Genomic DNA, 57,671 nt, shown 5'->3' with positions numbered 1-57,671 from the left:
CACTCCTTCAGCTGCTTGTCCATGTTCTCCTTGATGAGGTGCATGGGCACGTGGCCGGGGCCCTCAATCATTACCTGCACGTCGTGCTGCCAAGCAATTTTGGTGAGCTGGCCCAGGGTTTCCAGCTCGGCAAACTGGGCCTCGTCGTTGGCATCGGCGATGGAGCCGGGGCGCAGGCCGTCGCCCAGCGAGAAGGCCACGTCGTAGGCCTTCATGATTTCGCAGATTTCCTCAAAGTGCGTGTAGAGGAAGCTCTCCTGGTGGTGCGCCAGGCACCACTTGGCCATGATAGAGCCGCCGCGTGATACAATGCCGGTCACGCGCTTGGCCGTCATCGGCACGTAGCGCAGCAGCACCCCGGCGTGGATGGTGAAGTAGTCGACGCCCTGCTCGGCTTGCTCAATGAGCGTGTCGCGGAACAGCTCCCAGGTCAGGTCCTCGGCCTTGCCATTCACCTTTTCCAGCGCCTGGTAGAGGGGCACCGTGCCCACCGGCACCGGGCAGTTGCGGATAATCCATTCGCGGGTTTCGTGAATGTTCTTGCCCGTGCTCAAATCCATCAGCGTATCGCCGCCCCAGCGGCAGCTCCACACGGCCTTATCCACCTCTTCTTCAATCGAAGAAGTGACGGCCGAGTTGCCGATGTTGGTGTTGATTTTCACCAGAAAGTTGCGCCCGATAATCATCGGCTCGCTCTCGGGGTGGTTGATGTTGGAGGGAATGACGGCACGGCCGGCCGCCACTTCCGAGCGCACGAACTCCGGCGTGATGGCGCCCTGCGGCGTATTGGCCCCGAAGCTGTGGCCGCGGTGCTGGGCGCGCAGCGGGTCGTCGGCCGCCAGCTCGTCCATCCGCTGATTCTCGCGGATGGCGATATACTCCATCTCGGGCGTGACAATGCCCTTTTTGGCGTAGTGCATCTGGCTCACGTTGCAGCCCGGTCGGGCGCGCAACGGGGCGGCAATGTGCTCGAAGCGCAGGTGGTCGAGGCGGGCGTCAGCGGCGCGCTGCTGGCCGTACTCGGAGGTAGTGCCGGGCAGCTGCTCCACGTCGCCGCGCTCCAGAATCCAACTGGCGCGCAGGCGGGGCAGGCCTTTTTTCAAGTCAATGGCCACGTCGGGGTCGGTGTAGGGCCCACTGGTATCGTACACCGTCACGGGTGGGTTCTGCTCCGACGGAAAGCCAAAATCGAACTTGCGCTCGGTATCGGCCAGCCCGATTTCGCGCATCGCCACCCGCACCTGCGGGAAAAGCTGGCCGGGCACGTAGATTTTGCGGGAGCCGGTCAGCGGCTGGCGTTCCACCAGGGTTTGCTGCGGGGCGTGGTCTTTTTTCATGAAGCAGGAAGAAAATACAGACAGATAGAAGCTATTGGCGCGGCCTACCCTCCCTGGGTAGCGCGAATCAGCGTGAGCCGGTCGTTGGGCTGAAGCGGGTGGGCATCCCACTCGGCGCGGGGCACCACCGTATCGTTCACGGCCACGGCCAGGCCATGGGGACTGGTGAGGTCGAGACGAGCCAAGGCTGCGGCGATGGTGCAGGAGGCCGCCACTTCCTGCGGCGCGTTATTGACATAGTAGACCATGCAACTAAGAAGTAGTTAGGCGTGAATCAAACCATAAACAATAGGCAGCGCGCACGACGAAGGCGGCCCGCGGGCTCGCCTCGTGTACTTTCTGGTACTTTTCCCTTCGCAGGTATCAGCCTGATGCAGGTTCCAAGGGTATCATCTCAGTCCGGACCAGCCGGACACCCCTAAAGTTTATGGGGCAAACATACGGGGTAAAAAGCAAAGTGACAACGACCCGGACACCGGACTTTAATCGGCGCTTAGCGGTGCTCGCCGGAGGCAAACGCTTGCGGGTACGTCGCGGTAGCCTGACATCATTTTCGCTCCGCGCAAGGTGAAAATCGGACTCCCCTCAACCGTACTTGCTGCTAGAAATTGGTTTACCCCGGAGGCCTTGCAGCGGCTGTTAATGACCGCGCATCGCGCTCCGAGTGTGGGCGACACGCCAGCCTTTGCCTGCGCGATGCGGGGGTCTTCTGCCCGCGCCCGCTGTGGGGAATGGAAGGCTGCGGCACCTGCCACGAGTTGGCCGGCCTGGTGGTCGAAAACGCCTGGGCCGCCGGGCCGCCGACTACCAAATAAGCCGAATACCTGGGCCATAGGCCGGTTTTAGAAAGCGGGCAACCTATTTTTGCGTTTTCATCCCTCGCTCCTTCCGTATTTTATGCTTCGCCCCATCATGTTTGTCGGCACCGCGTCCGACGTGGGCAAAAGCGTCATCACGGCGGGTTTTTGCCGCATTTTCCGGCAGGACGGGCACCAGCCGGCGCCTTTCAAGGCCCAGAACATGTCGTTGAACAGCTACGCCACGCCCGAGGGGCTGGAAATTGGGCGGGCCCAGGCCGTGCAGGCCGAGGCGGCGGGCATCGCCTGCCACGTCGACATGAACCCCGTGCTGCTCAAGCCCACCTCCGACCTGGCCTCGCAGGTGGTGCTCAACGGCCGGCCCATCGGCACGCAGTCGGCCTACGAATACTTCCGCGAAAACGACCGCCACGAACTGTTCGTGGCCGCTACACAGGCCTACGACCGGCTGGCGGCCCGGTACTCGCCCGTCGTGCTGGAGGGCGCCGGCAGCATTTCGGAGCTGAACCTGAAGCGGCGTGACATCACCAACCTGCGCATGGCCCGGCACGCCGGGGCCGCCACGTATTTGATTGCCGACATTGACCGCGGCGGCGTGTTCGGCAGTGTGTTCGGCACGCTAGCCCTGCTGGAGCCCGATGAAAAAGCGTGCATCAAGGGCATCATCATCAATAAATTCCGGGGCGATGCGCGGCTGTTCGAGGATGGCCGGCAGCAGCTCGCCGAGCTCACCGGCGTGCCCGTGGTGGGCGTGCTGCCCTTCTTCCGCGACATTTTTGTGGAGGAAGAGGACTCCGTGGCGCTGGCCCACAAGCAGCGCCGGGCCGGGCCGGCCGGCCGCGTGCGCGTGGCCGTGGTGCTGCTGGGCCGCCTGTCCAACTTCACCGACTTCGACGCCCTGGCTCACGACCCCCGGGCCGACCTGTTCTTCACCCGCGACGCGGCCGAAATCGGCGCGGCCGACGTCATCATCCTGCCCGGCAGCAAAAACACCATTGCCGACCTGCTGGCGCTCACCAACAGCGGGCTGTCGGCGGCCATCGTGCAGGCCTACCGGGCCGGCAAAACCGTGGTGGGCATCTGCGGGGGCTACCAGATGCTGGGCCGCTCCGTGGAAGACCCCGACGGCGTGGAAGGTCCCGTGCCCGCCGCCATCGGCCTGGGGCTGCTGCCCGTTCGCACGGTGCTGCAAGGCGAAAAAACCACCCGGCAGCGCCAATTCACCTTTCTGGGCGGTGCGGCGGCCGACTGCCGGGGCTACGAAATTCACATGGGTCAGACCACCGTTGATGGTCCAGCGCAGCCCGTAGCTACCCTCACCGACGGCACGCCCGCGGGCTCCCCGGACGGCTACTACGCCGGCCCGCGCTGCTGGGGCACCTACCTGCACGGCATCCTCGACAATGCGGCAGTCATCGACGCCCTGCTGGCACCCTATACCCCACAGAAGACCGCCGCGCCGCTTGATTTCACCGCGTTCAAGAACGAGCAGTACGACCGGCTGGCCGCCCACATCCGCGCCAACGTGGACGTGGCGCAGATTTACGCGGCCCTGCAACTCCCCTAACTTTCTCTTATGCTGCACGGACACGGCGACGACGGCTACCAACACGCCCACCACATTGTGGCTGATTTCAGCACCAACGTGTGGTACGGCGGCGAGCCGACGGGCCTGAAAGACTACGTATTCAGTCAGTGGGCCACCGTGAACCGCTACCCCGAGGTACTGACCGAGAGCCTGGCCGAACGAGTGGCCCGGCAGCACAACCTACTGCCCGGCCAGGTGCTGATGAGCAGCGGCACCACCGAGAGCATCTACCTCGTGGCGCAGGCCTGGGCCGGGCGGCGCACCACCATCGTCACGCCGGCCTTTGCCGAGTACGAGGACGCGGCCCGGCTGCACGGGCACCAAATAACCTTTTTGGCCTGGGAGCAGCTGGCCCAACCCCAGCCCCTGGCGGCAGATGTGGTGTTCATCTGCAACCCCAACAACCCCACCGGCAGCGTATTGCGCGAGTCCGCATTGGTGGCGCTGCTGGCCGGCAACCCCGGCACCATGTTCGTGCTCGACGAAGCCTTTATTGAATTCACCACCAGCATCGCCACCGCTCGGCCGCTGTTGGCTCGGTTCGACAACCTGCTGCTGCTACGCTCCCTGACCAAGGCCTACGCCATTCCCGGCCTGCGGCTGGGCTACGTGCTGGCTTCAGAGCGCCTCATTGCCCAGCTCACCCAAGGCAAAGCCCCCTGGACGGTGAATGCCCTGGCGGCCGCCGCGGGTCATTTTCTCTTTGAGCACTTCGACGCCGTGCAGCCCCCCACCGCGCTGCTGCTGGCCGACCGCGCCGCCTTCACCGCGCAGCTCTCGGAGAACGAAGGCCTGGAAATCATGCCAAGCCATACGCACTACTTTGTGGGGGCCCTGCGCCGCGGCACCGCCGCCGAGCTCAAGCGCTGGCTGCTGGCCCAACACGGCCTGCTGATTCGGGACGCCGCTAATTTCCGGGGTCTTACGCCCGCGCACTTCCGACTGTGCACCCGCCCGCCCGCCGACAACCAACTGCTCATTAATGCCCTGCGCGAATGGACCGATTTACCCGCTTAGCCGTCCCGTTGGCCCTGGGCTACGCCTTCGACCTGCTGCTGGCCGACCCCGAAAACTGGCCGCACCCCGTGCGCACCTACGGGGCGCTGATTACGGCCGGCGAGCGGCACCTGAACGACGGGCCGCACCGTTTTGCCAAGGGCACCCTGCTGGCCGGTGGCCTGGTAGGCGGGGCATTTGGCGTTTTTGCCCTGCTGGATAACGCCCTGCGCCGCCTGCCCGCCGGGGTAGCGGTGGCCGCCAACAGCGCGTGGGTATTCTACGGTCTGGCCAATACGGGCCTGGTGCGCGAGGGCCGGGCGGTATTCGAGGTGCTGGAACGGGACGGCGTGGAAGCCGGCCGCCGCCAGCTGGCCCGCATCGTGGGCCGCGACACCACGCAGCTCGACGCCCAGCAAATCCGCACCGCCGTGCTCGAGAGCCTGGCCGAAAACCTGAGCGATGGCGTGGTGGCCCCGCTGTGCTACTACGCCCTGGCCGGCGTGCCGGGCCTGATGGCCTACAAAATGGTGAACACCCTCGACTCGATGGTGGGCTACCGCAGCCCGCGCTACGAGCAGTTCGGCAAGTTTGCCGCCCGCCTCGATGACGTAGCCAACCTGTTGCCGGCCCGGCTCACGGCCGGGCTGCTAGCGCTGCTGGGCGGCAGCGGGCGCGGCTTTCGGTTTATTCTCCAATACGGCCCCCAGCACAAAAGCCCCAACGCCGGCTATCCCGAAGCGGCGCTGGCCGGCGTGCTCAATTGCCGCTTCGGCGGCCCCAACTACTACCACGGCCAACTCGTGCCCAAGCCCTTCATCGGTGACAACCCCCGCCCGCTTGGGCACCACGAAATCAACCGCGTAGCCCGGCTCAATCACGCGGTGTGCGCCGTGGTAGTGGCGGGGATTACGGGGCTATTGTGGTGGCAGAACCGCCGCCGCCGCCCGCAATTAGGTGCCTAATAAACCCCGCATCTTCGCCCCAGTACAGGTGCACGCAGGAAGCCCACACGTTGCCCTGGCGATGTAGCTGCGCCGGCACGGCCACACCTTTGGCACTCGTGATATTCGCTGGTTCAAGGCTTATGCCCAGGCAGATGCAAAAATAATCCGTGCCAGCAAACAGGACCGCATCGGCCTGGAGGCTGAAGTAAGTGACCTTGCCGAGCGCGGCCGGGACCGGCGGATTCTGGTGGTACGTGAAAGCAAATACCGCGTCGCGAGCCTCGGCAATGCGGCACCGGCCGGGACGACTAATGGCCGGCGCGGCGCGCAGAAACCCAGGCTTTGAGTTGGATGAGGCAGGCACAGGGGCAGAAGCAACGGCGTGAGTATCGGCGCAATAAACCGTAGTTTTGAGCTGGCGCGGCCGGGAAATTCGGCGGCCTGGTTTCCACAACATGCCGCTTTACGTGATTTCAGGGGGGCCGGGGGCCGGCAAAACTACGCTGCTGGCGGCCTTGCGCCGGGCCGGTTTCGCAGGCGTCGCCGAGGTATCGCGCCGGCTCATTCGCGAGCAGGTGGCCTTGGGCACGAGCCGGGTGCCGTGGCAGGACTTAAGCGGTTTTGCCGAGCTGGCCCTAGCCCGGATGGTGGCCCAGCACCGGCGGGCGGCGCGGCGCGGCGGGGTCACATTCTTCGACCGGGGCATCCCCGATATCCTGGCTTACTTGGAAGTGGCGGGCCTGCCCGTGCCGCCCGCCTACCGCGCCGCGGCCCATGCGCACCCCTACCAGAACCCGGTGTTGCTGGCCCCGCCCTGGCCGGAAATCTACGTGAACGACGCCGAGCGCTGGCAGACGTTTTCCGAAGCCGAAACGCTGTACCACGCCCTGCGCGACACCTACCAGGGCCTGGGCTACGAGGTGCGGGAACTGCCCCTGGCGGCGGTCGCCGCACGGGTAGACTTCGTGCGGGCTGCGGTGCAGTTGCCATGAATTTCCGGTCCCAGCAGCCGGAATCTTGCTTTTTGGGCTACCTTTGGCGCAGTAAATGGTAGTCGTTTCCGCGGTGCGGGGCGACTTTAAAAGGGAATCCGGTGTGAATCCGGGACAGTCTCCGCTGCTGTAACCCCCTCCAACAACCAGTCGATACCTGGTGCCACTGTTCCCTTGGGGGAATGGGAAGGCCGTCGGCCGGTGGGGGAAGTCAGAAGACCTGCCGCTTGCTTCATACAGTCACAGCTTTCGGCAGAAAGGCTCGTCGTACCATGCCCAACCCCCCGCTTCCCCCCGGCCGTGCCGGCGGTGCTCCCTTGTTTTTTCTGGTCGGTCGCGCCTTCGCGCTCCTCGGCTTGCTGCTGGCTAGTGCCGGGCCGGGCCTTGCTCAGCGCCCAGCGCCCGCAGCCTCCGCGCCCACAACCAGCGCGCCACTGCTGCGCGGCCGCACCACGGTCAGCTTCGCCAAAGGCTTCACCATTGCCTACGCCGGCCGCTGCAAGGTACTCACCATCCTTAGCCCGTTCGAGCAGAAAACCACGGCCACGCGCTACCTGCTGGTGCCCCGGGGCACGGCCCGCCCTCCCGGCTACGCCGACGCGCTGCTGGTGGAAACGCCGATTCGCACCTTGGTGGGCCTCTCGTCCATGCACGTGGCCCTGACCGACTTTCTCGGAGCTGATGACATCCTGGTGGGCTTGGGCAGCCTCAAGTACGCTTCCGCCCCGCGGGTACGGCAGCGCATCGCGGCAGGCCAGATACTGGAAGTGGGCCAGGGCAAGGAGCTTAACAACGAACAGCTCATCACCCAGCACCCCGATTTGGTGATGGCCACCGGCTGGCCCGGCGAGAGCCTGACCCGGTTTCAGACGCTGGCCGCCGCTGGCATCCCGGTCATGATTAATTCGGAATGGGTGGAAACCACGCCCCTGGGCCGGGCCGAGTGGGTGAAGGTGCTGGCCGTGCTGCTCAACAAGGAAGACCTGGTGAACCAGAAGTTCGGCCAGGTGGTGCGCGACTACCAGCGCCTGGCCGCCCTGGGCCGCAAGGCCACCCGGCGGCCCCGCGTGGTGGTGGGCCTGCCCTTCAAAGACGTGTGGCACGTGCCCGATGCCGACAGCTATCTGGCCCAGTTTCTGCGCGACGCCGGCACTACCTACGCCTGGGACAAGGTTAAGTCGCCGCAGGGCAGCCTGGCGCTTTCCTTCGAGACGGTGGCCCCGGTGGCCCTCACCGCCGAGTACTGGCTGCAAACCGGCTCGGCAAATTCCAAGGCTGAAATCACGGCCCAGGACGCACGGTACGCCGCTTTCGGGCCGTATAAAACCGGCCGCCTCTATAACAACAACCGCCGCACCAACGCCCAGGGCTCCAACGATTACTGGGAGTCGGGCGCGGTGCGGCCCGACCGGGTGCTGGCCGACCTGATTAAGATTCTGCACCCCGAGCTGCTACCTACCTGGCAGCTCTACTACTACCAGCTGCTGCGATGAGCACGGCCTTTCTGACGGCTGCGCCCGCCGTGGCTCCGGTCGTGCGCCGGTCGCGCACGGCGGGGCTGCTGCTGGCCCTGCTGGGGCTGGTGGCCCTGGCTTTCGTACTCGACATTGCTTTGGGGCCGGTGCGAATTCCGCTGCCGGCCGTGGTGCGGATTCTGCTCGGGCAGCCCACCGACACGCCGGCCTGGGTCTTTATCGTGCAACAAATCCGGCTGCCCAAGGCCCTGACCGCCCTGGCAGTGGGCAGCGGCCTGGCCGTGAGTGGCCTACAGATGCAGACGCTGTTTCGCAACCCGCTGGCCGGCCCATCAGCGCTGGGCCTCACGGCGGGCGCCGCGCTGGGCGTGGCCGCCGTGATGATGGCCGGCGGCAGTGTGGTGGGTAGCTACGCCATCCGGACGCTGGGATTGGGGGGCAGCTGGGGGCTGGTGCTGGCCGCCACAACCGGCGCGGCCCTGGTGATGGGCCTGGTGCTGGTGCTCTCGGCGCGGGTGCGCGACAACGTGGTGCTGCTCATCGTGGGGTTGATGATTGCCAGCGTAACGGGGGCCATCGTCAGCCTGTGGCAATACTTCAGCGCCCCGGAGCAAATTCAGGAGTACCTGCTCTGGACGTTTGGCTCGGTGGGCGGCGTAACGGGCCGCCAGCTGGCGGTGCTGGCGACCGTGGTGGCCGTGGGGCTGGGACTGGCCTTTGCCTCGGCCAAGCCCCTGAACGCTCTGCTGCTGGGCGAGAACTACGCCCGCAGCATGGGGCTGTCGGTGGGCCGGTCGCGCACGCTCATTATTGCCAGCACCAGCCTGTTGGCCGGGGCCATCACGGCATTTTGCGGACCCATCGGATTTGTGGGACTGGCCGTGCCGCACCTGGTGCGGGCGCTGCTGCGCACTGCCGACCACCGCGTGCTGCTGCCCGGCTCCTGCCTGGCGGGCGCGGCCCTCACGCTGGGCTGCGACTGCCTGGCTCAACTGCCCGGCAGCCAGACTGCATTACCCCTGAGCGTGGTAACCTCGCTGCTGGGGGCACCGGTGGTGCTGTGGGTGGTGCTGCGCCGCTCAAACATCCGCTCATCTTTTTCCTGATGCCGACTTCTACGCCGATGCCCGAGCCCATGCCGCTGCTGACCGCCGACGACCTGACGGTGGGCTATTTTGTGAACCGGAAAACGCCCCGCCCGGTGGCCGGCCCCCTGCACCTGACCCTGCGGCCCGGCGAGCTGGTGTGCCTGCTGGGCCCCAACGGGGCCGGTAAGTCAACCCTGCTGCGCACGCTGGCCGGCCTGCAGCCCCCGCTCAGCGGCCGGCTGGAGCTGGGCGGCGTGTCTCTGGCCCGGATGAACCCCGCCGAGCGTGCCCGCCAGCTCAGCATCGTGCTCACCGACCGCGTCGACGTGGGCAACCTCACCGTGCGGGAGCTGGTGAGCCTGGGCCGCCACCCCCACACCGGCTGGCTGGGTACTCTCTCGGCCCACGACGACGCCCAGGTGCAAGCGGCCCTGGCTGCCACCGACACCGCCGGCCTGGCCCACCGGCCGGTGGGCGAGCTCAGCGACGGCGAGCGGCAAAAGGTGCTGGTGGCCCGCGCCGTGGCCCAGGACACGCCGGTGGTCTTGCTCGACGAGCCCACCGCCCACCTCGACCTGCCCAACCGGGTGGCCCTCATGCGCCTGCTGCACCGCCTGGCCCGCCAGACCGGCAAGGCCATTCTGCTCTCGACCCACGAACTGGACTTGGCTCTGCAGGCCGCCGACCAGGTGTGGCTGCTGCCAGCCGATGGGTCCCTACGCACCGGCACCCCCGAGGACCTGGTGCTGAGCGGCACGTTCGCAGCCGCCTTTGCACGCGAAGGGCTGGCCTTCGACCCGACTTCGGGCACGTTTGCCCTGCACGCCCCCACGGGACCGGCGATGCAGGTGGTGGGCGCGGGCGCGGCCGCCTTCTGGACCCGCCGGGCGCTGGAGCGCGAAGGCTTTGTGCCAACTACGGAATGCGCCGACTGGCGCGTGACCGTGCCCGATGGCCCGGGGCTGGGCCACTGGACCAGCCAATTGATGGGGGACCAACCGGCTGGCCCGCACGAGAGCATCGCGGCCCTGCTGCAGGCTTTGCGCCAACTACCCCACAACCACCCGGCCGGCGCTGCGGCCAGCCACTGATTCCTCTTGCATTTTCTGTTACCTGATTTTCTGCTCTTTAGATTAATCATGAAAGAACACGCTACTCCCCGTCGTCGCCAGGCTTTCGGCTTTGAAGCCAAACTGTCGGGCACGATGCTGCTGGCCGGGGCCGGCCACGGTGCCCAGGCCCAGGTGCCCGTCGAAACACTCCGCTGCCCAGTAACTCCGGCCCTCACCGATACACTTCGGTACCAGCGCCTTCCCGATGTAGTGGTGACGGCCAACCGCACGGCCACCGAGCGCCACACCTTATCGGTACTGGCCAACAACCTGACCGACGAAAACTACTACGAGAAGCGGGGCTACAACCTGCCAGGCCGCAACCTGACCGGCCGCTACACCATAAACTTTTAGGCTAATCGTGACCGGCCCGGCCGCGCCGGCCGCAGTCGGGTCGTTTTTAATAACTGCTAAATTTCCAGCCTGTGCTTACTTACATCTCCGGCGGGCAGCGCTCGGGCAAAAGCCGCTACGCCCAGGACCTGGCCCTCCAGCTTAGCCCCACCCCGGTCTACCTCGCTACCTCACGGGCCTGGGACGACGACCACCGCCAGCGCATTGCCCGGCACGTAGCCGACCGCGACGCCCGCTGGACCACCCTGGAAGAAGAAAAGTACCTAAGCCGCCTCGACCTGGGCGGCCGCACCGTGGTCCTGGACTGCGTGACGCTGTGGCTCACGAACTTCTTCGCCGACGCCGAATACGATGTGGACACGGCCTTACAGCAAGCCAAAGCTGAGTTCGACCTGCTCCGGCAGCAGGACTGCACCTTGCTGGTCATCTCCAACGAGTTGGGCATGGGCCTGCACGCTACTACCGAAGCCGGCCGTAAGTTCACGGATTTGCAGGGCTGGCTGAACCAGCACATTGCCCAGCGGGCCGACCGCGCCATTTTCATGGTATCGGGCCTGCCGCTGGTGGTAAAATAACTGTTTAAGAACTGTTGGTTAAACCCCTTATTACCCCATGAAAATCTATACCAAAAAAGGTGACGCTGGCACCACGGGCCTCTTCGGCGGCTCGCGCGTGCCCAAAGACGACGTGCGCGTGGAGTGCATGGGCGACCTCGACGAGGCCAACTCCACGCTGGGGTTGCTGCGCGTGAAGCTCGGCGCGGACCACGCCTGGCAGCCACGACTCCACACCATCCAGAAGGACCTGATGGACATGATGTCGCACCTGGCCCGGCCCTCGGATGCCAAGAAAATCAATACCAACCCCATGCCGGCCGACGGCGCGCAGCAGTGCGAGGAGTGGATTGACGAGCTGGAAGGCCAAATGAAAACGGCTTCCGACTACTTCCTGCTGCCCGGCGGCAACGAAGTGTCGGCCCTGTGCCACGTAGTGCGCACCCAAATGCGCCGCGGCGAGCGCCGCCTGGTGAGTCTGATGGCCACCGACGCGGTAAACCCCATCATCCCGGCCTACATCAACCGCCTCTCGGACCTGTTTTTCACCCTGGCCCGTGCCGAGATGGACAAGGCCGGCGTGGCCGAAGAAAAATGGCAGCTATTTCTCTACAAGCGCTTTAAGCGCGCCGAGGACACCCCCCAACCCGAACAGCCTGCCGCATGAATTCCTGGAATATCACCCCGCCCGATGCCGCGCTGAGCGCCGCCATCCAGCACAAAATTGACACCAAAACCAAGCCTCTGGGCGCCCTGGGCCAACTCGAAGCCCTGGCCCACCAAATCGCGCTGGTGCAGCAGACCCTGCGGCCGGCGCTGCACCGGCCGCACGTGCTGGTGTTTGCCGCCGACCACGGCATTGCCCAGGCCGGCGTGAGCCAGTACCCGCCCGAAGTGACCCACCAGATGGTGCGCAACTTCGCGAGCGGCGGGGCGGCCATCAACGTGTTCTGCCACCAGAACGGCTTGGGCCTGACCATTGTCGATGCCGGCGTGCGGGGCTCTTTTGCTGACCTGCCCACCGTGCGCGACGAGAAAATCGCCGAAGGCACCCGCAACTTCGCCCACGAGCCGGCCATGACCGCCGCCCAATGTACCGACGCCCTGCAGCGCGGCGCCCGCCTGGCCGACGAGCTGCACGCCAGCGGCTGCAACGTGCTGGGAGTGGGCGAGATGGGCATCGGCAACACATCCGCGGCCGCCGTGCTCATGCACCAACTCACCGGCCATGCCCTGGTGGATTGCGTGGGCCGCGGCACCGGCCTCGACGCGGCCGGCCTGGCCCACAAGCTCGATACGCTGACGCGCGCCGTGGCAGCCCACTCCACCGTAGGAACCGCCCCGCTGGCCGTACTGGCCACCTTCGGCGGCTTCGAAATCGCGCAGATGTGCGGGGCCCTGCTGCGCGCCGCCGAGCACCGCATGCTGCTGCTCATTGACGGCTTTATTGCTTCGGCGGCGCTGTTGGTGGCCGCCCGGCTGGCCCCGGCGGTGCTGGGCTACTGCGTATTCTGCCACGAGTCGGACGAGCAGGGTCATCGCCGGCTGCTGGCTGAGCTAGGCGGCCGGCCGCTGCTGCGCCTGGGCCTGCGCCTGGGCGAGGGCACGGGTTGCGCGCTGGCCTACCCCTTGGTGCGGGCCGCAGCGGGCTTTTTGAATGAGATGGCGTCTTTCGAAAGCGCCGGCGTCAGCGACGATTCCGGCTCCCAAGCAGTTCGTCCCACACAAACGAATTGAGAAACCGGCCGCTTATGGATTCCTGGCCCCGCCATCACTTGCGCCTGCTGCTGCTCGCGGTGCAGTTTTATACCCGGCTGCCGGTGCCGGCCTGGGTGGGGTATTCGGATGCGCTGCTCAACAAGGCCACCAGCTACTTTCCCCTCATCGGCTGGCTGGTGGGCGCGGTGGCAGCGGCCGTGTACGCGGGTGGGCGCCTGCTGCGGCTGGGCGACGACGTGGCCCTGCTGCTGAGCATGGGAGCCAGCATCCTGCTCACCGGGGCATTCCACGAAGACGGGTTCGCCGACGTGTGCGACGGCTTTGGCGGCGGCTGGACCAAGCTCAAAATCCTGGAAATCATGAAAGACAGCCGCCTGGGCACCTACGGCGTCACCGGGCTGACCTTGCTGCTGAGCCTGAAGTTCCTGGTGCTGCGCGGGCTGCCTCCCCCGTTGGTGGGCCCGGCCCTGCTGCTGGCTCACCCGCTGAGCCGGGCCACGGCCCTGGCCTGCATCTTCACCCACAGCTACGCCCGCGAAAACGAGGACAGCAAGGCCAAGCCCGTAGCCAAGAAAATCAGCCGCGCCGAGCTGGGCACTGGGCTGCTGTTGGGCAGCCTGCCCCTGCTGCTCTACGCCAACTGGCAGCAGCGCCCGGCCGTGCTGCTAGTGCTGCTCCCGCTGGCGGCCGTCAGAAGCGGCCTGGCCCGCTACTTTCAGCGCTGGATTGGGGGCTACACCGGCGACTGCCTCGGGGCCATTCAGCAAGTGGCCGAGGTGGTCGTGTACTTATTCTTACTGCTCGGAATCGCATGGAAATTTATCTGATTCGCCACACCGCCGTGGCCGCCACTGGCCTCTGCTACGGCCACTACGACGTGCCCCTGGCCGACACCTTTGCCGCGGAAGTGGTGGCGCTGCGGGCCAAGCTCCCGCCCGCGCCGCCGCAGGGCTACCACACCTATAGCAGTCCGGCGGCGCGGTGCCAGGCGCTGGCCGCCGAGTTTGCCTCCGTTGTTACGCCCGATGAGCGCCTGCGCGAGATGCACTTCGGCGCGTGGGAAAACCGCGCCTGGAATGACCTGTCGCCCGCCGAAACCGCACCGTGGATGGCCGACTACGTGACGCTGGCCCCGCCCGGCGGCGAAACATTCGGGGCCGTGCAGCTGCGGGCGGCGGCTTTCCTGGCCGAGCTGGCGGACGGCGGCGCAGCCGGGGGGCCGGGCCCCGTGCTGGTATTCAGCCACGGCGGCACCATTCGGGCGCTGGTGGCCAATTGCCTGGAAATACCCTTGCGCAACGCCTTTCAGCTGCGCATCGACTTTGCCTCCATCACCAAAATCCAACGCCAGCACGGACGCTGGAACCTGCTCACGCTAAACAGTTGAGCCGGGCCAGGTGCTGGCCAGTCGGGTGCGCCCCGCTCATGCGGTGGACGGAGCCGCGGCCATTGCTTTCTGGGACGAGGTAACCGCCACGCACGAACTGCTGGGAGCCGTCCAGGTCGTTTTCATGGACAGTTTCTTTCACGGTGTTTTCCGCCAGCAGCTGGCCCAACGCTACGGCATCCGGGTCGAGAAACCAGCGCGCGTACCGGTGCGGAAAACCAATTTCTGCATCCACGCCCGGCGCTGAATTATCGAGCGCACGTTTGCGTGACTCGACATGAACCGGCGCTTGTCCAAAGAATACGACCGGATGTTGCGTCATGCAAATACCTGGATTGCAGTAGTTAACATCCGCAGAACCCTGAATTTCTGCGAACTCAAACAGCTTCTTAGGAATGTCTTGTTCATGTTCGCATCATGTTGGGCCGCTACTCTTGTGCCCTGGTCCTGATACTGATGGCTGCTCCGCGCTGAGTATTTTCAAGCATGGGGGCAGTCCCGGCTTAAGCTCTTTGGTTCAGGCCCTGTCTGTGTACTTACCGCATTCGTTCAGACCAAGCTTCTCACTTTCTCTTTCTTTTTATGACTACACTCCTACGTATGAACCGCCCGCTGAAGGGCTGGTCCCGCCCAATGGCCTGGCTCTGGCTGGTGGCCGCCTGCTGGCTGCCCGGACAGGTCCTGGCGCAGTCGCCGGGGCCGGATGGGGGCACACTGAGCCCGGCTACCAGCACGGTGTGCGCGGGTTTTAACTCCGGCACGCTCACGCTCACGGGCTATACCGGCTCCATCCTGAGGTACCAGACCAACAGCGGCAACGGCTACGTGGACGTGGCCGGCACGGCCCCGACCTATACCTTTTCCAACCTGACCCAAACCACCAGCTTCCGGGCCGTGGTGCAGAACGGGGCCAACGCCCCGGTGACCTCCACCGTGGCTACGGTGACGGTGAACCAGCCGCCCACGGCCACCATCAACTCGCAGGGCCCGACGCGGTTTTGCCAGCAAGGCACCATTTACCTGGTGGCGGGCCCGAGCGGCAACTACACTTACCAGTTTCTGCGCAACGGCATCAACATCGTTGGGGCCACGAACCAGGTGTACACGGCCACCGTCACCAACAGCGCCAGCTATTCGGTGCGGGTGACCGATGCGGCGGGCTGCTCGGCGGTTTCCGCTTCCATACAGATTCAAGTGCAGCCGCAGAACGTGGTGAACCTGAACACGAACATGCCCACGACTTTTTGCCAGGGCGGCTCGGTGCTGCTCACGGCCAACGTAACTGGCAACGGCGCAGCCAATTACACCTATCAGTTTTTGAAGAACGGCAACCAGATTCCCGGCGCCACCGCCTCAACCTACTCGGCCACGACGAGTGGCACCTACACCGTGGTGGTCAACAACCCGGCTACCTGCTCGGCCACGTCCAACGCCGTCACCGTCACGGTGACTCAGCCCACCGTGGCCACGCTCAGCTACCCAGCCGCCAGCTACTGCCAGAGCGGCGCCACCAACCCCACGGCCACGGTCACGCCCACGGGCGGCACCTTCTCGACCACCACGGGCCTGAGTTTGAACACCAACACGGGCACAATTAACCTGGCGCAGAGCCAGCCCGGCACGTATAGCGTGGTCTACACCAGCGGGGGCAGCTGCCCCGGCACCGCCGCGGCCAACATCACCATTACGGCCGCGCCTACGGCGGACTTTAGCTACGTGGGCGGCAGCCGCTGCGCCGGCACGGCGGGCACCCTCACGCCCACGGCCGCCACCGGGGCCACAACCGGCACCTACTCGGCCAGTCCCGCGGGCCTGAGTTTGAACGCCAGCACCGGAGCCATCGACTTGGTCCAGAGCCAACCCGGCACTTACACCGTGACTAACACCGTGGCGGCTGCTAATGGCTGCGCGGCCGTTTCGGCCACTACCTCCGTGGTGCTCACGGCGCAGCCCGTGGCCACGCTCGCGGCCGGCGGGGCCACCACGTTCTGCCAGGGCGGCAGCGTCGTGCTCACCGCCAGCGGCGGGGCTACTGGCGCCACCTATCAGTTCCTGAACAACGGCCAGCCCATCAGCGGCGCGACCAGCAGCACCTACACGGCCACGGCCAGCGGCAACTACACGGCCGTTGTTGCCAACCCCGGCGGCTGCACGGCTACCTCCAACGCCATCGGCGTAGTGGTGAACCCGCAAACCACGGCTACCTTCTCCTACAGCGCGGCGGCTTTCTGCCAGAACAGCGGCACCCCACCCACGCCCGCCATCACGGGAACCCCGGGCGGTACGTTCACGGCTACTCCTTCGGGCCTGAGCCTGAGCAGCAGCACCGGCGCGGTGGACCTGACGGCCAGCACGGCCGGCACCTACAGCGTGACTTACAGCGTGGGAGGGGGTTGCCCCAGCAGCACGGCGGTAAGTCTGACCATTGAAGCGGCTCCGGCAGCCGCCCTCGCGGCCAGTGGCCCCACCACGTTCTGCCAGGGCGGCAGCGTAATCTTCACGGCCACGGGCGGAGCCGTCGGCGCTACCTACCAGTTCCTGAACGGTGGCCAGCCCATCAGCGGCGCGACCAGCAGCACCTACACGGCCACGGCCAACGGCAGCTACGGTGTGGTTATTACCAGCGCCGGTGGCTGCGTGGGTACTTCCACCGCCACTTTGGTGACGGTAAACCCGCAAACCACGGCTACCTTCTCCTATAGCGCGTCGGCTTTCTGCCAGAACAGCGGCACCTCACCCACGCCTACCATTACGGGCACTACGGGCGGCGCTTTCTCGTCGGCTCCCGTGGGCCTGAGCGGCGATGCCAGCACCGGCACCATCAACCTGGCAGCCAGCACGCCGGGCACTTATACCGTAACGTATAGCGTGGGCGGCCCCTGCCCGAGCACCGGCACGGCCACCGTGACCATCACGGCTCCGGCCGTGGCCACGTTCAGCTACGGCGCCGCCACGTACTGCGTGGGCGGCACCACCCCCACGCCGACGCTGGCCAGCGGCGCCTCAGCTGGCATGTTCACCTCGACAGCGGGCCTGGTGCTCAATGCCGGTACCGGAGCTATTGACCTGGCCCAAAGCCAGCCGGGTACTTACACCGTGACCAACACCGTGGCCGCTGCGGGCGGCTGCCCAAGTGCTACGGCCACGGCGCAGGTTAACATCGGCACCGTGCCAGTGGCCAGCCTGGCCGCCAGCGGGCCAACGACTTTTTGCCAGGGCGGCGCCGTCACCCTCACCGCCAATGGCGGGGGGGCGGGCAGCACCTACCAGTTTTTGAACAACGGCCAAGCCATCAGCGGGGCTACCAATGCCACGTTCGTGGCCTCGGCCAGCGGCTCCTACAGCGTGGTCATCACCAACGCGGGCGCTTGCTCGGCTACGGCGGCGGCCGTGCCGGTTACGGTCAACCCCATTGCTACGCCTACAATCAGCTACGCGGCGAGCAGCTTCTGCCAGGGCGCGGGCACGGCCAGCCCCACGGTATCTATTAGCGGCGGCAGCTTTTCGGCTTCGGGTACGGGGCTGAGCCTTAACCCCGCCACGGGCGTACTGAACCTGAGCCAAAGCCAACCCGGCACCTACACCGTCACTTATGTGGGCGGCAGCCCTTGCCCGGGCAGCAGCACGGCCTCGGTTACTATCACGGCTACGCCGAATGCCACCTTTGCTTACGCGGGGGGCACTACGTTCTGCCCCACGGCGGCCAATCCCATGCCCACGGTTTCGGGGGCGGCCGGCGGCACGTTCTCCGCCCCGGCGGGTTTGGTTATCGACCCGGCTACCGGCACGATTAACCTGCAAACCAGCACGGCCGGGACTTATGCGGTAACCTACAGCGTGGGCGGTACCTGCCCGGCCAGCAGCACCGTGAACGTAACCATTACGACGGCCCCCGTGGCCACCTTCTCCTACAGCAGCGCCACGGGCTACTGTGCTGGCGCAGCCACGGCGGCTCTGCCCACGTTCTCGGGCGGCGGCAGCGCGGGCACCTTCAGTGCGGCCCCCGCCGGGCTGAGCCTGAACGCGGCGACGGGCGCCATTGATTTGAGCTTGAGCCAGCCCGGCACGTACACCGTGACCAATACCATCGCCGCTTCGGGGGCTTGCGCGGCCGTATCGGCCACGGCCTCGGTGACGGTGAATACCGCGCCGGTGGCCAGCCTCGTGGCCGGTGGCCCTATTACTTTCTGCGCCGGTGGTTCGGTGGTGCTCACGGCACCAAGCGGCAACGGCCTCCTCTACCAGTTCCTACTCAACGGGCAACCCATCGGCGGGGCCACCGCAGCCAGCTACTCCGCCACCACGGCGGGCAGCTACGCCGTGACGGTGACCAGCGCCAGCGGCTGCGCTACCACTTCGGTGGCCACCACGGTCACGGTGAATCCGACCACCACGGCCACCTTCGCGTATCCGGCGGCCAGCTTCTGCCGCAGCAATTCGCTGATGACGACGCCCACGGTGACGGGAACGGCGGGCGGTACGTTTGCGGCCCCAAGCGGACTGAGCCTGAACGCGAGCACGGGCGCCATTGCCCCGAGCGCGAGCACGGCCGGTATCTACACGGTGACCTACAGCCTGGGCGGCCCCTGCCCGAGCACGGGCACGGCCAGCGTGACCATCACGGCCCCGGCCGTGGCTACGTTTAGCTATGCCAACAGCAGCTACTGTGCCACCGGAACAGCGGCCGCTATGTTGGCCACGGGCAGCGCAGCGGGCACGTTCACGTCCACTACTGGTCTGAGCGTGAACGCCGCGACGGGAGCCATCAACCTGACGGCTTCAACGCCGGGAACCTACACCGTGACCAATACGGTGGCCGCTAGCGGCGGCTGCGCGGCGACTTCGGCCACGGCCCCGCTCACCATCAACGCGCTGCCGGCACAGCCCACGCTCACGGCCAGCGGGGCGCTGCTCACGGCCTCGGCCGCGCCGGGCGCCACGTACCAGTTCTACCTGAACGGGGTGGTAATTGCCGGCGCTACGAACGCAACCTACACCGCCACGCAGAACGGCAGCTACACCGTGGTGGTGACCAACGCCACGGGCTGCGCCTCGCTGCCTTCCGCTCCGGTGTCGACGGTGGTGACGGCAGCCCGTGCCGGCCTGTCCGCCGCCGAGCTGACGGTGTACCCGAACCCCACCACCGGCCGCCTCACGGTGACGCTGAGCGGCAGTCACTCCCGGGCCCAGCTAGTGGTGTACAACGCTTTGGGCCAGGAAATGCTGACCGGCACGATGGCCGCCAGCGCAACCACGTGTGAGCTGGATTTGACCACGCTCGCTACCGGCGTGTATGTGCTGAAAGTGACCAGCACCGAGGGAAGCGTAGCGCATCGCTTGGTGCGGCAGTAAGCCGGTTACCCCCGTCCACGACACGCTATTCTAAGCAAAAGAGCCGCTCCGACAACTGTCGGAGCGGCTCTTTTACGTCCGGGCGAGCCGGTGTTCGGCTTGGGTGCAGATGGGGGATGATTTTAGGCATTTTTACAACCAGAGGTTTTTCCTCCAAAAGGCCTTCTTATAGCAGCGGGTAAATAAACTGCCGGTGGTCCGAAGCTTGGTGATTTCGGTATTGCACTCAATTTATGCCGTGTAGATATCCGTCCTTCCCGCCATCCTGACGTGTTTTTAAGCTGAATTAATTAACAAGCGAAAAATCAGACATCACTCAGTTTTGAACCACCGCCAAAGAGTTGTACAGCATAGCTGGGATTAAATATAGCGAAGATGCCTATCCACGATATGAGAATCCGACTTAATCAAAGCACATTAATCAAAAACCGTCCTGCTTAATCCGCGAGTCAAATTCAAAATCCTCCCGCCCAACAATCCGCATCTGCCCGAAATCCGGGTGGCGGGTGTTGAGCACGTAGTTGTGCTCGTGGGCGATGATGGAGGACGGCACCCGCAGCACCGCCGCCGTTTGACGCTGGTACCACGCGGTACCCAAAGGCTGGCAGCGAGCATAATGGCGCGGCAGTTGCCAGTCGGGGGGCATCTGGTCCAGGGTTAGCTCTTCGATGAGCAAAGCATCCGGTACGTTGATGCGGATGACTTTGAAGAGGCTGTTGAGCCCTTCGCCGCTGCGGTGCACCACGTTTTCGAGGCAGGCCAGGGCGCGGCTGCCGGCAGCGTAGATGACCAGCTGGCCGCGCAGATTCCAGCGTCCGGGGTTGCCGGACGCGACTAGCTCGCTGGCGTACTTGGCCAGGCAGATGCGGTAGATTTCCACGCAGGAACGAGCTTAGGCAAAGTCGCCGTGGCCAATACGGTCAACCTCGTCGGCCACCAGGTCGATGCCACCACTGGTTTCGAGCAGGGCCAACGGTGGCTGGTTGTCGAGGCCGTAGGCGGGCTTGTCGAGCCACCGCCGGAAGGCGGGCACGTTACCAAACACTTCTTCGCCCTGCCGGGCCAGCGCGAGCAGTTTCAGTACCTGCTCGCTGGCGGCGGGGCCGAGGCGCTTCTTGCTTTCCCGGTAGGTGCGCAGCGTTTTGGTAGTGGTGTGAAGTAAGTCAGCCAGTTCATCGGCGCTGAATTGCAGTAGCGCGGCCACATCGAAAGCAGTTTTGGCCAGCACGCCGGTGCGGGCTTCCATCACCAGTGCGAAGGAATCGGCCACGGTGGCCTGCAGCCCCAGCAAAGCAGGCGAGTAAACGGCGGAAGGATAAGCAGCGGCTGTCATAAGAATGAGCAAAGAATGCAGACCCAAAGGTGGGAATATTTTCCGTGGTAACGGGAAAAACTTCCGTTTGGTTTCTGCCAGGCTGTGCTGCTGCTGCTGAACACCGCCTACTATCAGCTTATCCCCTACAGCAAGTCACCCACTTCGCGCACGCCCACTGGCCGCGCCACCGTAAAGCCCTCGCCAAACTCGACGCCGATGATGTGGCCGAACTCCCGGGCCCGCGCTTCCATGAAATGGGCAAAAGTCTGGCTTGACAAATACGTTTGCGGCTCCGTGCTTTCGGGGTCAAAAAACTGGGTTTTGAACGCCTGAATGGCCTCCCACTTCTTGGCCCAGTAAGGTGTGATATCCACCACAAAAGCAGGCGGCAATTGTCGGTCCTGAATGTAGTGATACACGTTTTTGGGCCGCCAGGCAGCCTGCGGCAGGCCATCATCCCCTAAAGTCTCAATCATGCGCAGGCCCGCCAGGAAGCAGGCATCCGAAGCCAACTGAGCGGCGCGGCCGTGGTCAGGATGCCGGTCGTGAATGGCGTTGCAAAGCACCACATCGGGCTGATAGCGGCGAATAGCAGCGATAAGCGGCAGCTGGTGCTCCCGCTCGTTGCGAAAAAAGCCATCGGGCAGGCCCAGATTTTCGCGCACCTCGATACCGAGGATTTTATTGGAAGCAGCCGCCTCGGCGGCCCGGGTGGCCGGGGTACCACGGGTGCCCAATTCGCCTCGCGTAAAATCGACAATGCCCACGGTCTTGCCTACCGCCATGGCAGCCAGCAGCGTGCCGGTGCACGACATTTCTACGTCGTCAGGGTGAGCGCCCAGCGCCAGAATATCCAGTTTCATTATCGGTTTACTTAAAACGTTGGAAAACAAAAAAGAACGTCACGCTGCATGCAGCATGACGTTCTTTTTGGGCCTGGAATAGCCCTACTTAATGCGTAGCTTTTTGCCGGGTTGCAGCGTTTTCGCGCCCGGGTTCAACTTTTTGAGGGTGCTTACGCGCACCCCATACTTTTCGGCTACCTCCGAAAGCGTATCGCCCGAGCGCACCTTGTGCGTCACCATCTGCCGGGCGCGGGATGGCGAACCACTCCGGCCACGACTTCCGCTGCTGCGGCTGCGCCCCACGGCCCGGCTGTAATAGTTGAAGAGCTGCGAAGTAATGGTGAAGTTGTCGTGCCGCAGCTTGTAGCCGGGGAAATCATACATCAGGGTCGGGTTGATGGGGTTGCCCTGGTAGCGCACCTCAAAGTGCAGGTGCGAGCCCGTGCTGCGCCCCGTGCTGCCGCCATAGCCAATGAGCTGCCCCGCCTTCACAAAGGTACCCACCGGCACCAAGGCCTTGCTCATATGGCCGTAAATCGTTTCCAGGCCGTTGTAGTGGCGCACCAGAATGTAGTTGCCGTAGCCGCCACCGTCCCAGGCATTGATACGCACCACGCCATCGTACACGGTGCGCACCGAGTCGCCGGTTTCCAGGTCCAGGTCCATGCCGTAGTGCCAGCGGTAGCCCCGGAAGGCAAAACCCGAAGTAATGGGCGTCGACACCAACGGCATTTTGGCGTAGCGCTGCCGGGGCGGGTCGATAAGGTGCAGCTTCAGCGAGTCGCGGTAGCTGCGGCCGTCCACTCGGTACGGGTTCACGGTGTGCGTGTCCCAGATGGAATAGTAGCCGGCCACTTTCACCCACGAGGAGTCAATCAACACCTCTTCCGACATCTCCACAATCTCCTGCCCGCCGAGGTTGAGCGTCGACGTGTCCTCGCTGACGATGCTGAGCTTTTTGGCCGGGTTAAAGAAGATGGATTTTGCCGCGTCGGAATTATCGTCGGGCAATTCCTCGGTTTCGATGACCGTGGTGGTATCGGGGCGCACATAGCGCATCTTCGGCGTTTTAATGCGGAAGAAGTCTGATTTGCCGGTGGTGCTGCCGGCCTTCGCCTTCGGGCGTGGGGTCTTGCGGCGCTGCGCCAAGGCTGGATTCAGCCCGGCCAGCAGTAGCACGAGCGCCAGCAATAGCAGCGCTGACCGCCAGTAAGTTGTTTTCAGAAAAATCAAAAGCAAACAGGAAAAGGCCGTAACCGGGGCTTATACACGCCCCGGCCCGTGCCGTTCAGTCTAATACATCGGTGTGCAGAAAGGCCAGGCCTTCCCCAACACGCTGCAAATGGCAATTTAGTGTGCGCCAAGCGCGGCCAGATAGCGCTCGGCATCCAGCGCGGCCATGCAGCCCGTGCCGGCGGCCGTCACGGCTTGGCGGTAGGTAAAGTCCTGCACATCGCCGCATGCGAAAATGCCGTCCAGGTTGGTCTTGCTGGTACCGGGCAGGGTTTTCAGATAGCCTTGCTCGTCGTGGTGCAGGTAGGGCTGAAAAATCTTGGAATTTGGCTCGTGGCCAATGGCAATAAAGAAGCCGGTCAGCGCAATTTCGCGGGTTTCATGCGTCAATATGTTTTTTACGCGTACGCCTTCCACGACGTGCTCGCCCAGAATCTCATCGGTCACGGTGTTGAACAGCACCTCAATCTTGGGGTTGTCCAGCACGCGCTGCTGCATGATTTTCGAGGCTTTCATCTCGCTTTTGCGCACAATCATGGTCACCTTGCTGCACATGTTGGCCAGGTACGTGGCTTCCTCCGCCGCCGTGTCGCCGGCCCCCACAATGGCGACCTCCTGACCTCGGTAGAAGAAACCGTCGCACACCGCGCAGGCCGAAACGCCCGAACCATTCAGCCGGGCTTCCGAGGGAATACCCAGCCACTTGGCCGAGGCACCGGTAGCAATGATTACGGTATCAGCCGTCAGCTCCAACGACTCATCGATGGTGACTTTACGCGGATGTACCGAGAAATCCACCGCCGTGGCAATGCCGTAGCGGATGTCGGTACCGAAACGGCTGGCCTGCTTTTTCAGGTCTTCCATCATCTGCGGGCCGTTCACGCCGTCGGCGTAGCCGGGAAAATTCTCCACGTCATTCGTAATGGTGAGCTGCCCGCCGGGCTGCAAACCCATGTACATAACAGGCACCATGTTGGCGCGGGCGGCGTAGATGGCGGCGGTGTATCCGGCCGGGCCGGAGCCGATAATCAGGCATTTGATGTGTTCAGACATTTTGTGTGCTATGGCGCGAAGCCCTGCTTCGCGCATCGTTGAACGATGGATATAAAGCCATTGTCGGCGTGTAAAGGCAAAGCACCGCTTCGCACTACGTCCCCGTCACCTAGCTGTACAAAAAACCCCAACCTGACGGTCGGGGTTTTTTATTCTACAAAACTAATTGATTAACCCAGATAAGGCTTCAGCGCTTTCGAGCGCGACGTGTGCCGCAAGCGCCGAATGGCCTTCTCCTTAATCTGGCGCACCCGCTCGCGAGTCAGGTTAAACTTCTCGCCGATTTCTTCCAGCGTCAGCGCCGATTCGCCGTTCAGCCCGAAGTAGAGCGTGATGACATCGGCTTCGCGCTTGGTGAGCGTGCTCAGGGCGCGCTGCACTTCCTTGCGGAGCGAGTCGTTCATCAGCGCCATGTCGGGCGAATCCTCGTCCTCGTTCTCGAGCACGTCGAGCAGACGGTTTTCCTCACCCTGCACAAACGGCGCATCCACCGATACGTGGCGGCCGCTGATTTTCAGCGTATCCACCACTTCGGAGGTAGTCAATTCGAGTACTTCGGCAATTTCTTCGGGCGAGGGCTCCCGCTCAAATTTCTGCTCCAGTTCCGAAAAGGATTTGCTGATTTTGTTCAGCGAACCCACGCGGTTCAAGGGCAAACGCACGATGCGGCTCTGCTCGGCCAAGGCCTGGAGGATGGACTGACGAATCCACCACACGGCATAAGAGATAAATTTAAAGCCGCGGGTTTCATCAAAACGCTTGGCGGCTTTGATAAGACCGAGGTTGCCCTCGTTAATCAAGTCACCGAGCGAAAGACCCTGGTTCTGGTATTGCTTGGCCACCGACACCACGAAGCGCAGGTTAGCCTTGGTCAGCTTTTCCAGCGCCTGCTGGTCGCCGTCGCGGATACGCTGCGCGAGCGTTACCTCCTCGTCGGGCGTGAGCAAATCCACCTTACCAATCTCCTGGAGGTATTTATCCAGCGACTGGCTCTCGCGATTGGTAATCTGCTTGCTGATTTTTAGCTGTCTCATGGGACTGGGTAAGAACGATATCTAATGGGATTTACACGAAAGAAAAAGCCGTATTGGCGTGTCCCTAAGTCAGAGGAAACCAACAGGCTTGCTCTGACATTAGTTCGGGACGCTTAACGTAGCTACGCTTGGGCTTCGCCGTTGCTGGCCGCAGCCGCCTCGGGCTTGGGCAACAGCACCTTGCGCGAGAGCCGGTACTTGCCGGTTTTCTTGTCGATTTCCACCAGTTTCACGTCAATGTCCTGGCCCACTTCCAGCAAGCCTTCCAGCGTCTGAATCCGCTCGTGCGTCACTTCCGAGATGTGCAGCAAGCCGTCTTTGCCCGGCATGATTTCCACGAAAGCGCCGTAGGGCTGAATGCTGCGCACCTTGCCCTTGTAAATTTCGCCCACTTCCGGCTGCGCCGCAATGGCCCTGATGCGGTCGATAGCGCCCTGCATATCATCTTGGTTGGCGGCGTAAATGCTTACGTGGCCCTTCTCGTCCTTCTCCTCGATGATGACCGTGGCGTTGGTATCCTTCTGGATTTGCTGGATAACCTTGCCGCCCGGCCCGATGATGGCACCAATGAATTCTTTGTCAATCAACATTTTGTGCGAGCGGGGCGTGTGCGCCTTCAGCTCAGCCGCCGGGGCGGCAATGGTCTTGGCCATTTCACCCAGAATGTGCAGACGGCCCTCGCGGGCCTGGTGCAGCGCAGCGGTCAGAATCTCGTTGCTCAAGCCCTGGATTTTGATGTCCATCTGGCAGGCGCAAATGCCTTTCTCAGTGCCGGTCACTTTGAAGTCCATGTCGCCGAGGTGGTCCTCGTCGCCGAGAATGTCGCTCAGCACGGCGTATTCGCCGGTCTCCTTATCCTGCACCAAACCCATGGCGATACCCGCCACGGCACCCGAAATCTTCACGCCCGCGTCCATCAGCGCCAGCGAACCGGCGCACACCGTAGCCATCGAGCTGGAGCCGTTCGACTCCAGGATGTCCGACACGATGCGGATGGTGTAGGGGTTCTCATCATCGGGCGGCAGCACTTGCTTCAGCGAGCGCAGCGCCAGGTTGCCGTGACCGATTTCGCGGCGGCCAGCGCCCCGGTTCGGCTTCACTTCGCCGGTTGAGAAACCGGGGAAGTTGTAGTGCAGCATGAATTTCGAGTAGCCCTTCGCCAGTGGCTGGTCCACAATCTGCTCATCGAGCTTGGTGCCAAGCGTGGCCGTGGTCAGGCTCTGAGTTTCGCCGCGGGTGAAAATGGCCGAACCGTGCGCACCGGGCAGGTAGTTGATTTCCGACCAAATGGGGCGGATTTCGGTGAGCTGGCGACCGTCGAGGCGCACCCGCTCCTTCACCATCATGTCGCGAATGGCCTTCTTCTCGGCCAAGCCATAGTAGCGGCTGAACATCTTCATGTTCAGCTCCGCATTCACGGCCAGCAAATGCTCTAAGGTAGCTTTTTTCACCTTCGAGAAGCCTTCCTTACGGCCACCTTTGCTGGTGTTACCGCTACGGGCTACATCGTAAGCGCCCTGGTACACAGCGTCCAGAATCGTCTTTTTCAACTCCTCGTTCTCCTCGTACTTGGGATACTCGCGAGTCGGCGAGTCGGCGGTGCGGCCGACGGCCTCGGCCAACTCTTTCTGCATCTGGCACTGGGCCTTGATGGCTTCGTGACCGAAGGCAATGGCCGCCACCATTTCCTCCTCGCTCACCTCCTTCATGGCACCTTCCACCATGGCCACGGAGTCGGCGGTCGCGCCCACCATCAGGTCCATGTCGGCACGGGCCAGGTCCGAAGTCTTAGGGTTAATCTGGAACTGGCCGTCGATGCGCGCAACGCGCACTTCGGAAATCGGACCAGCAAACGGAATATCGGAAATCGACAAAGCAGCCGAGGCGGCCAGGGCGGCCAGGGCGTCGGGCTGCACTTCTTTATCGGCCGAGATGAGGGTAATCATTACCTGCACCTCGTAGTGGTAGTCTTTAGGGAACATCGGCCGCAGGATGCGGTCGACGAGGCGGCAAACCAGGATTTCGTAGTCGCTCAGGCGGCCTTCGCGGCGCTGAAACGAGCCGGGAATCTTGCCGGCCGAGCCGAATTTCTCCTGGTAATCTACCGACAGGGGCAGAAAGTCAACCCCGTCGCGCTGGCTCGGGGCCGAAACCACCGTGGCGAGCAGCATGGTGTCGCCGAGGCGAACCACGACGGCACCGTCGGCGAATTTGGCCAGCCGGCCAGTTTCGATGGAGATAACGCGGCCGTCGGGCAGCGCCAGGGTTTTGGTAATGGCGTGGGGTTGGGACATCAGCGGGATTTGCTTGGAAAAGCGACAGCGGGCGAGCAGCCAAAAACGAATGCCGCCAGTTGCGGCCATCGTTACTCAGGTAAACACAACAGTACGGCACGATAAAACAGAATTTGGGGCCAGTCTCAGTGCCAAACCGACCCGAACAAAAAAAGAGTAGGGAACCCTCGTTGGAAGGCTCCCTACTCTCAGATTCTGGACTTACTTACGGATGCCCAGCTCCTTGATAATGGCGCGGTAGCGGTTGATTTCGCGGTGCTGGAGGTAATCCAACATGCGGCGGCGCTTGCCTACCAGCTTCAGCAGGCCCAAGCGGGTGCTGTGGTCCTTCTTGTTCACCTTGAGGTGCTCGGTGAGGTGGATGATGCGGTGAGTGAAAAGGCCAATCTGGGCCTCGGCCGAACCGGTATCAGTTTTCACTTTTTGCAGGCTGTTCTTTTCGAAAATGGCCTGTTTTGCTTCGGTGGTTAAAATCATCGGCTGATAGGTGTTACCCCGTCTTAGATTTAAAGGTGTAAAAAATGTTAATCGGTTACCCCACACGTTGGGGTATCGCAAAGGTACGCAATTTAAAAACAGGATAAAAGCACGAAGTGCGGATTTTTCAATGACAGGCGGAGTAATTGCGGCCTTACTCTTCCACCGGTGCGGTGATTTTGCGCAGCGCCGGAATGCCGAGGCGTTGCGGGAGCCGGCGCCAGAAATCCATTTCAAGCAAGCCGGAGTCGTTGTAGGCTTGGTACAGGAAAAACAAGCCGGCCGGCAGCAACACCAGATTGGACATCCACATGCCCAGGCCTACGGGCATCACAAACTCGCGGCCGTACTTCTCCCCCATGATGCTGAGGACATAGTAGATGATGAAGAAGAGAATGGATACCAGAATCGGCACTCCCAAACCTCCTTTTTTGATGATGGCGCCCAGCGGTGCGCCAATGAGAAACATGAGCAACACCGCCACCGACTGGGAGTATTTACGGTAGACTTCGATGCGGAACAGCGCCGAGTTTCTAGCTAAGTCATCCAGGCGCTCGGCGGTGGTGTTGGCGTAGGCGCGCATGTTGCGGGCCCGGTTGGCGGCCTGTTGCAACATGGTAGCCGTAGTGGCGGGCAAACGGGTGGTGGGTACTTTCAGCGCTATCACCCGTTTGTTGGCCGCCTGGCTCGTCGTATCAAACCGGAGGAAGGTGTAGTAAGCATTCATCTGCCGCGGAATAATTTCCTGCTCCTTTTGAATTCTCGTCTGCAACGAATCAGAAGCTTTGTGCAGCTGCGGAATGTTGAGCATCATCCGATTGGTCTGGAACAGCTCTTTTTGGGTATGGCCCAGGTCAAAGGAAGCCAGTGAGAACGTCACCACGTTGTGGTCGAACCCCTGCCGAATAAAGCTGGCCCCCGCCCGGTTCTGCGCATCGGGCTGCTCCACGTAATTGTGACCGTGAAAGAGTTCTAGACCCAGATAGGCGCCGTTGAAGCGGGTGAACATCCGGCCGGAATCAGCAAGCATCACCGTGGCATTGCCCGACTTCTGGGTGTGGTCGTAAATCATGACGCCGTGCAGCCGGTCGCCATTTTCTCCGGTTTTCTTATCCACTTTGATGGTATAGCCCGGAATGCCGTTGTAAAAAACCCCTTCCCGGATATCCAAAGCCAGTTTTTGCTGTCGCACATCCCAGAGCAGGCTGTAGGCTTCCAGATTGGCCTTGGGCACGATGGTTTCATTAAACCAGAACGCGCCCACGGCCAAACCAACGGTGACCAGCAGCACCGGCCGCAAAATGCGCGTCAGGGCAATACCGGAGGCTTTAATGGCCGTCAGTTCGTGGTGTTCGCCCAAGTTGCCATAAGTCATCAGCGACGAGAGCAGCACGGCCAGTGGCAACGAAACCGGCACAATCAGTACGCTGAAATAAAACAGCAGTTGCAGCAGTACGCCCGTACCCAGGTCTTTCCCGATGATATCGTCGAGGTATTTGAGCAGCGTGTGCGTGAGCAGAATAAACTGCACTACGGCAAACGTGAGCAGGAAAGGCCCGGCAAAGGCCTTCAGAATAAGCTTGTCGAGCTTTTTAATCATAGCGAGCGGCGCTGGACTGAATTCCGCGCCCGGGCTGAAACGATGGGAAGGAGGAAAAAGTACCGTTAACGGCTTCGGCCATTCCGGCGGGTACCGTCGTCGGCCTCTACCCGCCTACCTGCTCCCGAAGCTTAGCCACAAGGCTTTCCCACATTTCCTGCTGCTCAGCGGCGTCATGCCCCGACGAATAGTCGACGACCCGCAGGTACACCTCGTCGGTCACCTGCGACGAATCGAGGGTGAACTCAAGAAAATTGGCATCGGCCACGGTCTGGCGCTGCTCGTTGAGAAATACAAAGCGAACTGCCCGGTTCAGGCGTTGTCCCGAGATTTCGGCAAAATGGTTCTCCTGGTCCCAGATAAAATTGAGGTGATGTCCGTCCGCGTAGCGCACATCATCGCAAAACCACTGCGAGAGACCGGAGGCAGTAGCCAAGTAAGGGAAAAGTATCTTGGGTGACGCGTTAATCGGGAATTCCACCACGAAACGGGTTTTGGTTTGAGTATCAGGCAATGCCATGGGAGATAAAGCGAAGAAAGAATGAATCAGCGGGTCCTAAACCAGCACTACGTAGGGGAATTACAGTTTTTTTGGCCTTGAAGCTTGCGTTGGGCCGCATTGTAGCGTTATCTTTGCACCCACAAAAAACCCGGCGGGGTAGCTCAGTTGGTTAGAGCACAGGATTCATAACCCTGAGGTCACGAGTTCAACTCTCGTCCCCGCTACTTCAGAAAACCGTTTTGGCTCCGTGCCGAAGCGGTTTTTTTTTTGTTGCGGCCAAATGGCCCCTAGCGAGGGCTACTAAATGACTGCCTGAGTCCGTGCCCCGTTTTGCAGAGTTAGCGGCCACCAGCCCGGATTGTAAAGCCCCAAAACAAGAAAACGCTGAACCTAAGGGCCAGCGTTTTCTTGGTTGGTAACGCACAGGGGCAATTACTTCGCCTTCTCCACGATGCCTTTGAAAGCAGCCGGGTGGTTCAGGGCCAAATCAGCCAGCACCTTGCGGTTGAGCTCAATGCCAGCCTTTTTCAGGCCGCCCATCAGCTGCGAGTACGACAGGCCGTGCTCACGAGCGCCGGCGTTGATACGCTGAATCCAGAGGGCGCGAAACTCACGCTTCTTTACTTTACGGTCCCGGTAAGCGTACAGAAGGCCTTTTTCAACGGCGTTCTTGGCTACGGTCCATACGTTTTTGCGACGGCCATAGTAGCCTTTCGCCAAACGCATGATTTTCTTACGGCGGTGGCGCGAGGCCACATGGTTGACACTTCTTGGCATAACCTAGAGAGTTTTTGGCAGCCGGCGACGGGTTGAAGTCTTAGAGCCGGAAGCCTGGTGAAAATGAATTAAAAATTAAAAATGGATACTTAAAATTGGAGCGATTGTGCAATAGGCAACAATTCTCAATTTTTTAGTATCCATTTTTAATTAGAAGTTGAGCATCTGACGCACGCGGTTCATGTCGGCGCTGCTCACGAGGCCGGTATGGGTCAGGCCGCGCTTTTGCTTGGTCGTCTTCTTCGTGAGGATGTGTGATTTGAAGGCGTGCTTCCGCTTCACCTTGCCCGTTCCGGTGAGCGCAAAGCGCTTCTTAGCACCGGATTTCGTCTTTACTTTCGGCATCGTAGTGGTTGTTGGAGGTTTGGTTGTTGATTGGCTTGCGCCGACCTCCGGTTGTTAATTGCTGACCGACCAGTGGTCGGGAAGCCATCACCAACCGGGTAAAATCTATTCGGCCTCGGTGATGGCCGGGGCGACCTCGGGCGCTTCCGTTGCTTCGGCAGTCTTGTCGGCAGCTTCGGTAGGCTTCGGGGCTTTTTTCTCAGGTTTAGCGTCCGTGGCAGCGGGCTTAGCGGCTGGCTTCACTACCGCGGCAGCTTTCGGAGCCAAGTAGAGGAACATGCGCTTGCCTTCCAGCTTGGGCAGCTGCTCTACTTTGGCGAGGTCCTCAAGGGCCTGGGCAAACTTGAGCAACAGGATTTCGCCCCGCTCTTTGAAAACGATGCTTCGACCCACGAAGTGCACGTAGCTCTTGATTTTCGCGCCTTCGCGCAGAAACTCCTGGGCGTGCTTCACCTTGAAGGCGAAGTCGTGTTCATCGGTGTTAGGACCGAAGCGAATTTCCTTGAGCACGACCTTGGTCTGCTTGGCTTTCAGTTCGCGGGTTTTCTTCTTCTGCTCGTACTTGAATTTCGAGTAGTCGATGACGCGGCAGACCGGCGGAGTGGCGGTGGGCGAAATCTCAACAAGGTCGAGATTTTGGTCCTGCGCCATTTTCCGAGCCTGGTCGGTCGGATAAATACCCTGTTCGACATTGTCGCCGACGAGTCGTACCTCGCGGGCCAGGATTTTCTGGTTGATTTTGAACGGCTCTTCCACCTGCTGGCGGGGCACGTACCGACGATTCGGAGCTGCTATGGTTTGGTCCTCCTGCTAAAAAAGTGGCGGGGAATGAGATTCTGCGTGGTTTAGGCCGGGTAAGGCCTGGTAATCAGGGGGCAAATATCGACATTTTTAATTGAAAAGGCAAGCCGGCAGCCCATTCTATCTGTACTAGCCTAAAAAAATAACACCACGCAAGCTGACCCGCATGGTATTATTTTCATTATTCACTCACTAGTAGGCTTCTACAATCTGGCTTTGCACGCTTTTGACGAAAGCGTCCAGTGGCATCGAGCCCAAGTCACCCTCGCCATGCTTGCGGACGCTGATGATATTGTCCTGCGCTTCCTTCTCCCCTACTACCAGCAGGTAAGGAATCTTGCCCATTTCCGCGTCCCGGATTTTGCGGCCGATGCGCTCGTCCCGGGCATCAACGGTGCCGCGCAACTCGCGCTGCTCCAGCTGGGCCTTCACCTCGTTGGCGTAGTCGATGTACTTGTCCGAGATGGGCAGCACGATAAACTGCTCGGGGGTGAGCCAGAGCGGGAAATTGCCGGCGCAGTGCTCGATAAGCACGGCCACAAAGCGCTCGAGCGAGCCAAAGGGCGCGCGGTGCAGCATGACGGGGCGCTGCTTGGTGTTATCCGAAGCCACGTATTCGAGGTCGAAGCGCTCGGGCAGGTTGTAATCGACCTGGATGGTGCCGAGCTGCCAGCGGCGGCCAAGGGCGTCGCGCACCATAAAGTCGAGCTTGGGGCCATAGAAGGCGGCTTCGCCGAGCTCGGTGGTGGTGCTGAGGCCTTTTTCAGCGGCAGCTTCCTGAATGGCGCTTTCGGCCAGGGCCCAGTTCTCATCGGAGCCAATGTACTTGACCTTGTTTGCGGGGTCGCGCAGACTGATTTGAGCCGTGTAATCTTCAAAACCGAGGTTTTTGAAAACGTACAGCACCAGGTCAATCACCTTCTTGAACTCGTCCTTCACCTGGTCGGGCCGGCAGAAAATGTGGGCATCGTCCTGGGTGAAACCGCGCACGCGGGTGAGGCCGTGCAGCTCGCCCGACTGCTCGTAGCGGTACACGGTGCCGAACTCGGCGTAGCGCACGGGCAGGTCGCGGTAGCTGCGGGGCTCGGTTTTATAGATTTCGCAGTGGTGCGGGCAGTTCATCGGCTTGAGGAAGAATTCCTCGCCGGGGTTGGGCGTTTTGATGGGCTGGAAGGAGTCCGCACCGTATTTCTCGTAGTGGCCGCTGGTCACGTACAGCTCTTTGGAACCGATGTGGGGCGTGACGACGGGCTGGTAGCCGGCCTTCACCTGGGCTTTGCGCAAAAACTGCTCGAGGCGCTCGCGCAGGGCGGTGCCTTTGGGCAGCCACAGGGGCAGCCCCGCTCCTACTTTCTCCGAGAAAGCAAACAGCTTCAGCTCTTTGCCCAGCTTGCGGTGGTCGCGACGCTTGGCTTCTTCCAGGCGCTCAAGGTACTCGGTGAGGTCCTTGGCTTTGGGAAAGGTGATGCCGTAGAGGCGCGTGAGTTGCTTGTTCTTTTCATCGCCGCGCCAGTAGGCGCCGGCCACGTTCATCAGCTTGGCCGCCTTGATGGTGCTGGTATCGGGGATGTGCGGGCCACGGCAGAGGTCGGTGAAGCTGCCCTGCGTGTAGAAGGTAATCTGGCCGTCTTCAAGGTTTTCGAGCAGCTCCAGCTTGTAGGGGTCCTGCTTTTCGGTGAAATAGGCAATGGCATCAGCCTTCGAGATTTCCTGGCGGACGTAGCGGTTCTTCTGCTTGGCCAGCTCCAGCATTTTCTTCTCGATTTCGGGAAAGTCCTCGCTGGAAATGCTGCGGCCTTCGCCGAGGTCGACGTCGTAGTAGAAGCCGTTTTCGATGGCCGGGCCGATGGCCAGCTTCACGCCGGGGTACAATGCCTCAAGGGCTTCGGCCATGAGGTGGGCCGAGGAATGCCAGTAGGTGGACTTACCAGCCGCGTCGTTCCAGGTCAAGATTTCGACGGTAGCATCTTCAGTAAATGGGCGGTACAGGTCGCGGACTTCGCCGTTGACGCGCACGGCCAAAGCGTTGCGGGCCAGGCCTTCGCTGATGCTGTTGGCCAGGGCGTGGCCGGTAGTGCCAGACTCGACCGGGCGAACCGAGCCGTCGGGGAGGGTGATGTTGAGCATGAGAGTGGGGTAAAGTGCCCAAAGGGCAAAGCTGGGCGCAAGTTACGCTTCGCTTTATGAGGAAGTAAGAATGAGCGGCGAAGAATCAGGGATTTTATCCCGTCTGCTCCGGCTCTATTCAACCCGATTCAAGGGCGTTATCTAGCGCTGGGCGTAAGCAACGGTAACGGGGCAACGGGCAACGGCCGCACCGGAGCCGGCCGGCGATAATAGTTGCGTGAGGCGGGTCGCAGGCTATCGGGCAACAGCGCTTGCACCTTCCCCCCCATTTTCCAGACCCGGAAGGTCCAGTGCGGATTACCGGGGTTTTCGGCCACCAACAGACGGTACTGGGCAAGAGCTTCGGGCAGCCGGTTCTGGGTTTCGAGGGCTTCGGCAAGAAGGGCGCGGGCCTGGGGCAGGCGCGGATTGCGGCGCAGCGCCCGCGTGAGGTGCTGAATGATGGCCGCCGGGCGACGTGCTTTGGCGGCAGCCAGACCGAGGCGATAATCGGCCCGGTAGACGGTGGTATCGAGGGCCAGCGCGCGGCGGTAGTACCACAAAGCGCTATCGGGTTGGCCCTGGAGTTCCAGTTGGCGGCCGTAGTCGTAGTGCAGCAGACCCGAAGCGGTATCCAGGCGCAGGCCCAAGGTGGCGTAGCGGGCGGCATCGGCGGGAATGCGCCAGGCATTCAGCAAAAAAGCCAGCTGATGCAGGATTTCGGGCTCGCGGGGGTTGCGGGCCAGCGCATCCTGCAAGTACTGCACGGCCGTGCTGGTATCGGCGGTAGCGGCGTAGGCGAGGCCTTTGTAAAACAGCGCGGCGGGCTGGTCGGGGTCGAGGCGCAGGGTCCGGTCGAGGTTGTCGAGGGCGGCGGGGTAATTACGGGCGGCCAGGTGGGTTTCGCCCACCAGGAGAGGCAGTTCGGGACCGGTAAAACCACGGTCGGCAGCCTGGCGGGCGGCGGCCAGGGCATCGGGCAGCTGGCCCAGCGCCCGAAACGCCCGCGCTTGCAAAAAGTACAGGCTGGCATCGGCATCGTCAATTTGCAGGGCGGCCACCACATCGGACAAAGCAGCCCGGGGCTGGCCAGCGGCCAGGCGCAAGGTGGCGCGGCGGGCCAGCAAAGCCGTATTACGGGGCTCCCGGGCAATGGCTCCGTTCAATTCATCGGCCTGCACGCGGGGGCCGCTTTGCACGGTGGCCAGGTCCACCAGCGTGTCGGGGCGCTCGGCGGGCGTGGTTTGGCAGGCCGGCAGGACCAAACCGCCCAGCAGCACCGCCCAGCAGCCCAAATACCGCACACACGAAGAAATAACACGCATAATTACTTGCAAAGTACGGCCCGGCGCGGGCGTTGCGAACTATTGCTTGCGGCTGAGGGTATCGCTCGGTACCGGGCGAGGAGTTGGTACGGATGCGGGGGTAGTGGCTGGCATAATGGGCGGAACAGATGGATTTTGCCTAGCCAAACGCTTCTCCCGCCGGGCATTGGCCCGCACCAACGGCGGCAACAGCGCACGACATAAACGGCTCACTACCAAGTCTTCGCTGGTGACGGGCGGAATTTTCTCCGCTTCCCGCAGCAAGGCAATGGCCCGTTTGCGGCGGCCCTGGTAGATGTACATGCGGGCCAGGTCGTAGCTGAACTGAATGTTTTGCGGCGCCATCTGGTGGGCTTTTTCCAGGTTGGCCATGGCTTCGCGGCTATCGCCCCCGGAGGGTACACCGCCCAGCACCAGCTTGCTGTAGAGCCGTTCGAGCACGTTGTAGTGAGCTACCCGATATTGCCAGCGGCCGCGCAACTGCCAGGCCTCGGGCCAGTCGGGCCGTTTTTCAGTGCCCAGATACACGTGCGCCCGGATATCGCGAAAAACCTGCAGGCGGGCCCCGGCCGGCAGCAAGGTAGCCTGGTTGAACAGCACCAGGGCCAACGCGTAATTGCTCTCGCCCCCTTTGGGCTGAATCAGCAAGGCGCGGTCGGCGTATTGGCGGGCGACGTCGAAATAAGCGGCTTTTCGGGTTTCGTCGGAATAGCGGCTGCCAATTTTCACGCTCAGCACCGCTGCCTGCCACAGGGCGAGGTAATGGGCGGGCACCGTCTTAAGCACGTCTTGGTAAACAGCCAGGGCTTCCGAATCTTTGAATACGCTGGCCAGGCTGACGGCCTGCGCCAGCTTGGTGCGCACGGCGGGCGGGTCGGCGGCGGGCAGCTTCACGGCCGGCACTTTGGCCACGGGTGCCGCCGGCTTGCCGGCCCGGCCCGGCACCTGGCCCTGAGCTGGCGCGCTTTCCACGGCCACCAGCAGCAGGCAGCCCACCAGCCCCCGGCAGCCGCGCCGCAGGAACCGGACCGAACAGGACGACCACAACTGGAAAAAAGCAAGCATAAGGCAAAGAAATACGCCAACGGCATAACCGCACGCCAAATTCACAAGTACCAGCCCCTGGCAACTGGCAAAAAAATACGGCAACCGGACATGGATTCTGCCCCGGCTGCCGCACTCTCTCACGTTGAATACTTGCTTAAAACAGCCCCAGCTGCGCTTTCGGGCGCTTGAGCAATTCCTGGGCGCGGGCCACTTCCTCCGCCGTCACCCCAACTGGACCGGTCGACTCGGCCATTGCGGGTTCGGCCGCGATGGCCTCGCCGGGCTTGGGCAAGGCGGCGCGCTTCTTAGCCACTTCGCGGCGCTGGGGCTCGGGGCCTTCGTCGGTGAGCAGGGCCAGGGCGTGGACTTTATAGTAGTTCAGCTTGTTGCCCATGGCCTTCCAGCCTTTCACATCGATAAACTCGTGCAGCGCGATTTTCTCGGTTTCCTTGTCGGCTTTCTTGTCCTTCTGAATTTTCACTTCCACCAGCGGCTCAGGGTTTGCCGTCACCGCCAGCAGCTTCGAGCCCTTGGTTTCGGAAATGAACGTGAAGCGCTTTTCCAGCGTGCTGGTTTCGATTTTGAACCGCTTCACATAGTGGATTTTAGTTTCACCTTCCACGTACGCGGCCGAGAGCACCACCTCCGGCTCGTGCTTGCGCAGGAGCACAATATTGGGCACGTCGTAGTGGTTGGTGGGGTTGGGCGCGGTCAGCTCGTAGCTGCCGTCCTTGAAGATGACCAGCACCGTATTCTCGGTGTCGAAGGTACCCAGGTAACGGCCGTGGCCGGCGGTGTTGAGGCGGCCCACCACGCTGTCGAAAAATACCTCGCGGCCGCCCAGCGTGGAGTCGCCCAGGGTTTTCTGGGTGATTTTTTTGATGGGCTGCTTGGTCACGATGTTACCCATCGAGCCCTTCCCTTTGATGCCTAGTTCGGCAAAGTCAAAGTCAAACTGCTTCACCCGCGCCGGGGCTTTGTCGGAAAGCTGAATGCTCACGATTTCCGACTCGGAGTTGGGGTTGGCCGTGAGGTACAGGGTTTTGGTGCCCTTGGTGCCCTTGGTCAGGTCGTACGCTTTGTCGCGGGTGATGCCCGAAACCAGGAAGCGCTTGGCGAAGCTGATGCCCGAAGCGCCGTCGAGGTACACCATGTTGTACACCAGCCGGTCGTCGTTCTTATTGTAGACGCCGACGTGCAGAATATCCTTGCCCACAAAGGTCTTTTCCGCAATTCTGGTTACCGTGAACGTGCCGTCGCGCTTGATGGAAATGATGTCGTCCAGGTCGGAGCAGTCGCAGATGGTCACCGCATTTTCGTCCTTTTTCAGGCCGTAGCCCACAAAACCATCGGCGTAGTTCACGTACAGCTTCTGGTTGGCCACGGCCACTTTCTGGGCCGTCACCACATCAAAGGTGCGGAGCTGGGTTTTGCGCTCGCGGCCCGCGCCGTACTTCTTCAGCAGGCCCTCAAAGTAATTGATGGCGTAGCGGGTCAGGTTGGCCAGGTGGTCGGCCACTTCGGCCAATTCTACTTCCAGCTTCTGAATGTATTCATCGGCCTTGAAACCGTCAAACTTCGAAATCCGCTTGATGCGAATTTCGGTCAGGCGCGTGAGGTCCTCCTCCGCAATGGCGCGGCGCAGCACAATACGGGTATCGTCGGCTTTGGCCTTCTCCCCGGCTATGCGCACGAATTTCTTGAGGCCCTTATCAATAGTCTCCAGAATTTCGGCCCAGGTCTCGCACTCCTCAATCCGGCGGTAGATGCGGTTTTCGATGAAAATCTTCTCCAGCGAAGCGTTGTGCCACTTTTCCCACAGCTCATCCTGCCGAATTTCGAGCTCGCGCTCCAACAGGCGCACGGTGGCCTGGGTGCTTTGCCGCAGCACGTCCTCCACGCCCACGAAGCGGGGCTTGTCGTCGATAATGACGCAGGTGTTGGGCGAGATGCTGATTTCGCAGTCGGTGAAGGCGTACAGCGCGTCCATGGTCAGGTCAGGCGACACGCCCGCGGGCAGCTGCACCTGAATTTCCACGTTGGCCGCCGTGTTGTCGACCACCTTCTTAATCTTAATTTTATTGGCTTCTGAGGCCTTCACGATGCTTTCCATCAGCGCCGTGGTAGTGGAGCCGTAGGGAATATCGCGGATGATGAGCAGCGTTTTGTCGACCTTCTCGATGGTAGCACGCAGCCGGATTTTGGCCCCGCGCATGCCCGAATTGTAGTTGGTCACATCACACAGTCCACCCGTCGAAAAGTCCGGAAACAGCTGCACCTCACGGCCCCGCAGCACGTCGATGCTGGCCTTGCACAACTCGCGGAAATTGTGGGGCATAATCTTGGTGCTCAGGCCCACGGCAATGCCTTCCACGCCCTGCGCCAGCAGCAGCGGGAACTTCACGGGCAGCGTGGTGGGCTCGCGCTTGCGGCCATCGTAGCTCATCTGCCACTCGGTGGTATCGGGGTTGAACACCACGTCGAGGGCGAATTTGCTCAGGCGGGCCTCAATGTAGCGGGCCGCGGCCGCCCCGTCACCGGTGCGCACGTCGCCCCAGTTGCCCTGGGTTTCGATGAGCAGGTCCTTCTGGCCCAGATTCACGATGGCATCCCCGATGCTGGCGTCGCCGTGCGGATGGTACTGCATGGTCTGGCCGATGACGTTGGCGACCTTGTTGAAGCGGCCGTCGTCCATCTCGTTCATGGCATGCAGAATGCGCCGCTGCACGGGCTTCAGGCCGTCTTCGATGGCGGGCACGGCCCGCTCCAGAATCACGTAGCTGGCGTAGTCCAGAAACCAGTTCTGGTACATGCCGCGTACCGTGGCCACATCGTGAATGGTTTCGCCGGGGGCAAACTTGGGCTCCTCCTCGGTTTCGGGCTCGGGCTCGATTTCGGCCGCCACGTGCACGGTCAGGGCACCGTCGAATAAGCCAGTGGCTTCGTCCAGCCGGAGGTGGGCAGCATCCTGCTCCGCAAAGCTGGCCGGCTCAGCGGCATCGTCGGCTGCGGCCGGCGAAAAAGCCGACAAATCAAAATCCACCGAATCGCCGGGCTGTAAAAAATCTTGGTCGGGAGTATCGGAATCAGGGGTATCGAGAGTAGCCACGGGGAAACGAATGAGGTCGGCGAACTGCCGTCAAAAATACCGGTATCGGCGCAGAGCGCCACAAGTCACAAACCGACTAGGAAAGGCAAAGTTCCCAATATTTTTAGTGTGCCGATTCAGCAAACCGGCGCATACCAAAAATAATAAACTGCTTAAATGGTAAAATACGGCAATTTTTCAGCAAGAAGCAAGCTAACCTGACTAGTCTTTATACCGCTTGCCCTGGCCTGGAAAATTTGATAAACAGCCCGATTTTCACCGAAACGAAAAAAGCCCGGACCAAAGGCCCGGGCTTTTCCGTGGAATTTGCCGACCAGTCTACCCCTGGCCGGCGGTCCAAACGTACGCAAAAAATCAAAAATAATTTCTACCGGCGACATTTTTTTTCGCGCAGCTGCCTCAACAGTCACCTAAGTGCCCACGCATAAGTAACCGGATAAAGAAGAACGTCATTCCGAGCTTGCCGAGGAATCTCGCTCGCGCCAGTGGGCGGCGCGGATGACTCCGGCGAGGTTCCTCGGCAAGCTCGGAATAACGTTCTTTTGGGTTGACTACGGTTACTTGTGCGCGACTGCTTAACGGATGATTTCCACCCAGCCTTTGAGATTAATGCCGCAGGCCGGCTGGGTCAGCTGGTAGTAGTGGTCTGACAATTTAGTTTCATTGTTAATTTTGATTAGTTCGGTATACCTATTTTTCAGCTTGTCTCGGGCGTTTTCGGTGGTGAAGGACCAATTGACTTTAACGGCCGCCGCGTTTCGTTTGGCCTCCCACACCAAGGCTTCTTGCTCGAGTCGTTGCTGGGTGCCGATGCGTCGGTTGAGGCACTGACGGGAAAGGGCGGCGAATTCAATTTCGGCCATGTTGAGCCAGGAGCCGTGCTTGGGGGTGTAGTGAAATTCGAGTGTGTGGCGCAGGTTGCGGGCCGTCTCGACGGGCAAATGTTCGTAGAAGGCCCCGTAGCAGTGGGTCGCGTAATTGTCCTGCACGAGCTTGATTTTCGCCGCGTCGGGGTAGTGGGTTTGCACGAGCCAATCCACAAAGTGGGCGTAATCGGCCTTGGTTTTGGTGGTCGTGACCTGCAGATGGCGCTGGCCCCTGTCCAGGTTGTAGGCCAGCAGCACGTTGCAGACGCCTTTTCGCACGTACTCCTGGTGTTCTTTTTGGGTGGCCCCTGGCGTGGGCGGAATCGGGGTGAGCACGTGGTCGAGCAGTTGGCAGGGCCGTTCGTCGAAGCAGAGCCGCACCACGCCCGCCTCGGCGGGCTGCGCGTACACGTCCAGCACGTCTTCCAGGTTGGCCAGGTATTCGCCCGTGACGGTGCCAATACACCACATTTGCTTCAGCCAGGGTTTGAGCTTGCTTTTTTTAAAACTTGCCGGATGGATTCGTTCGAAATCGTGTCGATATAATCCAGCGAGACAAGCGTCTCGTTGAGCAAAGACAACGTCCAGCGCGCCGCCCCGGCGGGCGTTTCGCTACACGCCAGGCGGGTGATGTGCGCTTCCAGGGCCGGGGTCACTTTTGGCGGTTGCCCGCTGCGCGGGCGTTCTTCCAGCGCTTCGGCCAGTCCCCCGGCTAGGTAGCGACGCTTGATGCGGTGGTACTGGGTGGAGGAAATGCCCACCTGCGCCTGAACGGCCGAGGCGCGGCCGCCCGCGCCCATCAACAGGAGCGCGTTGGCCCGCGTAATGGTGCGGCTTTTGTGGGTGCCTTTTTTGACGATGGCCCGCAGGGCGGACTGGTCAGAAAGCGGCAGGTGAAGAGGGGAGGCCAGGCGAGCCATGAGCAAGAAGACGTACGTGTCTTGGCTTAACTATTGCCAGCGAAATTAAGTTGTTAGACCAGTAGTAGGTGCCAGCGGGCTGGTTGGTGCCCGTCCAGTCGTTGCGGTAAGCGCTGGTTTCGTACACCAAGCGGCCCCAGCGGCTGAATATCTTGAGGGCGGGGGTACCGTAGGAAGCCGGAATTTTCAGCACCGCGTTTAGCTAATCACCGTTGGCAGTCAGCACATTGGGCAGCCGGAACGCCTCGCTCAGCGTCACCACGAATTCGACCACGGCCGGGCACGGCCGGCCCTGGTCGACCTCGACGCGGTAGCGGCCGGGCGCGGCCACGCTGATGGCGGGGGTGCGCGCGCCGGTGCTCCAGGTGTAGGCCAGCCCGCTCACGAAGGGCGTGAGGCGGGTGGGGTCGAGCACGAGCGGGCGGCCGCAGTCCAGCGAGTCGGTCACCAGGCGCATGGAGGCCGGCGGCAGCACCGCCACCGGCACGCTGGCCGTGGCCGAGCCGGCCCCGCAGATGTTGCCCGTGCTGCGGCGGGTGACCACCAGCCGGGCCGTGTAGGTGCCCGCCGTGGCGTAGGTGTGCCGCGGGGCCCGGGCCGTGTCGAGGGGGCTGCCATCGCCAAAATCCCAGCTGTAGAGCAGGGAGCTGGCCGAATTATTCACGAACTGCACCGCGTAGGGCGCGCAACCGGCGGGCGGCGTGGCCACGGCCACCAAAATGCCGGCACCGCCCGCCGGAGACAGGTCAAACTTGAAAGCCGCCGCGTCGTTGCCAGTCGTGGACCCCGCCGAGTAAGCCCCCGGCGTGGTACCGAAGGCCTGGCCGGTGCTGCACGTGACGTGGTAGAGCACCCCGGCCCTCGTGACGTAGTTGGCCGCGGCAAAGTGCGAGTGCGTGCCAAAGGAAACAGACTGATTCTGGTTCGGCTCACCGAGAAAAGTTGCGTAAAGCAGCGCGGAAGCATTTTCGGCCAGCGTGGCCAGGTACATGGCCCGGGGCTGACTGAACAGCGCACCGGGGGTGATTGGACAGCCGGGGCTGGCAATAGCACCCGCGTAGGCACTGAAATAAAGCCGACCGCAGTCGTCGCGGCCAAACGCCGTAACGACGTTGGACCCATTGAAGCCGTTGAGTTGGCTAAACCCAAGCACGCTGATTTGGGTCGAGAAAAGGGTGCTGCTGAGGCCGGGGCTCAAGCCGTGCAGAAACACCCCGGTGGTGTTGGGAGCCACGGCGCCAAAAGTGCCGCCCGTGCGCGGGTACGCGCCATCGGATGCGCCGGCCACCAGCACGCTGCCGGTGGCATCGGAGTCCAGAAAACGGGCCACATCGTTGGCCGATGTGCCCAAAAAAGTACCTGCCAACCGGGTGCCCGTGGCGCTGTAGCGCAGCACAAACCCATCCCGACCACCCGGCGCGTTTGGCAGCAGGCCTCCGGTACCCACCGGCATGTTGAAGCTCAGCGTGCTGCCACAAACGTACACATCGCCGCCAGGAGCTACTTTCACGTCATTGGCCAGGTCCTCGGCGACTCCGCCAAGGTAGGTCGACCAGCGCAGCCGCGAGAGGTCGGGGGCCAGCCGGGTGAGAACCCCATCGGTGCCGCCACCGCGGGTGGGCTGGGCCGCGTTGAGCACCGGGTAGTCCGCCGAAATAGTGCTGCTGACCACCAGCACATCACCGGCGGGGTCTTGGGCCAGGGCCGCCGGCACCGAGGAGAAGCCTCCGGCCTCTTCGCCGCTGCCCCCCAGGAACGTGGAGGCCAGAATGGCCGTGCCTGCGGCATTGAGGCGGGTCACGGCCAGGTCGCGGGCGAAGCCGCCGCCCCCGCCGGAGCCCAGGGTCCGATCGAAGGCGGTGGCCGTGGTGGGGTAGTCGGCCGAGCGCGTGGCGGCCAGCACCAGCAGTTCACCGGCCGCGTTTATGTCGAAATCCAAGGGGTAGTCTTCGCCGAATCCATTGCCGTTGCCGCCCAGGTAGGTGGCGTAAATTAGACTGCTGCCGGTGGCCGAGAACTTTGAGATGCCGATGTTGCCCGGCGAGTAATTGGCTTTGATGGCCCCGAGCGTGACCGGGTAGCCGGGACCCAGCACGAAGCTGCCCGTGAACATGTTGCCCGCCGCATCGGCCGCCGTGCAGTTGGCCGACATGCCACCGGGCGAGCCGGAATAGGTGGCAAATACCAGCACAGGGTCAATGACCAGGCGCTGGGCCGGGTTGTAGCCCGCGCCCAGCGCAAAGCTGACTTCGCGGCCGCGCAGCACGAAGCGGCACGGCACCGGCCGCCGCTGGCCACTGGCCGAGACCTGCCACGCCGCTGGGGCCTGCTCGCGCAGCTCGCCCACGCTGGTGCGCAGCCGCAGGTGGCCTTCCGGGGTAAGGACCAGGCCGTCGAGGCCGTCGTAGCGCAGGCGAATGGCGGCCGGCTGCGCGCCGGGGGCCAGCTCAAAGTCGTATTCCAGCTCGCCGCTGTCGGCCTGCCGGTGCCAGCGCACGTCGATGCCGGGGTAGGCTTCGTGGTAGCGCACCCCGGCAAACAGGGGCACCTGGGCGGCCCAGTGGGCGGGGTCGTTGCCCAGAAAGTAGTTATGAAAAGCCGCTTGCCTGGCCTCGCCGGTCAGGGCCGGGGCGGGGGCCGCCCCAACCATCGTGACGCGAAAGGCATGGCCGGCCACCGGGGTCCGGCCCGCGCCCGCTTCCGGATAGTGCCCCGGCCGGGCCGATAAGGTTTAAGTGAAGCAGCTGTTTTCGAGGAAAAGCCGCCCGCCGGGCAGGTCCACCGCGTATTTCACCGGCTTGGCCCATTGGCCGTGGTTGGGCACGAAGGGCACTTGGGAAACCGGAACTGTGGCCCGGGCCACGGCGGCGGTGCTCAAAAATAAGCCCAGCACTAAAAAGGGTCGCATAAACAATTGGGTCATAAATGTGGAAAGGTTACGGAGTCAAACTCACGGGTAATGAGGCCCGTTCCCGCAACAGCGGAAGCGGTTGATTCTGGCTGGTTTGGGGGGTGAAACGGAGGAGCCAAAACGGCACAACAACTGCGCCATTGTGCGATGGGTGATTGAAATGTTTATGTTCAGCTATACCTGTCAAAGAGTAGTCTGCGCAAAAGTCAGTAGGAAACGGCCCCAAACCATACGTTTTGTCCTTCCCAAAAAAGCCTCTGGCGAGGCCAGAGGCTTTTTTGGGAAGGACTATTTCTACGCCGGCCGGCCGGTCCTGGAGCAGTTTTCAGGTTTGGGTACAGGTTTTGCGAGCGCCGCAGAGACGCAACAGCTACACCAACCTGGAAACTGCTCTAAGCCTCCACTTCCGCCACGGGCAGCGCATCCGAGGTCACAAGGTCTTTTTCCAGGCGCAGGTTGTCGATGATAAATTCCTGGCGGGCGGGCGTGTTTTTGCCCATATAGTAGGTGAGCACCTGCTGAATACTGCGGTCCGACTGCAGAATGACGGGCTCGAGCTTGATGTTCTCGCCGATGAATTTGCCGAACTCGTCAGGCGAAATCTCACCCAGGCCCTTAAAGCGGGTGATTTCGGGGTTTTTGCCCAGCTTGCGCATGGCGGCCTGCTTCTCGCTTTCGTTGTAGCAGTAGATGGTTTCCTTCTTATTGCGCACCCGGAACAGGGGCGTTTCAAGAATAAAAACGTGGCCGTTGCGCACTAAATCCGGGAAAAACTGCAGGAAGAACGTGAGCAGCAGCAGCCGGATGTGCATGCCGTCGACATCGGCATCGGTGGCTACTACCACGCGGTTGTAGCGCAGGTGCTCGATGCCTTCCTCGATGTTGAGGGCGTGCTGCAGCAGGTTCAGCTCCTCGTTCTCGTACACGATTTTCTTCTTCAGCCCGAAGCAGTTTAGCGGCTTGCCGCGCAGGCTGAACACAGCCTCCAACTCCACGTTGCGGCTCTTGGTGATGCTACCCGAGGCCGAATCGCCCTCAGTGATGAAGAGCGTGGTGAGCAGCTCCTTTTCGGCGCCGTCCTTCGCATTTTCGCCCAGGTGGAAGCGGCAGTCGCGCAGCTTGCGGTTGTGCAGGTTGGCTTTTTTAGCGCGTTGGTTGGCCAGCTTTTTCACGCCGGCCATGTCCTTGCGCTCCCGCTCGCTCTGCTCAATGCGCTTGCGCAGGGCCTCGGCGGCGGCGGCGTTTTTGTGCAGGTAGTTGTCGAGGTATTCCTTGACGAAATCGAGGATGAAGCCGCGCACCGTGGGGCCGTCCTCACCCATGTTCACGCTGCCCAGCTTGGTCTTGGTCTGGCTTTCGAACACGGGCTCCTGCACCCGCACCGAGATGGCGGCAATGATGCTGGCCCGGATGTCGGCCGCGTCGTAGTCCTTCTTGTAAAACTCGCGCACGGCCTTCACCACGGCCTCGCGAAAAGCCGCCAGGTGGGTACCGCCCTGGGTAGTGTACTGGCCGTTTACGAAGGAATAATACTCCTCGCCGTAGTCGTTGCCGTGGGTCATGGCCATTTCGATATCCAGGGCCTTGAGGTGGATAATCGGGTAGCGCAGGTGCTCCACGTCGGCCTTGCGGGCCAGCAGGTCGAGCAGGCCGTTTTCGGAGTAGTACTTCTGGCCGTTGAAGTTAATCGTGAGGCCGGCGTTGAGGTACACGTAGTTCCAGACCTGATTTTCGAGGTACTCCGGGATGAAGCGGTAGTTTTTGAAAATCGTGTCATCGGGCTGGAACGTGACGAGCGTACCGTTCCGCTGGCTGGTTTTGATGGGCTTGGGGTCGGCCACCAGGTTGCCCTGGCCAAACTCGGCCGCCTTCATAATGCCCTCGCGCACGCTTTGCACCAGGAAATAGCCGCTCAGCGCATTCACGGCCTTGGTGCCCACGCCGTTCAGGCCCACGGATTTTTGGAATACCTTGGAATCGTATTTGCCACCGGTGTTGATTTTGCTCACCACATCCACCACCTTGCCCAGCGGAATGCCGCGGCCGTAATCGCGTACCTGCACCCGCGAATCCGAGATTTTGATGTCGATGGTGCGGCCGTGGCCCATCACGTACTCATCGATGCAGTTATCCACCACCTCTTTCACCAGCACATAAATGCCGTCGTCGTAAGCCGACCCGTCACCCAGCTTGCCGATATACATGCCCGGCCGCAAGCGGATGTGCTCGCGCCAGTCCAGCGACCGAATGCTGTCTTCGTTGTAGCCGTGGTCGGGCACTTTAGGGGTTGCTTCCAGGTCGTCGACAAGTAGTTCGTCTTTCATTACAAAAAATACGTAAGGGGAGCAGATTTCAGGTAAAATAACGCAGAAAAGGGCAGCTTGCCAAGCCGGCCCCTACCAGTTAGCTTAGCTAAACCCGCCAATTTATTTAGTTTTTAACACGGTCCTTCACCCGGCAGTTCACCCGGCCAGGGTATGGTTCCGGAATTTATTTCTCCCCCGAATCCCCTTTTCTATTCCTAAATGTTTCCCCGCCCCAATACCCTCAATCAGCCGCGTAACCTGCCCTCACCCACGCAAAACCACGCGCCGGCCGAGGTTAAGCAGGCCCCGATTGTGTACTACACCTTTTTGCTGATTGGGCTTTCGCTGCTGGTGTTCGTGCTGCGCAAGCTCGATAACGTGCTGCTGCCCATCCTCTTTGCAGCCTTACTGGCGGTGTTGCTCCTGCCGCTGGTCACGCGCCTGGAGCGGTGGAAGCTTCCGCGCGTCTGGGCCATCATTGTAGCCTTGCTGTTGGTGATTGGAACGCTGGTGGGGCTTTTTTACCTGTTTGGCTCCCAGATAATGAGTTTGCGGGAGGAGCTGCCCAAACTCCAGGCCAAGAGCGTTCAGTACTTCGACCAGGTTCAGCAGTGGGCTCAGGCCAAGTTCGGTTATCAGCCCATGAGCAAGGAGCAGCTGATTGACAGCTCGATGAAATCAGTAAAGAGTTCAGCTGGCGGCTTTTTAGGCTCCACGCTTAGCACCACGGCGGGTGTTCTGAGCGTGACTACGCTGGTGCCGATTTACATTTTCTGCTTTCTGTACTACCGCGACCACATGCGCCAATTCATGTTCCGTTTCGTGACTCCCGACAAACGAACCAGCGTGCTGCACACCATGGACAGCATCCAAACGGTAGTGCAGGCCTACATTCAGGGCTTGCTCACGGTAATTGTCATTGTGTCAATCCTCAACGCCATTGGCTTGCTGGTGCTGGGCGTGAAATTCGCCGTGTTTTTTGCCATTTTCGCCTCGGTGCTAGCCATTATTCCTTACATCGGCATTCTGGTGGGTTCGGCCATTCCAGCGCTGGTTACGCTGGTCGAGACCGGTTCGCCGGGCAAGGCGGCCGCGGTGGTGGGCGTTTTCGTATTTGTCCAGTTCTTGGAAGGCAACTTCATCACGCCCATGATTACGGGCTCGAAAGTGAGTATCAACCCAATGGCGGCCATCATCGCCCTGATTCTGGGTGGCGAGCTGTGGGGCACGCCGGGCATGATTCTCAGCATTCCGCTGATTGCGGTGTTAAAAGTGGTATTTGATGCCAGCAAGACCACCGAGCCCTGGGGCTTTTTGCTCGGCGATGTAACTGATGGCGAGGACACAAAAAGAGATACTTCGGATGACCGGCCTGGCTTTTTCGCCAAAGTCTGGCGCCTGGTGAAGCGAACGTAGCGCGGACTATTGGTCCGCGATTGACCGCATAAGGTTGCAGCATGAGGCGCGGACTCAAAGCCCGCGCCCCATGCTGCAACCTTATGCATGGCTAAGTTTGTTAGCTTCCCTCCTACTCATTTAGCTAGCGCCGCGCTTTGTACGCCATTATCGACCTTGAAACCACCGGCGGGCAGCCCACGCAGGACCGCATCACCGAAATAGCCATTTACATTCACGACGGTGAGAAAATCGTGGACGAGTACGCCACCCTGCTCAACCCCGGCCGGGCCATTCCGCCGTTTATCACCCAGCTCACCGGCATCACCAACGACATGGTGAGCACCGCGCCCAAGTTCCACGAAGTGGCCCGCAAGGTGGTGGAAATGACCGAAGGCTGCGTGTTTGTGGCCCACAACGTGCGCTTCGACTACTCGTTTCTGAAGAAAGAGTTTGCCGACCTCGGCTACAACTATTCGCGCAAAACGCTGTGCACCGTGCGGCTTTCACGCAGCCTCATTCCCGGGCAGCCCAGCTACAGCCTCGGCAAGCTGTGCCAGAACATTGGCATTCCGCTCGAAGGCCGGCACCGCGCCGCTGGCGATGCCCACGCCACGGCCCTGCTCTTCGGCAAGCTGCTGAAGATTACCACCGAAACCGAAGACCTGCCCCACGGCACCGACACCAGCCACACCCTGGCCCGCGTGGATGCCCTGGCCCCCGCCGGCCGCAACCAAAGGTCAGCGTCAGCTAAGCCCGAGGGCACCAAAGCCCCGTCGCCCAAGCGCGTGGCCGCCGTGCAGTCGGCCATTCGGGAGGCGCTGATGCCGCCGCTGGTGTCGGCGGCGCTGGTGGCCAGCCTGCCGCAGGCCACGGGCGTGTACTATTTCCACAACGAGGCCGGCGAGGTGATTTACGTGGGCAAGTCCATCAACATCTACAAGCGCATTCAGCAGCACTTTGCGGTGGACGTGAAGTCGCGCAAGAGCCTGGAATTCAAGAATTCCATTGCCGACATTACCTGGGAGCTCACCGGCTCGGAGCTGGTGGCGCTGCTCTACGAGTCACACCTGATTAAGTTGATGAAGCCGGCCTACAACCGGGCGCAGCGGCGCTCGGTGTTTCCGGCCGGCATCTACTTGCGGGTCGATGAGCAGGGCTACAAGCGCCTGGCCTACGGCCGAGCCGATGCGCGCAACGCCGAAATCCCCATTATCGCGCTCGGCAATCAGTTCAAGGCCCAGGGCTTTCTCTACCACAAAGTGGCCAAGTACAATTTATGCCAAAAGCTCTGCGGCCTGTACAAAACGCCGGGCAGCTGCTTCGACTTCCAAGTACACCGCTGCCTGGGGGCCTGCGTGGGCCAGGAGCCGCCCGAGAGCTACAATCTGCGCGTGGACGAGGCCATCGACAGCATCAGCTACGAGCACGAAACCTTCGTGGTCATCGGGGCGGGCCGCACGGAGCTGGAAAAAAGCATCGTGCTGATAGAAAACGGCCGCTACCGAGGCTTCGGCTACGTGGATGAAACCTTCACGGCGCGCAGGCTGGCCGATTTCCGGGACGTCATTCAGCTATATACCGACAACAAAGACGTGCAGCAGATTATCCGGCAGCACCTGCGCACCAAGCGCAAGGGCGAGCGGGTGAAGGTGTTCGGGTAAAGGCCATTTTTTGCCGCACTCTCCTACCATGCTTCTTTGCTGATTTTACGCCGACGCATTTGCGCGCCGGCCACCGCTTGCAGGACATACAGCCCGGGCGGCAAAAAAGCTAGGTTTAGCAGCAAGCCGTTGGTCGGCCAAGCGTGTTGGGCAGCGTACACCCGCCGCCCTAAGGCGTCGTAAATGGATACGTTAGCAACGCTTGCGGCCACTGGCAAGACCACGTTGAGCTGGTCAACAAACGGATTGGGGTACGCCGTCATGTCCCGTCCGTTACCAAGGGCTGCCGGACTGCCAACCGGGGTTTCCAATACCCGACGAAACGACGCGAATTGCTGCGCGGTCAAAGCTTTGTGCGAAAAGAGTGCGTGCGTTGACAGTACCCCAAAGGCGGTCCAGTACGACCGGTTATCGGTTTGAAAAACGCTGCTGCCGCTCTGCCCAAAAGCACCGTCGAAGTGACCGAGTACTTCGATTGCGATTCCTCGTAAACGTGCCCGACCGTACTCATAGAACAAGGTGTCGCCGTTGTATTTTTCTGGCGGCATGATGCTTCTACCAGGATAGCTGAATTTGTGCCAGAGCTGACGAGAATAACTGGCCGTATCAACATCGAAACCCAGCCCTAACCAGCCGGTGGTGCGACCGATGGGGTGTGCCAATTCAATGAGTGCGATATCGTCCTCAAAAACGCCGTCCAGCCATGATTTCAAAAAGTAGTACCGCAAGCTGCTGGTGACCGGCAACCCGGCAAACTGCCCGTTATCGAACGCTGGCGCCACCAAGAGGCTATCAGGTTCGATGGTCCGTATCGGAGCGGAAAAGTCGCTGATGCAGTGTGCAGCGGTCAGCACGTACCGCTCGCCTACAAGGGTACCCGAGCAAATCTGCTCGCGGCGGCCGTTTCGCACGGTAAACAAGTTGACGGCGGTGCAGGCGGGAAATACCGTGACTGCTCCGCGCGTGGCCGCCCGCACACGGCGGGCAAATTGGGTACCCGGCACTAGGTTGGCGCTTGGCAACGAAACCGGCATCGCTAGTAAGCCCGGCACCACTCCCTGCGAAAAAGCGGTGCGGTCGGTTCGGAGTGCCGCGTTGGTTGGTACTGCGGCCAAGGTATCGCGCCGCTGGGTGCGGGTATTGAAGCGGATAAGCTCGTTGCCTTGGCCTTGCGCCGGGCTGGCCAGCCAGCTAGCTAGCAACAAGAGCATCAAGGCGCGAGAGAAAACAATTTTAATCGATGGGCATAGAATTCTGTGCATTGAGTAAGCAACGGCTGTAAGTGCTTTTTAGTATTGCCCCAGCCACGCGGCGCGGTGGTCACGAGGACCGCGGCTCCACCACGCTCGCCCCGCCTCAGGCACCGCCCAGCAGCCCTTTGATGTCCTTCACGTTGAGGCGGGCAAACTTGCGCACCCGGTCGAACTGGGCGGCGGTTTCTTCCTGCTCCTCTTCTTTGGGCAGCGGGGTTGGCACGTGGGTGCGCAGCAGGTCGAACGCGGTGCCGGCAATGTCGAGGTAGCTGGCGAAGTGCAGGTAGAACTGATTTTTCTCGTCCTCGGAGTAGCCCTTGGTGCGAATGGCTTTGGTGAGGACTTCAAGCTGCGCGGTTTCGTCGGTGTGCAGGTCGCGCAGGGCCGCGCGGCAGCGAACGGTAAAGCGTCGGCAAAAGCCACGGCTTGAAGGAAGCGGGCCTCGGCCTCGTACACAGCGACTAGGTGCTTTTGCAGGCTGGCCCACAGGCCGGTGCGGGCCTTCTCGAAGGCTGGGTTGCTGAGGGGGGAGGGGTTCCAAACGGGGGCGGGTTGGGGCTGTGGAAGCACGAAGGTAGCCGCCGGTTGCACGGTTGGCACGGGGCCGTTGCCGGGGGCCGTTCATGTTTTCTGGTACGGCACCAGCGCGTCGGGCAGCATGGGAAAATGCTTGGTATTGAGCGTGACTAAGGTGGCGTTGTGGGCCTGGGCAGTGACGGCGATGAGCGCATCGGCGAAGCCGACACCGTGGCTTCGCCGGTACTGCCGCCACAACAAGCCGGCCGCCACCTCTATGCTTTCCGTGACCGGCAGCACATCGTAAACAGCCATCAGGGCGTCCAACTGCTGACGTTCGCGGCCGTCGCGCACCCCGCCGTACGTCTACAACCACGGCTGACAACAGGTGTTGTTCGGCCGTAGCTTCGACGTAGCCGACCGCCGCGGGGTGGTTGCGCAGATAATTCACGAAAATGCTGGTATCCAGCAGCAGGCTATTCATTTGCTGCCAAGGTTGGCTCCCAGCCCGCCGACCTCGCCTGGTCAAAATTGGGCAAGTCGGTGCGGTGTTGCCACATGCCACGGGCCTGCCGCAGGGCCGTTAGCCGGTTACTGGCCGCCGCCTGCTGCACCAGCTGCTCCACCGCGTCGTGCAGCAGTTCGGCTTCGGGCTTGCCGGTGCGTTGGGCCAATTAGCGCCCGGCTTCGCTATCGGCGGGCGAAAGGGTAAATTGGTTGGGTTGCATGGCGGGGCAGATTAGGATTTTAAAACTAACACGGCCCGCTGAAACGAGTTCAGCGGGCCGGGCGGACAGAACGGGCGGGCCTACTTCTTGCCGGCTAAAATCTCGTCCACAATCAGCGGGTCGAGCAGGGTGGTCACGTCGCCGAGGTTAGTGGTTTCGCCTTCGGCAACTTTGCGCAGGATGCGGCGCATGATTTTGCCGGAGCGGGTTTTGGGCAGGCCGCTCACAATTTGAATCTTGTCGGGCTTGGCAATGCGGCCGATTTCGGCCACCACGGCTTCGATGATGCTGGCCTCGGCCATCTGGATTTCGAGGTCGGTGGTGGGCACGCCGTGCTGGCAGATGACGTAGGCGTAGATGCCCTGGCCTTTCACGTCGTGCGGATAGCCCACCACGGCGCTTTCCACCACGTACTCGCTCTGGTTGATGGCGTTTTCGATTTCGGCCGTGCCGAAGCGGTGGCCGCTCACATTGATGACGTCATCGACCCGGCCAATGATGCGGTACAGGCCGTTTTCGTCGCGCCGGGCCCCGTCGCCGGTGAAGTAGTAACCGGGGTAGGGCTGGAAATACGTCTGCTGGGCACGCTCGTGGTCGCCCCAGGTGGTACGAATTACCCCCGGCCAGCTGCCCTTGATGGCCAGGTAGCCTTCCTGGTCGTTGCCTTCGATTTCGGTGCCGTCCTGGTTCAGCAGCACGGGCTGCACGCCGGGCAGCGGCAGGCCGGCGCGGGCCGGCACGCTGGGCGTGATACCGGCCAGGGCCGAAATCATAATGCCGCCGGTTTCGGTCTGCCACCAGGTGTCGACGATGGGGCAGCGGCCTTTGCCCACGTGCTGGTGGTACCAGTGCCAGGCCTCCTCGTTGATGGGCTCGCCCACCGAGCCCAGGATGCGCAGGCTACTGAGCGAGTAGCTCAGCACGTTGTCGATGGGCGTGGCCATCAGGCTGCGGATGGCCGTGGGCGCGGTGTAGAAAATGGTGACGTGGTGCTTGTCGATGACTTCCCAAAACCGGCCGGCGCTGGGGTACGTGGGCACGCCCTCGAAGAGCAGCGTGGTGCCGCCGGCCAGCAGCGGCCCGTAGAGGCCGTAGGTGTGGCCCGTGACCCAGCCAATGTCGGCCGTGCACCAGTACACGTCGTTTTCCTCCACCTGAAACACGTTGCGGAACGTGTAGTCGGCCCACACCATGTAGCCGGCCTGGCTGTGCACCACGCCCTTGGGCTTGCCGGTGCTGCCGCTGGTATACAGGATGAAGAGCGGGTCTTCGGCGGCCATTTCCTCGACGGGGCAGGTTTTTTCCACGTCCTGCACCTCGTCGTGAAACCATACGTCGCGGCCGGCCCGCATCTCCACGGGCCAGCTGGTGTGCTCCACCACCAGCACCCGGCGCACCGAGGGGCAGTGCAGCAGGGCCTCGTCCACCACGCTCTTCACCGGAATCTGCTTGGCCCCGCGCTCCAAGGCGTCGGCGGTGATGATGAAGGTGGCTTGGGCATCGTTCACGCGGTCGGCGATGGCGGTGGCCGAAAAGCCGGCGAACACCACGCCGTGCACTGCCCCGATGCGGGCGCAGGCCAGCACGGCAATGGCCAGCTGCGGAATCATGGGCAGGTAGAGCACCACCCGGTCCCCTTTTTTCACACCGTTTTTCTTCAGCACGTTGGCCATCTGACACACCTGCGTGTGCAGCTCGCGGTAGGTGAGGCGCAGGTGGCGGGTTTTGGGGTCGTTGGGCTCGAAGATGATGGCCAGCTTGTTGGCGCGCTGCTCCAGGTGGCGGTCGAGGCAGTTTTCGGTGATGTTGAGCGTAGCGCCTTGGTACCAGGTGCTGGTGCCCGCCGGCGAGAACTCGCCGCCGCGCACGGTGTCCCATTTCTTGCGCCAGGTGAAGGGTTCGGCGGCTGCCGCCCAAAAGGCATCGGGGTCTTCTACGGACTGTCGGTAGTCGACGTGGTATTCTTCGAGGGTGCGAACGCGCGAGTGCATATGATGAGGTGAAATGGTAAGCTAAGAGTGGAGGAAACTAGCAAAAAGGACTTGTCATTGAATGTATCCTATTCACTTTCAATTGTTGTCATTTGGGGCTTTAAGACATTTGCCCATTCATTATTCAGGTTGATTTGGTGGTTTCGAAGGCTACCCCCACGCCGCGCCGGGCCAGGCCAGCGCGGATTTCATCCAGAATCCCGGGGTCGTCAATCGTAGCGGGCAGGGCAAAATCTTCGCCGTCGGCCAGCTGGCGCAGGGTTTTGCGGAGGATTTTGCCGGAACGGGTTTTGGGCAGGCGGGCCACGCAGAGCACGGTGCGGAAGCAGGCCAGCGCACCGATAGTGGCCCGCACGGCCGCCACCAGCTCCTTTTCCAACTGCCCCTCGCCTATCGTCTGGCCGTCCTTCAGCACCACCAGGCCCATGGGCACCTGGCCGCGCAGGCTGTCGGCGATGCCGAGCACGGCGCATTCGGCCACGGCCGGGTGGGCAGCCAGTATCTCCTCAATCTCGCCGGTGCTCAGGCGGTGGCCGGCCACGTTTATCACGTCATCGACCCGGCCCATGATGTAGGTATAGCCCTCGTGGTCGCGGTAGCCGCCGTCGCCGCTGAGGTAGTAGCCGGGAAACGGGGCCAGGTAAGACTCGTGAAAGCGGGCGTCGTCGTTCCACAGCGTGGGGAAGCAGCCGGGGGGCAGCGGCAGTTTCACGGCCACCAGGCCAGTAGTGCCGGGGGCCACCGGTTCGCCCACCTCATCGAGGATATGCACATCATAGCCCGGCACGGGGTGGCCGGCACTGCCGGCGCGGGGGGCGGGCATCCCTTCCAGGCCCACCAGCGTGGCCAGCATGGGCCAGCCGCTCTCGGTTTGCCACCAATGGTCTACCACCGGCACGCCCAGCAGCTGCTGGGCCCAGGCGTAGGTGGCGGGGTCACAACGCTCGCCGGCCAGAAACAAGTGGCGCAGGCTGCTCAGGTTATACTGCCGGGCCAGCCGGCCGTCGGAATCTTCCTTTTTGATGGCCCGAATGGCGGTAGGCGCCGTGAACATGACCTGCACCTGGTAGTCCTGGACCAGCCGCCAGAACGTGCCGGCATCGGGCGTGCGCACGGGCTTGCCCTCAAACAGCACGCTGGTGCAGCCCCGCAGCAGCGGCCCGTACACGATGTAGGAATGCCCCACGGCCCAGCCAATATCCGAGCCGGTAAAAATGACGTCGCCGGGCGCGAGGTCATAAATGGCTTCCATGCTGAAGCGCAGGGCCACGGCGTGGCCGCCGTGGTCGCGCACTACGCCCTTGGGCCGGCCGGTAGTACCGCTGGTGTACAGAATGTAGAGCGGATGCGTGGCCGGCACCGGCAGGGCCGGCACGGGCGCGGCACGGAGCAGGGTTTGGTAGTCGACATCGCGGCCGGCTTGCAGCTCCGCCGTCACAAACTCGCGCTGCAACACCACGACATGGGCGGGCTTGTGGGTGGCTTTGGCCAGGGCCTCGTCCACCAGCGGCTTGTAGGGAATCACGCGGTCGAACTCCATGCCGCCCGAGGCGCAGATAATGGCACTCGGCCGGGCATCGTCAATCCGCACGGCCAGCTCGTGGGGCGCAAAGCCGCCAAACACCACCGAATGCACCGCCCCGATGCGGGCGCAGGCCAGCATGGCCACTACGGCCTCGGGCACGTTGGGCATGTAGATGATGACCCGGTCGCCCATGGCCACCCCAATTTCCCGTAAGCCGCCGGCAAACCGCGCCGTGAGGTCGAGCAGTTCGGCGTAGGAGTAGCTGCGCCGGGTGCGGGTCACGGGCGAATCGTAGAGCAGCGCGGGCTGGTCGCCCCGCCCCTGCTGCACGTGGTGGTCGAGGCAGAGAAAGGAGGTGTTCAGCTCTCCCCCCGCAAACCAGCGGTAGAAGCCGTTGGCATCCTGCGAAAGCGGATTTTCTGGTTGCTTATCCCAGTGCAGGTGGGTGGCCTGGGCGGCCCAGAAACCGGCCGGGTCGGCCAGACTGGCGGCGTGCGTGGCGGCGTAGGAGCAGGCTGGTTTCATGGCTGGTGGGATTTTGGGTGGGAGGAGTGTGAGCAGAAGTAAGAACGCCATGCTCTTCCGGCGTTCAGGAAACTTTACACGGCCAGCAATTCGCGTACTTTCTCCATTAGCTGGCGGGTGCTGAAGGGCTTGGGAATATACAAATCTGCCCCCACTTCGTAGCCTTTCTGCACATCGGCTTCGCGGCTTTTGGCCGAGAGGAAAATAACCTTGGTACCGGCGCGGTCGGGGCGCTGGCGCAGCTGGCGGCACACCTGCAGGCCGTCCACGTCGGGCATCATAATATCGAGCAGGATGAGGTCGAAGGCGGTTTGGTCGATGGCGGCCAGGGCCTCGGTACCGTTGCGGGCAATGCCCACTTGGTAGCCGTTTTTGCGCATCAGGAATTCAAGCGACATGACGATGTTCGGCTCGTCGTCAACAATCAGAACGTGGGGTGTTTTCATTTGGAAAGAACATTATCAAACGGAAAGGGAGGGCGAGTAAGTGGCAGGAGCGTTGGTGGCCGGCACGGGCAACGGCAGCTCCACAAAGAAGCGGGCCCCCTGGTCGAGCGCACTCTCTACCCAAATGCGGCCGTGGTGCAGCTCCACGATTTTGCGGGTGATGGCCAGACCCAGCCCGGAGCCTTCGGGCTTGCGGATAGTCTGGTTTTGGGCTTGGTAGAACTTGTCGAAGATGAGGTGGTGGGCGGCCGGCGAGATGCCGCGGCCGTTGTCTTCCACGCACAGCAGCACCATGTCGGCCGTGGGCCAGGCCAGCACCGAAATCCGGCCTTGGCCGTTGCTCTGGCAGGCCTTTACGGCATTGGAAAGCAGGTTGACGAGCACCTGCATCAGCCGGTCGCGGTCGGCTAGGAGCACCGGTAAGTCGGTGGGCACATCAACGTGCAGGGCAATGTGCTTGTCGCGCAAGAGCTGGCCCACGGCATCGAGGGCTTCGGCCACCAGCTCGGCTATCGGCACGGGCGTGCGCTCCAGCGTCGCCTGGCCCGATTCGAACTTCTCCAAGTCCAGCACCAGCGAAATGAGGCGGGTGAGGCGTTCCGCCTCGCGCCCGATGGTGAGCTGAAAGCGCTGCTGTTCTTCAGCTTCCAAATCGGGGTTATCGGCCAGGATTTCGGCCAGCGCCCGGATGCTGGTGAGCGGCGTGCGCAGCTCGTGCGTCACGGTGTAGAGGAATTCATCCCTGCGCTGGTCCAGGGCCTGAAGTTGGTCGTAGGCGGCGCGCAGCTCCTCGGTGAGGCGCTGGAGCTGGCGGCTCTGCTTCTGAAGCTGGCGGTTGGCTTCGAGCAGCTGCTGGCTTTCCCTGAGAATGCCCACCACGCTGTCATAGCTGATTTGCTCGGCCCCCGCCACCGAGGCCACCAGCATGCGGGCACTGGCCGGGCCCAGGCTGCCGGCCAGCAGCTTTTCGGCGTACGTGAGCAGGCGAGGGTCGGCAGGAACGGTGACGGAATTACTTAGTGGCTGCGTGAATTCCCCTTCCT

General features: G+C 62.1%; 51 protein-coding genes, 1 tRNA gene, 1 pseudogene and 2 riboswitches (2 of these 55 only partly in view). Of the genes and pseudogenes, 17 read left to right on the top strand and 36 right to left on the bottom strand.

The window, feature by feature from the left end:
* On the bottom strand, positions 1-1,337 hold the 5' portion of the coding sequence (gene thiC, locus IEW17_RS02010) for a phosphomethylpyrimidine synthase ThiC (RefSeq protein WP_188560330.1). It extends 538 nt beyond the left edge of the window; 1,337 of the gene's 1,875 nt are visible here — the first part of the coding sequence; the start codon lies at positions 1,335-1,337; its stop codon lies off the left edge, out of view.
* Positions 1,338-1,381: 44 nt separating this feature from the next.
* Complete coding sequence (gene thiS / locus IEW17_RS02005) at positions 1,382-1,585, bottom strand: sulfur carrier protein ThiS (RefSeq protein ID WP_188560329.1); 204 nt, start codon at positions 1,583-1,585, stop codon at positions 1,382-1,384.
* An 84-nt stretch (positions 1,586-1,669) separates the two neighbouring features.
* A riboswitch (TPP riboswitch) is annotated at positions 1,670-1,767 on the bottom strand.
* Between the two features lie 467 nt (positions 1,768-2,234).
* Between thiS and IEW17_RS02000 the strand changes: the two genes are divergently transcribed.
* From IEW17_RS02000 to cbiB, 3 genes are read left to right on the top strand one after another with little or no spacing between them, the layout of a single operon-like run.
* Complete coding sequence (locus IEW17_RS02000) at positions 2,235-3,722, top strand: cobyric acid synthase (protein WP_188560328.1); 1,488 nt, start codon at positions 2,235-2,237, stop codon at positions 3,720-3,722.
* A gap of 9 nt (positions 3,723-3,731) precedes the next feature.
* Positions 3,732-4,760, top strand: coding sequence for a pyridoxal phosphate-dependent aminotransferase (locus IEW17_RS01995; RefSeq protein WP_188560327.1), 1,029 nt, complete (start codon positions 3,732-3,734; stop codon positions 4,758-4,760).
* Positions 4,739-5,704, top strand: a complete 966-nt coding sequence (gene cbiB, locus IEW17_RS01990; RefSeq protein WP_188560326.1) for an adenosylcobinamide-phosphate synthase CbiB — start codon at positions 4,739-4,741, stop codon at positions 5,702-5,704. The genes IEW17_RS01995 and cbiB overlap by 22 nt, the downstream gene beginning before the upstream one ends.
* On the opposite strand, the gene IEW17_RS01985 is transcribed toward cbiB, so the two are convergent.
* Positions 5,649-6,050, bottom strand: a complete 402-nt coding sequence (locus tag IEW17_RS01985) for a type 1 glutamine amidotransferase family protein (RefSeq protein WP_188560325.1) — start codon at positions 6,048-6,050, stop codon at positions 5,649-5,651. The two genes, cbiB and IEW17_RS01985, sit on opposite strands and share 56 nt — an antisense overlap.
* A gap of 91 nt (positions 6,051-6,141) precedes the next feature.
* Here IEW17_RS01985 and IEW17_RS01980 point away from each other — a divergent pair, with 91 nt between their 5' ends.
* The 10 genes from IEW17_RS01980 to IEW17_RS01935 all read left to right on the top strand — a co-directional run bounded on the left by IEW17_RS01980 (position 6,142) and on the right by IEW17_RS01935 (position 14,367).
* Complete coding sequence (locus IEW17_RS01980) at positions 6,142-6,678, top strand: AAA family ATPase (protein WP_188560324.1); 537 nt, start codon at positions 6,142-6,144, stop codon at positions 6,676-6,678.
* A gap of 39 nt (positions 6,679-6,717) precedes the next feature.
* A riboswitch (cobalamin riboswitch) is annotated at positions 6,718-6,920 on the top strand.
* 30 nt (positions 6,921-6,950) lie between these two features.
* Positions 6,951-8,171 carry an ABC transporter substrate-binding protein gene (locus IEW17_RS01975; RefSeq protein ID WP_229748749.1) on the top strand — a complete coding sequence of 407 codons (1,221 nt, stop codon included), beginning with the start codon at positions 6,951-6,953 and terminating at the stop codon, positions 8,169-8,171.
* Positions 8,168-9,259, top strand: coding sequence for a FecCD family ABC transporter permease (locus IEW17_RS01970; RefSeq protein ID WP_188560323.1), 1,092 nt, complete (start codon positions 8,168-8,170; stop codon positions 9,257-9,259). The genes IEW17_RS01975 and IEW17_RS01970 overlap by 4 nt, the downstream gene beginning before the upstream one ends.
* Complete coding sequence (locus IEW17_RS01965) at positions 9,259-10,332, top strand: ABC transporter ATP-binding protein (RefSeq protein ID WP_229748747.1); 1,074 nt, start codon at positions 9,259-9,261, stop codon at positions 10,330-10,332. Before IEW17_RS01970 ends, IEW17_RS01965 begins: the two co-directional genes overlap by 1 nt.
* A 48-nt stretch (positions 10,333-10,380) precedes the next feature.
* A complete protein-coding gene (locus tag IEW17_RS01960; RefSeq protein ID WP_188560322.1) occupies positions 10,381-10,707 on the top strand; it encodes a hypothetical protein in 327 nt (108 codons plus the stop codon).
* A gap of 71 nt (positions 10,708-10,778) precedes the next feature.
* A complete protein-coding gene (locus IEW17_RS01955; protein WP_188560321.1) occupies positions 10,779-11,282 on the top strand; it encodes a bifunctional adenosylcobinamide kinase/adenosylcobinamide-phosphate guanylyltransferase in 504 nt (167 codons plus the stop codon).
* A gap of 37 nt (positions 11,283-11,319) precedes the next feature.
* The gene (locus tag IEW17_RS01950; protein WP_188560320.1) at positions 11,320-11,928 is read left to right on the top strand and encodes a cob(I)yrinic acid a,c-diamide adenosyltransferase; all 609 of its coding nucleotides are present in this window, start codon (positions 11,320-11,322) and stop codon (positions 11,926-11,928) included.
* Entirely contained in the window at positions 11,925-12,998 is a 1,074-nt protein-coding gene (gene cobT, locus IEW17_RS01945; RefSeq protein ID WP_188560319.1) for a nicotinate-nucleotide--dimethylbenzimidazole phosphoribosyltransferase, read from the top strand. The genes IEW17_RS01950 and cobT overlap by 4 nt, the downstream gene beginning before the upstream one ends.
* Before the next feature lie 14 nt (positions 12,999-13,012).
* The gene (locus IEW17_RS01940) at positions 13,013-13,807 is read left to right on the top strand and encodes an adenosylcobinamide-GDP ribazoletransferase (protein ID WP_188560318.1); all 795 of its coding nucleotides are present in this window, start codon (positions 13,013-13,015) and stop codon (positions 13,805-13,807) included.
* Positions 13,792-14,367, top strand: coding sequence for a histidine phosphatase family protein (locus tag IEW17_RS01935; RefSeq protein WP_188560317.1), 576 nt, complete (start codon positions 13,792-13,794; stop codon positions 14,365-14,367). Before IEW17_RS01940 ends, IEW17_RS01935 begins: the two co-directional genes overlap by 16 nt.
* Here the strand turns inward: IEW17_RS01935 and IEW17_RS01930 are convergent.
* Positions 14,351-14,602, bottom strand: a complete 252-nt coding sequence (locus tag IEW17_RS01930; protein WP_188560316.1) for a hypothetical protein — start codon at positions 14,600-14,602, stop codon at positions 14,351-14,353. The two genes, IEW17_RS01935 and IEW17_RS01930, sit on opposite strands and share 17 nt — an antisense overlap.
* 347 nt (positions 14,603-14,949) lie before the next feature.
* Between IEW17_RS01930 and IEW17_RS01925 the strand changes: the two genes are divergently transcribed.
* A complete protein-coding gene (locus IEW17_RS01925; RefSeq protein ID WP_188560315.1) occupies positions 14,950-19,719 on the top strand; it encodes a beta strand repeat-containing protein in 4,770 nt (1,589 codons plus the stop codon).
* Positions 19,720-20,140: 421 nt separating this feature from the next.
* Here the strand turns inward: IEW17_RS01925 and IEW17_RS01920 are convergent, their stop codons facing one another.
* The 10 genes from IEW17_RS01920 to IEW17_RS01875 all read right to left on the bottom strand — a co-directional run bounded on the left by IEW17_RS01920 (position 20,141) and on the right by IEW17_RS01875 (position 30,090).
* Positions 20,141-20,599: an RES family NAD+ phosphorylase gene (locus IEW17_RS01920; protein WP_188560314.1), complete on the bottom strand. Its 459-nt coding sequence runs from the start codon at positions 20,597-20,599 to the stop codon at positions 20,141-20,143.
* Between the two features lie 12 nt (positions 20,600-20,611).
* On the bottom strand, positions 20,612-21,052 hold the full coding sequence (locus IEW17_RS01915; protein ID WP_188560313.1) for an Xre family toxin-antitoxin system antitoxin: 441 nt from the start codon (positions 21,050-21,052) through the stop codon (positions 20,612-20,614).
* A 125-nt stretch (positions 21,053-21,177) separates the two neighbouring features.
* A complete protein-coding gene (gene bshB1, locus IEW17_RS01910; RefSeq protein ID WP_188560312.1) occupies positions 21,178-21,897 on the bottom strand; it encodes a bacillithiol biosynthesis deacetylase BshB1 in 720 nt (239 codons plus the stop codon).
* Between the two features lie 84 nt (positions 21,898-21,981).
* A complete protein-coding gene (locus IEW17_RS21310) occupies positions 21,982-23,112 on the bottom strand; it encodes a peptidoglycan DD-metalloendopeptidase family protein (protein ID WP_308420582.1) in 1,131 nt (376 codons plus the stop codon).
* Positions 23,113-23,229: 117 nt separating this feature from the next.
* Positions 23,230-24,165 (bottom strand): thioredoxin-disulfide reductase, encoded by a 936-nt coding sequence (gene trxB, locus IEW17_RS01900; protein ID WP_188560311.1) that lies wholly within the window; start codon positions 24,163-24,165, stop codon positions 23,230-23,232.
* A 170-nt stretch (positions 24,166-24,335) separates the two neighbouring features.
* Complete coding sequence (locus tag IEW17_RS01895; RefSeq protein ID WP_188560310.1) at positions 24,336-25,199, bottom strand: sigma-70 family RNA polymerase sigma factor; 864 nt, start codon at positions 25,197-25,199, stop codon at positions 24,336-24,338.
* Positions 25,200-25,321: 122 nt separating this feature from the next.
* Positions 25,322-27,493, bottom strand: coding sequence for a polyribonucleotide nucleotidyltransferase (pnp, locus tag IEW17_RS01890; RefSeq protein ID WP_188560309.1), 2,172 nt, complete (start codon positions 27,491-27,493; stop codon positions 25,322-25,324).
* A 201-nt stretch (positions 27,494-27,694) separates the two neighbouring features.
* Positions 27,695-27,970 (bottom strand): 30S ribosomal protein S15, encoded by a 276-nt coding sequence (gene rpsO, locus IEW17_RS01885; protein ID WP_188560308.1) that lies wholly within the window; start codon positions 27,968-27,970, stop codon positions 27,695-27,697.
* A gap of 154 nt (positions 27,971-28,124) precedes the next feature.
* A complete protein-coding gene (locus IEW17_RS01880) occupies positions 28,125-29,570 on the bottom strand; it encodes an LptF/LptG family permease (RefSeq protein WP_229748745.1) in 1,446 nt (481 codons plus the stop codon).
* Between the two features lie 106 nt (positions 29,571-29,676).
* Positions 29,677-30,090, bottom strand: a complete 414-nt coding sequence (locus tag IEW17_RS01875; RefSeq protein WP_229748743.1) for an START-like domain-containing protein — start codon at positions 30,088-30,090, stop codon at positions 29,677-29,679.
* Between the two features lie 132 nt (positions 30,091-30,222).
* Here IEW17_RS01875 and IEW17_RS01870 point away from each other — a divergent pair.
* Positions 30,223-30,296: transfer RNA gene (locus tag IEW17_RS01870), tRNA-Met, on the top strand.
* Between the two features lie 208 nt (positions 30,297-30,504).
* Here IEW17_RS01870 and rplT read toward each other — a convergent pair.
* From rplT to IEW17_RS01805, 14 genes and pseudogenes are all read right to left on the bottom strand, one after another.
* Positions 30,505-30,849: a 50S ribosomal protein L20 gene (gene rplT / locus IEW17_RS01865; RefSeq protein WP_070728591.1), complete on the bottom strand. Its 345-nt coding sequence runs from the start codon at positions 30,847-30,849 to the stop codon at positions 30,505-30,507.
* 150 nt (positions 30,850-30,999) lie between these two features.
* Positions 31,000-31,194, bottom strand: a complete 195-nt coding sequence (rpmI, locus tag IEW17_RS01860; RefSeq protein WP_070731735.1) for a 50S ribosomal protein L35 — start codon at positions 31,192-31,194, stop codon at positions 31,000-31,002.
* Between the two features lie 237 nt (positions 31,195-31,431).
* Positions 31,432-31,989: pseudogene (gene infC / locus IEW17_RS01855) on the bottom strand (translation initiation factor IF-3); the annotation flags it as partial.
* Between the two features lie 198 nt (positions 31,990-32,187).
* Positions 32,188-34,122, bottom strand: a complete 1,935-nt coding sequence (gene thrS, locus IEW17_RS01850) for a threonine--tRNA ligase (protein WP_188560307.1) — start codon at positions 34,120-34,122, stop codon at positions 32,188-32,190.
* 137 nt (positions 34,123-34,259) lie between these two features.
* Entirely contained in the window at positions 34,260-35,426 is a 1,167-nt protein-coding gene (locus IEW17_RS01845) for a tetratricopeptide repeat protein (RefSeq protein ID WP_188560306.1), read from the bottom strand.
* A 39-nt stretch (positions 35,427-35,465) separates the two neighbouring features.
* Complete coding sequence (locus IEW17_RS21205; RefSeq protein ID WP_188560305.1) at positions 35,466-36,491, bottom strand: tetratricopeptide repeat protein; 1,026 nt, start codon at positions 36,489-36,491, stop codon at positions 35,466-35,468.
* 136 nt (positions 36,492-36,627) lie between these two features.
* Entirely contained in the window at positions 36,628-39,366 is a 2,739-nt protein-coding gene (locus IEW17_RS01835; RefSeq protein WP_373286147.1) for a DNA gyrase/topoisomerase IV subunit A, read from the bottom strand.
* A 368-nt stretch (positions 39,367-39,734) separates the two neighbouring features.
* Entirely contained in the window at positions 39,735-39,962 is a 228-nt protein-coding gene (locus IEW17_RS20760) for a hypothetical protein (RefSeq protein WP_229748741.1), read from the bottom strand.
* Positions 39,963-40,157: 195 nt separating this feature from the next.
* Positions 40,158-40,919 (bottom strand): IS630 family transposase, encoded by a 762-nt coding sequence (locus tag IEW17_RS01830; RefSeq protein WP_188560304.1) that lies wholly within the window; start codon positions 40,917-40,919, stop codon positions 40,158-40,160.
* A gap of 5 nt (positions 40,920-40,924) precedes the next feature.
* Entirely contained in the window at positions 40,925-41,368 is a 444-nt protein-coding gene (locus tag IEW17_RS01825) for a helix-turn-helix domain-containing protein (protein WP_188560303.1), read from the bottom strand.
* Positions 41,328-41,561, bottom strand: a complete 234-nt coding sequence (locus IEW17_RS21395) for a T9SS type B sorting domain-containing protein (protein WP_188560302.1) — start codon at positions 41,559-41,561, stop codon at positions 41,328-41,330. Before IEW17_RS21395 ends, IEW17_RS01825 begins: the two co-directional genes overlap by 41 nt.
* Positions 41,562-41,570: 9 nt before the next feature.
* Positions 41,571-44,045, bottom strand: coding sequence for a PKD domain-containing protein (locus tag IEW17_RS01815; protein ID WP_444542859.1), 2,475 nt, complete (start codon positions 44,043-44,045; stop codon positions 41,571-41,573).
* 54 nt (positions 44,046-44,099) lie between these two features.
* The gene (locus IEW17_RS01810; protein ID WP_188560300.1) at positions 44,100-44,276 is read right to left on the bottom strand and encodes a hypothetical protein; all 177 of its coding nucleotides are present in this window, start codon (positions 44,274-44,276) and stop codon (positions 44,100-44,102) included.
* 395 nt (positions 44,277-44,671) lie between these two features.
* Complete coding sequence (locus IEW17_RS01805) at positions 44,672-46,603, bottom strand: DNA topoisomerase IV subunit B (protein ID WP_188560299.1); 1,932 nt, start codon at positions 46,601-46,603, stop codon at positions 44,672-44,674.
* 201 nt (positions 46,604-46,804) lie between these two features.
* Here IEW17_RS01805 and IEW17_RS01800 point away from each other — a divergent pair, with 201 nt between their 5' ends.
* Both IEW17_RS01800 and IEW17_RS01795 read left to right on the top strand, forming a co-directional pair.
* Entirely contained in the window at positions 46,805-48,001 is a 1,197-nt protein-coding gene (locus IEW17_RS01800) for an AI-2E family transporter (protein WP_188560298.1), read from the top strand.
* Positions 48,002-48,138: 137 nt separating this feature from the next.
* Positions 48,139-49,644 carry an exonuclease domain-containing protein gene (locus IEW17_RS01795; RefSeq protein ID WP_188560297.1) on the top strand — a complete coding sequence of 502 codons (1,506 nt, stop codon included), beginning with the start codon at positions 48,139-48,141 and terminating at the stop codon, positions 49,642-49,644.
* Between the two features lie 23 nt (positions 49,645-49,667).
* On the opposite strand, the gene IEW17_RS01790 is transcribed toward IEW17_RS01795, so the two are convergent.
* From IEW17_RS01790 to IEW17_RS01755, 8 genes are all read right to left on the bottom strand, one after another.
* Entirely contained in the window at positions 49,668-50,855 is a 1,188-nt protein-coding gene (locus IEW17_RS01790; protein ID WP_229748753.1) for a T9SS type A sorting domain-containing protein, read from the bottom strand.
* A gap of 145 nt (positions 50,856-51,000) precedes the next feature.
* Positions 51,001-51,438 (bottom strand): hypothetical protein, encoded by a 438-nt coding sequence (locus IEW17_RS01785; protein ID WP_188560295.1) that lies wholly within the window; start codon positions 51,436-51,438, stop codon positions 51,001-51,003.
* Positions 51,439-51,518: 80 nt separating this feature from the next.
* Positions 51,519-51,767, bottom strand: a complete 249-nt coding sequence (locus IEW17_RS20755) for a type II toxin-antitoxin system VapC family toxin (RefSeq protein WP_308420581.1) — start codon at positions 51,765-51,767, stop codon at positions 51,519-51,521.
* Between the two features lie 122 nt (positions 51,768-51,889).
* Positions 51,890-52,087, bottom strand: a complete 198-nt coding sequence (locus IEW17_RS01775) for a hypothetical protein (RefSeq protein ID WP_188560294.1) — start codon at positions 52,085-52,087, stop codon at positions 51,890-51,892.
* A 134-nt stretch (positions 52,088-52,221) separates the two neighbouring features.
* Positions 52,222-54,132 carry an acetate--CoA ligase gene (gene acs / locus IEW17_RS01770; RefSeq protein ID WP_188560293.1) on the bottom strand — a complete coding sequence of 637 codons (1,911 nt, stop codon included), beginning with the start codon at positions 54,130-54,132 and terminating at the stop codon, positions 52,222-52,224.
* Between the two features lie 124 nt (positions 54,133-54,256).
* The gene (locus IEW17_RS01765; protein ID WP_188560292.1) at positions 54,257-56,182 is read right to left on the bottom strand and encodes an AMP-binding protein; all 1,926 of its coding nucleotides are present in this window, start codon (positions 56,180-56,182) and stop codon (positions 54,257-54,259) included.
* 74 nt (positions 56,183-56,256) lie between these two features.
* Positions 56,257-56,628 (bottom strand): response regulator transcription factor, encoded by a 372-nt coding sequence (locus IEW17_RS01760; RefSeq protein WP_188560291.1) that lies wholly within the window; start codon positions 56,626-56,628, stop codon positions 56,257-56,259.
* A 15-nt stretch (positions 56,629-56,643) separates the two neighbouring features.
* A protein-coding gene (locus IEW17_RS01755; RefSeq protein ID WP_188560290.1) for a sensor histidine kinase crosses the window boundary here: on the bottom strand, positions 56,644-57,671 show its end. It continues 1,786 nt past the right edge of the window; only the last 1,028 of its 2,814 coding nucleotides appear in the window; the start codon falls outside the window, past its right edge; the stop codon is at positions 56,644-56,646.

This window comes from Hymenobacter frigidus (assembly GCF_014640435.1).
GTDB classification, from domain to species: Bacteria; Bacteroidota; Bacteroidia; order Cytophagales; family Hymenobacteraceae; genus Hymenobacter; species Hymenobacter frigidus.
This window is presented reverse-complemented; position numbering and strand designations above follow the sequence as displayed.

Bases quoted from the DNA above. Each gene is read 5' to 3' on its own strand.
- thiS (WP_188560329.1), bottom strand. From the start codon at position 1,585: ATGGTCTACTATGTCAATAACGCGCCGCAGGAAGTGGCGGCCTCCTGC.
- IEW17_RS02000 (WP_188560328.1), top strand. From the start codon at position 2,235: ATGCTTCGCCCCATCATGTTTGTCGGCACCGCGTCCGACGTGGGCAAA.
- IEW17_RS01995 (WP_188560327.1), top strand. From the start codon at position 3,732: ATGCTGCACGGACACGGCGACGACGGCTACCAACACGCCCACCACATT.
- cbiB (WP_188560326.1), top strand. From the start codon at position 4,739: ATGGACCGATTTACCCGCTTAGCCGTCCCGTTGGCCCTGGGCTACGCC.
- IEW17_RS01980 (WP_188560324.1), top strand. From the start codon at position 6,142: ATGCCGCTTTACGTGATTTCAGGGGGGCCGGGGGCCGGCAAAACTACG.
- IEW17_RS01975 (WP_229748749.1), top strand. From the start codon at position 6,951: ATGCCCAACCCCCCGCTTCCCCCCGGCCGTGCCGGCGGTGCTCCCTTG.
- IEW17_RS01970 (WP_188560323.1), top strand. From the start codon at position 8,168: ATGAGCACGGCCTTTCTGACGGCTGCGCCCGCCGTGGCTCCGGTCGTG.
- IEW17_RS01965 (WP_229748747.1), top strand. From the start codon at position 9,259: ATGCCGACTTCTACGCCGATGCCCGAGCCCATGCCGCTGCTGACCGCC.
- IEW17_RS01960 (WP_188560322.1), top strand. From the start codon at position 10,381: ATGAAAGAACACGCTACTCCCCGTCGTCGCCAGGCTTTCGGCTTTGAA.
- IEW17_RS01950 (WP_188560320.1), top strand. From the start codon at position 11,320: ATGAAAATCTATACCAAAAAAGGTGACGCTGGCACCACGGGCCTCTTC.
- cobT (WP_188560319.1), top strand. From the start codon at position 11,925: ATGAATTCCTGGAATATCACCCCGCCCGATGCCGCGCTGAGCGCCGCC.
- IEW17_RS01940 (WP_188560318.1), top strand. From the start codon at position 13,013: ATGGATTCCTGGCCCCGCCATCACTTGCGCCTGCTGCTGCTCGCGGTG.
- IEW17_RS01935 (WP_188560317.1), top strand. From the start codon at position 13,792: ATGGAAATTTATCTGATTCGCCACACCGCCGTGGCCGCCACTGGCCTC.
- IEW17_RS01925 (WP_188560315.1), top strand. From the start codon at position 14,950: ATGACTACACTCCTACGTATGAACCGCCCGCTGAAGGGCTGGTCCCGC.
- IEW17_RS01915 (WP_188560313.1), bottom strand. From the start codon at position 21,052: ATGACAGCCGCTGCTTATCCTTCCGCCGTTTACTCGCCTGCTTTGCTG.
- bshB1 (WP_188560312.1), bottom strand. From the start codon at position 21,897: ATGAAACTGGATATTCTGGCGCTGGGCGCTCACCCTGACGACGTAGAA.
- trxB (WP_188560311.1), bottom strand. From the start codon at position 24,165: ATGTCTGAACACATCAAATGCCTGATTATCGGCTCCGGCCCGGCCGGA.
- IEW17_RS01895 (WP_188560310.1), bottom strand. From the start codon at position 25,199: ATGAGACAGCTAAAAATCAGCAAGCAGATTACCAATCGCGAGAGCCAG.
- pnp (WP_188560309.1), bottom strand. From the start codon at position 27,493: ATGTCCCAACCCCACGCCATTACCAAAACCCTGGCGCTGCCCGACGGC.
- rpsO (WP_188560308.1), bottom strand. From the start codon at position 27,970: ATGATTTTAACCACCGAAGCAAAACAGGCCATTTTCGAAAAGAACAGC.
- IEW17_RS01880 (WP_229748745.1), bottom strand. From the start codon at position 29,570: ATGATTAAAAAGCTCGACAAGCTTATTCTGAAGGCCTTTGCCGGGCCT.
- IEW17_RS01875 (WP_229748743.1), bottom strand. From the start codon at position 30,090: ATGGCATTGCCTGATACTCAAACCAAAACCCGTTTCGTGGTGGAATTC.
- rplT (WP_070728591.1), bottom strand. From the start codon at position 30,849: ATGCCAAGAAGTGTCAACCATGTGGCCTCGCGCCACCGCCGTAAGAAA.
- rpmI (WP_070731735.1), bottom strand. From the start codon at position 31,194: ATGCCGAAAGTAAAGACGAAATCCGGTGCTAAGAAGCGCTTTGCGCTC.
- thrS (WP_188560307.1), bottom strand. From the start codon at position 34,122: ATGCTCAACATCACCCTCCCCGACGGCTCGGTTCGCCCGGTCGAGTCT.
- IEW17_RS01845 (WP_188560306.1), bottom strand. From the start codon at position 35,426: ATGCGTGTTATTTCTTCGTGTGTGCGGTATTTGGGCTGCTGGGCGGTG.
- IEW17_RS21205 (WP_188560305.1), bottom strand. From the start codon at position 36,491: ATGCTTGCTTTTTTCCAGTTGTGGTCGTCCTGTTCGGTCCGGTTCCTG.
- IEW17_RS20760 (WP_229748741.1), bottom strand. From the start codon at position 39,962: ATGTCGCCGGTAGAAATTATTTTTGATTTTTTGCGTACGTTTGGACCG.
- IEW17_RS01830 (WP_188560304.1), bottom strand. From the start codon at position 40,919: ATGTGGTGTATTGGCACCGTCACGGGCGAATACCTGGCCAACCTGGAA.
- IEW17_RS01825 (WP_188560303.1), bottom strand. From the start codon at position 41,368: ATGGCTCGCCTGGCCTCCCCTCTTCACCTGCCGCTTTCTGACCAGTCC.
- IEW17_RS01810 (WP_188560300.1), bottom strand. From the start codon at position 44,276: ATGCGACCCTTTTTAGTGCTGGGCTTATTTTTGAGCACCGCCGCCGTG.
- IEW17_RS01805 (WP_188560299.1), bottom strand. From the start codon at position 46,603: ATGAAAGACGAACTACTTGTCGACGACCTGGAAGCAACCCCTAAAGTG.
- IEW17_RS01800 (WP_188560298.1), top strand. From the start codon at position 46,805: ATGTTTCCCCGCCCCAATACCCTCAATCAGCCGCGTAACCTGCCCTCA.
- IEW17_RS01790 (WP_229748753.1), bottom strand. From the start codon at position 50,855: ATGCTCTTGTTGCTAGCTAGCTGGCTGGCCAGCCCGGCGCAAGGCCAA.
- acs (WP_188560293.1), bottom strand. From the start codon at position 54,132: ATGCACTCGCGCGTTCGCACCCTCGAAGAATACCACGTCGACTACCGA.
- IEW17_RS01765 (WP_188560292.1), bottom strand. From the start codon at position 56,182: ATGAAACCAGCCTGCTCCTACGCCGCCACGCACGCCGCCAGTCTGGCC.
- IEW17_RS01760 (WP_188560291.1), bottom strand. From the start codon at position 56,628: ATGAAAACACCCCACGTTCTGATTGTTGACGACGAGCCGAACATCGTC.